This is a genomic window from Brevibacillus borstelensis, from assembly GCF_037834415.1.
Classification (GTDB): Bacteria; Bacillota; Bacilli; order Brevibacillales; family Brevibacillaceae; genus Brevibacillus; species Brevibacillus borstelensis_A.
Map to the genome: position 1 here is coordinate 1 of NZ_JAUMSJ010000045.1, position 41,435 is coordinate 41,435.

The following is a 41,435-nucleotide window of genomic DNA, read 5'->3' on the forward strand; positions in this document are numbered from 1 at the left end:
TTTTTGTCGAAGAAAAAACAGTAAATGTTTGTAATTATTTGAAAAAAACTACTTTTCCATGAAGGAAAATAGTTTCTCCGGGCGAATAAATTACCAATATTTAGAATTATATCAAAATGACAGGAGGAGAATGTGTGAAAAAGCAAGCGAAATCTTTCATTCCCTTATCGCTCTCCGCAGCTTTACTGTTCAGCGCTGCTCCCGGCAGTGTCTACGCTTCCGAAGAGTTGAGCAAACGAGAGCTGTCAAAGCTGAACAGCGTAACCAACGCAGTCGTGGAGCAAGGAGCCGCCACGGCGAAAATCTCTCCCCGTCTCAACACAACCTCACGGAAAGAGGTAAGCGTCATCGTGCAGCTAAAGGGAGAACCGGCCGCGAGCGAAGTGTCTTACAAACGCGGTTCGCGCTCTTCCTCCACCCTCTCGGCTGAGTCGCGCATCTCCCGCGAGCAAAACTCCTTCTTAAAGGAAGCGCGCAACAAAAACATCGACGTGGATGTAGAACGGACGTTTTCGCATGTCTTCAACGGCATGGAAATGACGCTGCCCGGAAGTGAAATTGAAAAGCTGGCCAATCTGCCGCAGGTAAAGGCGATCTATGAAAACACGATCTACACGATCCCCGATGTCGAGCTTGACGCGATGAGCGGCCGCGATTTCAAATACGACATCGCTCCCTTGAAGCAGATCGGCGTCCTGGATATGTGGGATGCAGGTCTCACCGGAAAAGGGTTGAAGGTCGGGGTCATCGATACAGGCGTCGACTATCTGCACCCTGATCTGAAGGATGCCTACAAGGGCGGCTATGACTCCTACGACAATGACAAGGACCCTTATGAGGAAGCGCCGATTTCCCCCGAAGATGACGCCAAAGGCGAAGGCGGCTATGAGGGCTCTTCGCACGGCACGCACGTCTCGGGAACCATCGTCGGGCGCGCCAAGAACAAAACGTCCGACGTCCAGGTAAAAGGAATCGCCTATGAGGCCGACCTGTACGTGTACCGGGTGCTCGGCCGCAAAGGCGGCAGCTCCGCACAGGTGATCGACGGCATCGAAAAAGCGGTGAGAGACGGCATGGACGTGATCAACCTGTCACTCGGAGCAGACGTGGAAAAAAACGCCGACTCCCCTGACTCGATCGCGGTCAACAACGCGATGCGGGCCGGCGTCATCACTGTGGTTGCCAATGGCAACGCGGCATCCGACGAGCCGGGCAGATTTTACTACACGGCCGGCTCGCCTGCAGGGGCGAAGCTGCCGATTTCTGTCGCCGCGGTAAACTCGCCAAGCGTCCTGTACGACGCTTCCGCCAGCTCGTCTTCAGGTCAAAACTACGAGTTCCACGTCATGGCCTGGCAGATCAGAGAAGACAATTTCCGCGAGTTGATCGGCACCGATCCGCTCCCCGTTGTATACGCCAACCTGGGTTCGCAGCGGGACTTTGAGCAGGTAGACGCAGCCGGAAAGGTCGCCCTCGTATCCCGAGGCAGCCTCGCCTTCACCGACAAGATCATCAACGCCAAAAAGGCCGGCGCTGTCGCCGTGATCGTCTTCAACGGAAACGACAAGGACGGCGATGGACAAGCCGACCTGAATCTCCCGCCGGAAGACCGCGGCGGTTATGTGGACACAGTGCTGGGCGACCAGATGGATGCGATCCCGACCTTTGACATGAAGGGGACGGAAGGACGTGCTCTCGCCTTGCAGCTTCTGAACAATCCGTCCAGCCCTGTCACCCTTGCCTTCTCCAGCGACTATCCGGTCACCAATGATCAAGGAGACAAGGTCGCCAGCTTCAGCTCCCGCGGTCCCGTGCTCGGCGACAACTACTCGATCAAGCCGGACGTGGGCGCTCCCGGCGTATCGATCCTGTCCGCTTATCCAGCGTGGGCCAAGCTGATCGACGATGCCAGCTACGAGAAGGCATACGCGCGCTCCAACGGCACCAGCATGGCGACTCCGCACGTTGCCGGCCTGGCTTTGCTGCTGAAGCAAGCGCATCCGGAATGGACTCCGTTTGACGTGAAGGCTGCGCTATCCAACACGGCGAAGCCGCTGTATGAAGAAGAGGATGTTCTCTACGACGTCTACTCCCAGGGAGCGGGCCGCGTCGATGGATTGGCCGCGATGAAAACGCCGGCCCTGCTGCAGACAGTGGAGCAGCTCACCATTTTGAATGAAGATTTTGAGGCGGAAACGATTGAATACAACGGCTCCAACTACAGCTTCGGGCTGCTGAAAGCGGGCAGCAAGCCTGTTTCGCAGACGCTGCAAGTGAAGAACACGTCCGACAAAGAAGTGCGTTACAGAGCCGAGGTCAAAATGCACAGCTCGGTAACCACTGATCCTTATCGTCCGAAAGAGACGCCAGACTCGGACAACATCAATGTCGAGCTGTCGACCGATACTATCTCTGTGGACGGCGGCGAAGCCGAAACCTTTACCCTTACCGTAGAGCCGAGGAAAGATGCGGAAGAAGGCGTGTACGAAGGAGAGGTTCTTCTGAGCAGTTCGGATCGCAGCCTTCCCAAGCTCCATCTTCCGTTCGTCATCCACGTGGGCGACAAGCCGGAGGATACCCACTTCGGCCTCGACAACATGAAGCTGTCCAGCGCCATTTTGTCTCCGGACGGTGACGGCGAAAATGATACCATCAACGTAGAGGCATTGCTCCAGGCAGAAGGCGTCAATGTGATCGAGCTTGAAGCCTACAGCATGGATGACACCTACATCGGCACGATGGCCGCTCTGTTTAACGATTACAAACCGTTCGCGCCAGGCCCGATCGTCTTCTCCAACATCGACGGCACGTACGTCAACGGTTCCCTCATACCGAAGAAGCTGGAACCGGGCGTCTACAAGCTGCGTCTGGTGGCGCAGGTGATCGACCCTGACCTGCCGAGAGGCGAGCAGGTTGTCCAAACGTATGAGGCCTGGAAATCGTTCAAGCTGGAGATCAACGAAACGGAAAAAGGAAAGCGCAGCACAGAGAAGAACGCCGATGGTCTGAAACAGGCCGCTGAGGATTTTGAAGCCAATGTCGTCAATACAGACAAGGTTGGCGAAGCCGTTCTGAAGCTGCCGGAGGACTCCGATGCAGTGACCTATGCCGTCACCGAGAGCTCCCATCCCGAGCTGATCGACAATGAGGGCGTACTGCTCGCATTGCCGGAGGATGGCAAGGAAACCGTTACACTCTCGGTCACGATTACATCCAAAGAGGACCCTGACAAGACCGAAAAAGTGAAAGTAAAAGTGAAGCTGGAAGCTGAAGACGAATAGAGCCGCCACTGTAAAATGGGCTGTCCTAAAAAGCAGAAAACCTGCTGCGGGGCAGCCCTTCTCTTTGGAGGAAACAGTCTATTTCCTGCCGTCATACGGAGGGGTTGAGATCTTCACCCTCTATGACAATCACCATCATTCCCGAATCGGTGCCCGACTCATGTCCCTCGCCAGCGACCTAGAAAGCGGCTTGACCCGCGCGAATCGGCGTACGCTCTTCCTCCTCGCCTCGAACCCAGCCCTCTCCCTGAACCACGAGGAACAGTTGAGCGACGACAGCGGGGTGATAGCCCACCACTCCGCCTGGTCCGAGATGGATGCAGCCGATCTGTACGGATCCCGGCGTACGAATGATACGGGAAATGGTGGCGTGAACCGAATCAAACTTATCGATGGGGCGTCCTGCTTCTTGATCAAAACGGAACAGCTTCAAGCCATCCTCTCCTTCATTTGTCCAGGTTATGTGCGTCTGTATTTCTTGAAGTTACCTGCATATGCGTAGTCTCAACCTGCCGAATACAAAATTCTACACCTTGAATCTGCCCAGCAGTTTTTCCAGCTCTTCCGCCAACTGGGCCAGCGACGCGGCTGACGAGTGGATCTCCTCCATCGAGGCCAACTGTTCCTCGGCTGCAGAGGAGACATCCATGGTTTGGGCCGCCGTTTCTTCCGTGATCCTCGCGATGTCGTCCATCGAGCGAGCCATTTTGTCCGTACTGACAGACAGCGTGCGGGAGGCCGCAGACACCTCCTGGGCTTGTGACGCCACCTCCTGGACCGCTTCCCGAATCCGGGCAAACGAATCGCCAGTCCGCACGACACCCGCCATGCCTGTGACGACCTCTTCCGTGCCGCGTTCCATGGACAATACGGCTTCCCCTGTCTCTCCCTGAATCGATTGCACCAGCTCGGCAATCTGCCGTGCGGACCGAGAGGCTTGCTCCGCCAGCTTGCGCACTTCATCGGCTACGACAGCAAAGCCTCTGCCTTGCTCACCGGCACGCGCCGCTTCGATCGCTGCGTTTAGAGCCAGGAGATTGGTTTGTCCGGCAATATCCGTGATCACCTCGACAATATGTACGATCTCCTGCGAGCGCTCGTCCAGACCGCCAACGACACGGGAAAGCGCTGTGAACGTTTCATTCATCTTGTTCATCTGTTCGACAGTCGTCTGGATCGTCTGGTTGCCTTCCGCAGCAAGCTCGGAAGCTTCCACAGCCGCAGTGGAGACGATCTCGGCCTGGTTGGCGATCTGATGAATGCCGGACGTCATCTCTTTTACTTCCCGGTTGCCCGTTTCGACACCCTCTACCTGCTTGTCCGCCCCGGCGGCGACCCTTTGAATGGATGTGGCGATTTGTTCCGTCGCCTTGCTCGTTTGCTGCGAGCTGGCCGAGAGCTCTTCGGCGGAGGCGGCGACCTGCTCAGCGTGACCGCGCACTTGCTGAATGATCACGCGAAGATTGCCGATCATGCGGTTGAACGCTGTGGCCAATTCCCCGATCTCATCCCTTGAGGCGACGGTAAGCTGCTGTGTCAAGTCGCCTTCTCCGTCAGCGATGGCGCGAAGCTGGGCATTCACCTTGTTCAGCGGAACGACGATGGAACGGACGATGTAGACAGCCATCGCGATGGAAAACAGGATGACCACGAGGGCAATGACCCCCTGAATCCATCCGACTCTGGCGCTCTCGGCCTCCAGACGGACTACATCCGTTTCTCTTTCTTCCTCAACCTGTGTGACCAGTTGTTCTACATGCTCGTTTAGCTGCAGGCGGACCTCCCGCTCTGAACCGAGATGAATTTGCAACGCACCCTCCCGGTTCCCGCTTCGATTTGCATCCATCAGTTTTTTGCTCTCAACCGAATAAGCGGAAACCAGCTCCTCGATTTTTTGCAGCTGCGTCTCCTGCTCAGCTGGGATGTGTTCAAATGCCTTTACTTTGGCCAGCGTTTCGTCAAGCTTTTCCGTCCTCTGGGAAAGCGAGTCGTAAAACCTCTCTTCTCCGGTCAATAAAGAACCGCGTTCATCGTTGCTGAGACCGGCGATAACGTACTGCATTTCACGAACCACAGTGAGCATTTTCGTATCTTCCATCAGCTCCCGGTTGCCCTCTAGCTCCTTGAGCTTCATCACGTGGCTGTAAACGCCCGATCCGATCAGCAAAATCAACATGACAGCAAAGGTAGCCACAAGCTTTGTACTTATTTTCACATTGCCCTCCTGATGTAAGTATCGTAGTTGAATCCCTCATGACTTAACCATTACCCGATCCGGTTTTTCCCGAAACTTTCATGTGACAAAGATCCCTTCGCCACAAGTTGCAGAAAAAATACAGCCCGAAGAGTCAGGCTGTAGGAAATCGCTACGTATGTTTTTCCATGTGCAATCCCAGAGCTGCCAAAATTTCATCTTCCATGGCATATGTGCGAGCATCCGGCCCTCCCCTTGCCGGTGGATGGGAGGATTCCCATTTTATCGTGCGTGCAAAGGCTTCTGTACGGGTAACTTTTTCGGAAAAGCCGAGCCGGCGGCGAATTTTTCCCGTATGTTACAGTTTTTCGATGACCTTGTCGACAATCCCGTACGCTTTCGCTTCCTCTGCGGTCATGAAATAATCGCGGTCCGCATCCCGCTCGACCTTTTCTACCGGCTGCCCGGTCCGCTTTGCCATAATCTCAAACAGCAGACGGCGATGATTCAGGATCCGGTCAGCCTGAATTTTGATGTCGCTCGCCTGTCCCTGGCTCCCGCCCCACGGCTGGTGAATCATGATCTCCGCATTGGGCAGGGCGTAGCGTTTACCCGGAGCCCCTGCCAGCAGCAGGAAAGAGCCCATCGAAGCCGCGGACCCGATGCATATCGTCGAGACTTCCGGCTTGATGAAGTGCATCGTGTCGTAAATGGCCATTCCCGCCGTGATGGAGCCGCCCGGGGAGTTGATGTACAAGTGGATGTCCTTTTCCGGGTCCTCCGCTGTCAAAAACAGCATCTGAGCGACCACCGCATTGGCTACCTGATCGTCGATTGCGCTGCCCAAGAAGATGATGCGGTCCTTTAGCAAACGGGAGTAAATATCGTAAGAACGCTCTCCGTAACTGGTTTGCTCCACTACTACCGGTATCAGATTCATGCTCATTCCTCCTATCGCCTATTCATCGTTAGATTACAACGAAGTTATGCAGCCGCTCCTGTGCCCAGCATGGCTTGGGGAGCAGCCTGCTTGCGCTCGGCCGCGTCAAAGCCGGACGACACGACGGTGACAGTGGCCGGACGCTCTTGCGGCCCGACTGTCCAGCTGGTCACCGTAGCTTCCTGCTTCACATTTCCATGGCTGCGCTCTCGCTGCGGAAAGGGGATGACCGTACGATCTTGCTGTCTGCCATCCCTTTCCCAAATGACAACGGCTTGCTTTTTCACCATCGGCGTCATGACTCTTCTCCTCCTTGAGCGATTTGCGGATAAACGGCCAGAACGACTTTATACGATTCTTCTGTCTCCTCGCTTGCCTGGTATTTCTCGACAAGCTGGCTTACCAACTGCACGTACTCCTGCACAAAAGCGCTGCGCTGCTCCTTTGTTGCCAGCCGGATGCTGGTATCGAGCGTCGCACTGGGGACCTCTTCCTGCTGGTCCGACCTCTCAAGGAGCGCAAGCGCATCCCGCTTGATCCGTTCCGCAGCGGTGATCAGGTGGGACAGCGAGCCTTGGTCCTTGATCCGGTCGACGGTCTCCTTGGGCCAGTTGAGCGTTTCCGACAAAATGTACGTGCGGGCGATCGCCTGGTACAGCACCTCTACCAGATTTCGCACCTGACGAGTGCCGACCCGTCGGACCAACCCGACCTTTTCCAGTGCCTTGAGATGGTAATTGACCCGCTGGGGAATATCATTGATTCCGCGCGCCAGCTCGGCTGCGGACGCAGGCTCGGCCAGTCGGCCAAGGATTTCGGCTCGCAGCGGATTGAGGAGAGCCATGGCCTGCTCCGGCGACTCGACGACATACGTTTCCAACACTTGTTGATCCATCTTATACACCTCAAGAAACTTTGTATTCACGTAAAAACATTTTATTACGTAATCCTCCCGTTGTCAAATGGTGGAAAAGCCAAAAAACGCGAGAGCTTGTCTCGCGTCCGCATCAGGCGATTCGATTGAACGAGCGTTTTTCTGATCACCGGTAACAGCATCCTGCGGGCCTGCATCAGAAAAGGGGCAAAACCGTTCCTATTGTCAATACGGCAGTGAACTGCAAAAGACAGCGAAAAACGTGCTTATCCAACACTTTACAGGTTGCCTTTTCCCTGTTTTCAAGTTTACAATAATCGGTACCAAGAACCGAGGTTCTTGCAAACGCCAATAAAAAGGGGGGAAATCACCGATGGAAGATCTTGTTCTTCTGATTTCGCTGGATGATTTCTTCGCCTTGCTCGCCTTGTTCGCGGGCTGCTACACCTCTGTTTTTTACATACAGAAGTGGTGTCATCCGCAAACATTGCCAACTGGCTGGCGTACGAACGATACTTACGAACCCTCTATCAATCGTTGCTTGGTCGAGACGTATCCGACGGCGGCAAGGCAGCCGCAGCGCAGACGTATGTTGCGTCGCTTGCGGTATGTAGACAGCGACGATGACGGCTCCGCACTCCTGTTTCCGGCATGATGAGAGAATCTGTCGCAAATAAGGAGGCTGGTATGTATGATCGCCAAGTATATCGGAGAAGCTATGTTGTTTGTGGTCGCGCTTCCGCTGTTTGCTTATCAGACAGCTGAAAGCCTGCACGCTCTCGCTGATGTGTTTGCCCAAATGTCCGATTACTTCAAATAAACACTTTTTTGACAATAGACTAACAGCTTGGCCGCAGCAATAGGTCAGGCTGTTTTTTGTTTTTGTCTTTGGCTTTCACGCTCGTAAATCCCACGTTTTCCCATTTAAAAAATGAGACATACGTATTTACATTCCACCCTTTATTAGGATATAATCATTACATAATTTGAACAGCACGAACTTTTAGGAGGAGCCTGTCACCAGTGGCTTTCTTTTGCCTTTTTTCGCAAAAGAGCCAGTGGTGGCAGGCTTTTTTTGCTTGTTTACCATTTGCAAACAATTTAGAAAAAGGTGGGGATACTGTATGCTAATCTTTCAACTGGCTGTCATCCTGCTCGCCTCCAAAATTGCCGGAGAAGTGAGCTCCAAGCTTGGACAGCCCTCCGTCCTCGGCAAATTGCTGATCGGGATTATTCTGGGGCCCTCTGTGCTCGGACTGATCACCAATACGGAGATCCTTAAGGAAATCAGCCAGATCGGTGTCATCCTCCTGATGTTTATTGCCGGGTTGGAGACCGATATCGACGAATTCAAACGCAGCGGAAAATCCTCCATGAATGTCGGCGTGATCGGCATCATCGTTCCGCTGGCTCTCGGATATGCCGCCGGAGCTGCTATGGGACTGCCTGCGCTGGAGTCTGTATTCCTTGGTCTGCTGCTTTCCGCCACTAGCGTGAGCATCTCCGTCCAGGCTTTGAAAGAGCTGGGCAAGCTGAAATCGAAGGAAGGCGCAACAATCCTGGGCGCCGCCGTCATTGACGACGTGCTGGTCATCATCGCGCTGGCATTTGTCATGAGCTTTGCGGGCGGCGATGTCAATCTGGGAATGGTTGTCCTCAAGAAAGTAGCCTTCTTTGCGGTCGTCATCCTGCTCTCTTGGAAGGTCGTTCCGTGGGTCTTGCGGAAGTTTGCTCCGTTAAAAGTGACGGAAGCAGTCGTGACTGCCGCCCTGATTATCTGTTTCCTGTTCGCCTACCTGGCGGAATACACCGGTGTCGCTGCCATTATTGGCGCGTATATCGCCGGCATTGCCATCAGCCTGACCAATTATCGGCATGAAGTCGTGGAAAAAGTGGAAACCATCAGCTACTCCATTTTCGTGCCGGTGTTCTTCACCTCGATCGGGGTATCTGCCCAATTTACAGGCATTCTCGACCATTTTTGGCTCATTGTCGGCCTCAGCGTTTTAGCCGTCCTGACGAAGTTTATCGGCGGGGCACTGGGGGCCAAAATGTCCGGATTTGGCTGGCGCAGCTCCTGGGGCATCGGGTCCGCGATGGTCTCACGCGGCGAGGTCGCGCTGATCATCGCATCGATTGGACTTGAGGCAGGACTTTTGGCTGACAGCATGTTTACCGTATTGATCGTCGTCGTCCTTGCTACCACGATCGTGACGCCGCCGCTGATGAAGATTTTCTTCTCCGAGAAAGCGGAGGGACGCGAGCAGATCGCTTTGAGAAAGGAAGCGTAACGTCCAAGAAAAAGCGGCCGCTATCGGGAAAATAGTCGGCAACGCAAAAACTCTGCGCCCGGACCGATCCGGCGGAGAGTTTTTGCGTTTTTGCCTGTCATAAAAACGGCGAAAGTCCGCTTATTTGGTTTCGCGGTGCAACGTATGCTTTTTCAAGCGGGGCGAATACTTTTTTAATTCGAGCCGCTCGGGGTGATTCCGTTTGTATTTCGTCGTAATTTGAGACTCCCACGGCTAAAGCCGCAAGCTGACACCTTCGGTATCAGTGGGATTCTTAGGTGGTAGTCGGAAGTGCATTTCTGCTATCCGTAGTTCCCCCAAGTTCAGGGCTGTCTCATCAGCCCGTCCCACGGCAGAGCATATAGCTCCGTAGGCTGGCAGACTGTTACCATCTGCCACAGGTTTGCTCTTACAAATGTTTTAGCGTCTTGTTCTTGACGACTTCATACATTTTACGCTCAAGAAGATTCGCTTGAGCAACCCCATATGTATGCTGTTTTCAAAGAGCGATGATTGTTTTAACGTCTTTTGCTTGACGGCTCAAAGAGCATATCCTGATTATACCAAATCAGGTTTGCCCTGCCCATCCCATGAAGGGATGTTCGGGCAAAGCCGTCTTTCATCCCACGATGAAAACCGTGGGCTTTCAGTCGGCAATTACTGTAATTCCGGTCGCCTGACTCCGTGCATTGCAAAATCACCTGTACGCGCATGTTTGCTCCTCCTGACTTGATTTTTTCCGATTCGTTTGTCTCGATTACGTGGCCGGCAGCGCTGTTTCCACAACCGTGTCGGATGTGGGGAGCGGATCCGGGATGGCGGACCAATCTCCGCGGTATTCCTCCTCCGTCAGCAAGCACCGATCCAGCTTCCGCTCAATCTCTTCCCTGTCCATCCCGATGCCGATAAACACCAATTCGGTTTGGCGATCTCCATGGTCGGCATCCCATGTTTTTGCCCATTCCGGATCTTCCGCCAAAATAGCCTCCCGCTCCGCAGCAGGCAGCGCGGCAACCCAGTACCCCGCTGCGCCGATTTCAATCGAGGTCCCCGCCTGGCTGAGCGTCATCGCCAGGTCATTGCGCGTCGCGATCCAGACAAAGCCCTTGGCCCGCACCACCTCTTCCGGCCAGTCCTGGAGCCAGCTCGCAAACCGCTCCGGGTGAAACGGGCTTCTGCGGCGATAGACGAACGAGGAGATGCCGTATTCATCCGTTTCCGGCGTATGCTCTCCTTGCTCCAGCTCTTTGATCCAGCCGGCAGAACGGCTCGCTTTTTCAAAATCAAACAAGCCGGTATTCAGGATGTCCCCCGGGTGAATGTAGCCGCGGCTGGTCCGGATCAGCCTGGCATCAGGCTGCAATTTCCGCAGGACCGCCTCCAGCTCATCCAGCTGTTCCGGCTCTACCAGGTCGCACTTGCTTACGATAAGCACATCGCAAAATTCGATCTGGCTGATCAACAGATCCACGACATCCCGGCGATCTTCTCCGCCAGCAGCCTGCCCGCGCTCCAGCAAGCTTTCTCCGGATGAAAAGTCGTGCCAAAACCGATTGGCATCGACTACCGTAACCATCGTATCCAACCGGCAATAGCGGGACAGATCAATGCCCATTTCTTCATCGACATACGTAAACGTCTGCGCGATCGGCACCGGCTCGCCAATCCCGGTCGATTCGATCAGGATGTAATCGTACTTGCCCTCTGTCGCCAGCCGCTCAACTTCTGTAAGCAAATCCTCCCGCAATGTGCAGCAAATGCACCCATTGGACATCTCGACTACCTTTTCCTCGACGCGGGACAGCCCGCCGCCCTGGGCAATCAGCTCCCCGTCCACATTCACTTCGCTTAAATCGTTGACGATGACCGCGACTCGCATTCCTTCCCGATTGTTCAACACGTGGTTAAGCAGCGTCGTTTTCCCTGCTCCCAAATAGCCGCTCAGCACTGTTACGGGTATCCGATTGTCGACCATGCTTATGTACAACTCCCTGTTTGCGGATTGTAATGAATGAATCTACACAAATCGTAATAAATACGATTTATAAGCTATCCTACAGCCCGCAAACGAAAGTTGTCAAGATAAATCGTATTGATTACGATTTAATGAGCAGCACCATTTCATTTTTTCTTCTTCAGCAGTTGAAAGCAAAAAGAGCTGACCCCGTCCACGAAAGACAAGGATCAGCCCTGACTGCCAGTATTCGATTCAAAAGCGCTGGACAGGAGCAGATTCCTGTCCGCGGCTTTCTTGCAAGCTCACACGTTTATTTCTTTGCAGGCCGAACGCTCTGAACCGTCGTCCCGACTCCTTGCCCGTCTAACGTTACCTTGTACTGTCCCGGGTTATTGAGCGCTGCTTGATCGATCAAGGGAACAAACTTGGTATATCTCCACGTCAGTGCGCTGTACACCCGGCCATTTTTGGTCGGAATGGTCACGAGGATGTCTTTTACTTTGTCCGAATTGATATAGCCGATGCTGAGCTTCGGCAAGTATCCAGCATCCATCTTGCCTACGGAAGCGAAGAAATGCTGGTTTCTTCTCCCGTCGCGGACGACGATGCGCAGGTCATCCACCGGCAGGCCAAGCTCATCCCCCTCTTTGTGCCCGACCAGCATGACATGGTCTTTTATGCCGTCACCGGTAACATCGGCATACTTGGTGTCGAGTACAAATGTGATGTCTTTATCCAGTGAAATTCCGCTATTGATGAACACTTCAGGAGACGGAAAGTTGTCTGATTCGCCCTGGCTTACAGTCAGGCTGACAAGCTGCGGCTTCTGGTTTTCCAGCGTCCAGATGCTTGTGGCGTGAGCGATCCGGTCGTTTCCGTGCAGTCCCCACAGCCTTTGCCGCCCCACATATTGAATCGACCCGTTCTCGGTGACATAGGGCACCAGCTCAGCCAGCTTGTCGGAAAACCCGTTGGTCGGCTGCGTCACCCTCCCCTGCTTGTCGTAAATCCCTAGGCGCAAGTACTCGTCCTTGTTTGCCTTGATATCGATATAGGTCGTTGCTCTCGTCTTGTTGTCCACTACCTTCGCGCGGAATCCGTCGATAAATTGTATACTGAACAAGATGGTCTCCTCCGGCGCGATCCGCACAACCGTAACAGCCGTCTGCAAGCTGCTGGCTTGTGCCTGGACGGGGGCGCCCGCCCATGTAGAGGTCAATGTGACTGCTCCTCCCAAAACGGCTGTACATAACGCTCGTTGCCATGCTTTCATTTCCTTCTTATCCTCCCTTATTCTGCAAGCTTATGTCTGCTTCTCCCGCTGTTATCGGAAGCTGGCTCCAGGCTCATGCCTGCGCCCCATCCACTTTTCTGCCATTATTCGCAATGGATGGCTTTCATTTCTCTGTAAACATAAACGGTGAATCTTCGCAAATTGTTGCAGCCATGTTTCTTTAGTGCTCGTCCTTTTTTTGGCTGCCCCTGTTTTTTTACCGGTTTGCAACAAATTTGCCTCAAGGGCAAGCTACAATAGGTAGAGAATGAAATCATGCGTCTATTTGAGCAACAACAGAAAGGAACGAAAAGACAGATGAAAAAAATCTGGCTGTATTTGGCTGTCTTGTCTGTCGCGCTGACCGGCGGCTGCGGCTTTACCGACACTCCCAACGAGCTGATGCGTGCGCCTGCAGCCGATGTCAATCAGCAGTCGATCAATCAGGCAGTCATGCAGTTTCTCCCCCCCGGCTCGCAGCTGACGGTGCCGTTGAACCCGGATGAGTCCAGCGCTGTCGCCCTCCATGACTTGACGGGGAACGGTTCGCCGGAAGTGATCGCTTTTTACAAAACGGAAAAAACCGATTATGAAATTGGCGTCCTCGTCTTGTCGCAGAGCGGCGGAAACTGGAAAAAGACCGCTTCGTTCACTGGAATCGGTCGTGAATTGGACTACGTCGATTACGTCGACGTGACGGGAGACGGGGTTCCGGAGATGTTGATCGGTTGGGGCGGCGGAGACGGCCTGAACAAAGAGCTGTCCGTTTATTCCCTAAAGGAAAACCAGCCCGTAGAGCTGCTGAAGCAGCCTTATTCCGTCATGGCGGTAGGCGATCTTGACGGAGATGAAGATCAAGAGCTGGCCCTCGTCGTTCATGACAGCAACAATCTGGCTTCCAAAGCAGAAGTGTATGGCGCTTCGGACGGGACAGTGTCAAAATGGACGGAGATCCAGCTGGACGGCAACGTAAACGGCTATGAAAAGGCGATCATCGGCAAAGCGTCCGCGGAGAAAAAGGGCATCTTCATCGAAGCCGGTCTCGGTGCCCATTCCGCTATGACCGAGCTGCTGATCCTGGAAAATGGCCAGCTGAAGCGGCCATTGGCTGGCAGCAGGGAACAAATGGAACTGACCTTTAAGCCGTACAGTCTGTATAGTGAAGATATCAACAATGACGGAATTATCGAGATCGGGATTCATATGCAGCCGCCAGGAACGGATGAGCTGCCCATGGTGGACATCCCCTGGATCGCTTCCTATTACCAGTGGGATGGCGGCAGCGGCCTAAAGCATGTGGAGGATCATTTCCAAAGTACAACGCTTGGCATCGATTTCCATATCCCGGATAAATGGAAGGACAAGTTCACCGTCGAGCGAAGTCCCGACTCCAATTCAACCGTGGCCCACATGGTCTACTTCGGTCAGAACGGAGAAAAGAAAGCAACGCTCCTCACCTTCCAGTCGATCCCTCAACAGGAATGGGCAAAAATGGAAAAGTCTGCGGAAGGCAAACAGACGCCGTATCTGGTATTGTCAGAACAGGGCAAGCAGGTGCTCGTAGCCATCCAGCCGCGGAAGCCCGACAATCTGGGCAGCTCCGCATTGCGCGAATACAACGCCATGCTGCTGACCTCGGACGAAATCAGACAGTTGTTCCGACCGTATAAAATGCCGATCTAAGTATCGGCCGGTTCGGTTTCGTAAGGAGACGAGAACATGAAAGTGCTGTTGTTGGAAGACGAAAAATCAATCCGCGATTTTGTCCGCATCAATCTCAAGCGCGAGGGATGCGACGTCATCGAGGCCGCTACCGGCGAAGAGGCGCTGGCCATTGCGGATAGCCAACCGAATATAGAGATTGCCATCCTGGACGTTATGCTGCCGGGAATCGACGGATTTGAGGTATGCGGACAGCTCCGCCGAAAATTTCCCCGGATGGGGATTATCATGCTGACGGCGAAGAGCCAGGAGCTCGACAAAGTGATGGGGCTGGAGTTTGGCGCGGATGACTACGTCGTCAAGCCGTTCAGTCCGGCCGAGCTGCTCGCCCGGGTAAAAGCCCTGCACCGCCGGCTTACCGCGATCGACGTGCGGGAGGAAGATTTCCATGTCATTGACATCCCTCCTTTTCAGCTGCTCCTCGACGAGCGGAAGCTGATCAAGCACAAGAAGGAAATCGATCTGACGCCAAAAGAGTTTGCCATCATCAAGCTGCTTGCGGAGAACGCCAACAAAGCGATTAGCCGTGACGACATTTTGACTGAAGTCTGGGGGCAGTTTTATATCGGAGATTTGAAGGTAGTGGACGTGAACATCCGCCGCATCCGGCAGAAAATCGAAGACGATCCGGCGCATCCCGCCTATGTCGAGACGGTCTGGGGCTACGGCTATTTGTGGCGAAAGGAAACGGCTGATGAGGGGAATTAGGGCGCGGCTCGTCATCCATTTCGGCCTGATCCTGCTGCTGATCGTCCTTGTCCTGGAGAGTCTGTTTTACTGGGCTGTGCATACCTACTACTTTGGCACCGCGACAGAGACCCTCGTGACGAAGTCGACCACCTTCACCAACTTTATCAACAAGTACGCAGGCAGCTATCATCTGAAAGACAAAGCCCGCTATATACTGGAAAACTTCTCAAAGGAAGAAAGCGCCAAGGTGGAAGTTCTGGATTTGAGCGGGAAGGTCATTCTGAATTCCTACGGCTTTCAGACAGCGGAAGTCATTCAAACACCGGACGTTCCCAGTGCCCTGCAGGACGGCATGGGGTTGTACGTCGGCAAGTCTCCGTATACGCGAGAGAGGGTGATCGCTGTATCCAACCCGCTTTTCCACCTGGGAGAGCAGGTAGGCGTCCTGCGCTACTCCATTTCGGCGGAGCCGCTGTATACGGCCGTGTACAGGATCGCGATCTACGGGGCTGGAGTCGGGGCGATTGTCGTATTGTTCGCCTTTAGCTTGAGCCTGATCATCGCTAAACGCATCGTCGGTCCGATACAGGAGCTGACCCGGGCTGCCACGCAGATGGCGACCGGAAATTTCTCCGCACGGGCAAAAAAGCAATTTGAAGACGAGGTCGGCACTCTTGCCGAGGCGTTTAACTACATGGCTGCGGAAATAAGCAAAAACGAGCAAATGAAAAACAACTTTATCTCATCGGTTTCTCACGAGCTGCGCACGCCTCTTACCTCGATCAAAGGCTGGGGGGAAACACTGATCTCAGGCGGTCTGGAAGACAAGGAAGAGACCATGCTGGGGCTGGAGGTCATCTCCAAAGAGACGGACCGGTTGATCGGGCTGGTCGAAGAATTGCTCGACTTCTCGAAATTTCAGTCTGGCGAACTGAAATTGTCCACGGAACGTCTCGATCTGCGCGATATTGTTGAGGATGTGCGGATTCAATTCGGCCTTCGGGCCCAGGACGAGAGCATAGACTTTCTCGTCCATATCCCGCCCTCGCCGATCCCCGTACTGGTGGACCCCAATCGAATGAAGCAAATTTTCGTAAACCTGCTGGACAATGCTTTTAAATTCACTCCCGCCGGAGGCTCTATCCAGATTTCCTGCCAGGCGGACGAGACGCATGTGAAAGTACTGGTGAGCGATACGGGAGAAGGGATCGCCCCAAAAGATTTGCCTCATATTACCGAAAGGTTTTTCAAGGGACAGTCCAAACGATCGGGCAGCGGTCTCGGCCTTGCCATCTGCAAGGAGATCGTTCACCTGCACGGCGGCCAATTTTCCGTCTCCAGCGCTCTGGGCAAAGGGACGACTGTAACGGTTGAACTGCCGTTGGCACAAAATCTGAGCCAAGAGGAGAAAAACGTATAGCCGAAGTTTGTCCAACAAAAAAACGCCCGACCACCGCGAGCGTTTTTCTTCTCTCTGCTTCTTATTAAAAGCTGTTTTCAATCACCAATTGGTCCAGTCCGAAGCGATGTGTCGGGTAGGCAGGAGTGCTCGCCTTGCCCAACGTTATGATCATGGACGGCAAGTAGCGGCTTGGAATATTGAAGGCCTGGATCAGCTTCTCTCTGTCGAATCCTCCCATCGGGCAAGTGTCGTATCCTTTTGCCTTGGCGGCCAGCATCAGCTGCATGGCGGCCAGGGAAGAGTTGCGAATCGCTTCATCGCGGGCGAGCTGCGGATTGTCTCGGTACGCGTTCTCGATTTGACTGATCATCGTATCGCGAACCTGCTCGCTCACGTACCCTTTTGCCAGGGCCTCATCGTAGACGGGACGAGCCGACTTGCCGGCCTCCAGATCAGCCAGAATGACGATCGAAGCATGGGCTTTCACGACTTGCTCCTGTCCGTAGGCGATCGGGAGCAGGCGTTCCTTCTGAGCCTGATCCGTCACGACCAGAAAGCGCCAGTGCTGCAGATTCCAGGAGGATGGAGCCGTAGCTGCCAACCGCAGAATTTCGTTCAGCACTCCTCTCGGTATCTCTTCGTTCGAATCGTACTTTCGGACGCTATGGCGCGCTTCCATGGCTTGCTCAGCTGTAAGTTTCATGTCTGTTTGCATGATACATCCTCCTTTGTTTGTTCAAGTAGCAAAGACAATACTTACTTTACTATAGTTACATACTGCATTTCCAGCCTATTTTTGTTTCCTTGCAGTTTGCGCCAGTAAAGCTGTCGCTTTCAGTTTTCGGTTATCCTTGCTATTTCATGCACAGCCATATCTACTTCTTTAGGAGGGTTCCGTTATGCCGTTTTCAGAAAAAGTTGTCGTCGTTACCGGAGCAGGACAAGGCATCGGCTACGCCGTTGCGGCCATGTATGCTACCCGGGGGGCAAGGGTCTGCATTGCCGAAAAAAAACGGGAATTGGGAGAACGCGCTGCGGCAAAGATCAGCCAGGCAGGAGGCAATGCCTTTTTTCAGCCGGTCGATGTAAGCTCTCCTGCGGAAATCATTCGGCTGATGGAGGTAGTCGCAGAGCGCTGGGGGCAATTGGATATCCTCATCAATAACGCCGGTGTGTCCAAATGGAGGTCCCCGTATGAACTGTCCGTAGAGGAATGGGACCAGGTGATCAATACCAATCTGCGCAGTGTCTTTCTCTGCTCTCGTGAGGCCGCTTTGTTGATGCGGAGAACAGGCGGAGGCGCTATTGTCAATCTCTCCTCCACGCGTGCCCACATGTCCGAGCCCCATTCCGAGGCCTACGCAGCCTCCAAGGGCGGCATTCTAGCTCTGACCCATACGCTGGCGCTTTCACTCGGTCCGGACCGGATTCGGGTCAATGCCATTTCCCCGGGCTGGATCGAAACCGGCGATGAGGAAGCTCTCCGTCCGGAAGATCATGAGCAGCATCCTGTCGGTCGCGTGGGACGTCCGGAAGATGTCGCCCGAGCCTGTCTGTTTTTGACCGACGACGAAAACGACTTTGTTACCGGTACCGAGCTTGTACTCGACGGAGGCATGACGCGGAAAATGATGTATCTGGCTTAAATGAAATGAGCCACTCGGTTTTGGGCCGAGTGGCTTTCTTTATTACCAGGTGCGGATTGGCGGAGAGCCTGGCGGATTGTGGGTCAGCTGATCTGCGATCGGAATGCCGTAGGCCATTACGATCAGGAAGAGCAGTACGCCCACCCATACCGGCCAGCGTTCCAGAATCCGGGGCGTATGCTGTTCGGTTTCCGGTTCCGCGATCGGGTATTCGGTTTTTCCTTTCGGAGCGTAGAAGGTCAGGTAACCCAGGATCAGGATCAGCAGCACAGCCGCCACGAACAACAGTCCGCCGCCAAATCCCATGACGCGTTGGTAATCCATCCATCCGAGCGCCGTCGGATGATCCATGTACGTGGTGTAATCCGTCCGGCGAGGCGTTCCTTGCAGGCCCAGATAGTGCATGGCAAACGACATCAGGAACATGCCGACCGACCAGAATACGGTTTGCACCATCCCCATGCGATTGGCCGTACGGGTCAGTGTCCGGCCGGTCAGAACAGGGATGAGCCAGTAGCTGACACCGAAGAAAGTGAGGGCGACAGCGGCACCTATCGTAATGTGGAAGTGACCGGTGACAAAGATCGTATTGTGTACGACAGCGTTCATCTGGTTGCTGGCATTGATAATCCCCCCGGCTCCTGCCGGGATAAAGAAGAGCATGCCGACGAACGGCGCGAAGAAGCGAACATCGGACCACGGCAGCTTTTTAAACCAGCCGAACAGTCCCACTCCCCCTTTTTTCCGTCCCGTTGTCTCAAAGGTCGCAAACATCGAGAAAGCAGTCATCAGCGACGGCACGACGACGATCAGCGTCAGAATGACGTGAATCATTTTCCAGCCGGGGGAAATGCCCGGCTCCATCAGCTGGTGGTGAAAGCCGACAGGCATCGAGAACAACAGCAGCAGAATAAAGGACAGACGCGCCAGAGAGTCACTGAATATATGGCCGCCGATGACGCGCGGCACGCAAACGTACCAGGCGATATACGCAGGCATCAGCCAGAAGTACACGAGAGGATGGCCGAAGAACCAGAACAGGGTGCGGCTCAGCATGATGTTGATGCTCGGCGTCCAGCCCAAAGACCAGGGAATGAGCTGGAACAGAACTTCCACGGCAACCGGAACGGTTGCGATCAGCCACAGAATGAAAGTCGTCACCGACATGAAGACGAACAGCGGAGACAGCTTGCCTCTGTTTTCCCGTCTCCATTTGCGGTAGCTGCTGAAGATGGCAAACCCGCCAAACCAGCTTCCCACGACCAGAAGCGCAGACCCGATGTAAAAGAACGGCGATGCCTTCAGCGGCGCGTAAAAGGTGTACAGAACGGACGCGTCGTTCATGACGATCGTCACGACCGCCATCGCCGTTCCGATGGTCATCAGGATCCACCCGATCCAGCCTAGACCGCGAGCAGTGCCGTGCAGAGAGCCACCCGTCGTTTTGGCTACTCCGGACAAAAGGAACCCGATGATGAAATACGTCGTAAAAATAAGTGCCATAAGTACGCCATGCGCAGTCAAAATTTGATAGTAATTCGTCCAGCTAGGCAGTTCGATAAGCCCGCCTCTCACCATTCCTTGCAGCATCCCGGCCAGTGCAGCCAAGCCAAAAGCCGCGTATGCGACCCACACGTATGCAAGGCTGAGACGAGCCGTAGGCCTGTCGACCTGTGCCTGCCCCATTGTTGTTGGATTCATTTTTTTCACCTGCCCTCTATTTCACAATAATCGTAGTCGCCATCACCTGATGCCCGGCGCCGCAGTATTCGTTGCACAAAATCAGGTATTCGCCCGGTTTGTCAAAGGTGTACGTGGCAGAGTTGATATGGCCCGGCATCACCATGAAGTTGACGTTGGTTCCCGGTATTTGAAATCCGTGGACGACGTCGGGGCTGGTCACGTGAAAGTTTACCTTCGCTCCGACCGGAACCTCCATTTTATTGGGCGCAAAGCCAAAGGCAAACGCCGTCATGTACGCGTCGTACTCGTTGTCATTCAGCTTTTTCAGGCCGGGGTTGTCGAACGGAGGAGTTTCGGTCACTTTGGCCGGATCGATCATTTCCATGTTGCTCGGGGGAGCCATTCCCATCGCGAACGCATTCACGCACAGCAGCACGATAAACAGCGCCAGGCCGCCCGATCCCAAAATCAGCCAGATTTTTTCATAACGGTGCAGATGCATCTTGTCCTCTCCCTTCTCTTTGAACTTGCTCTTCTATGCACGACCAAGGAATAGTCCGAACACACCAAACCAGCTTAGGAGTATGATTGCGCCTACCAGCAATACAGCGACAAATGTTCCTTTCAAATTTTGCTCCGGCTGCGTCTTTTTTGTATTGTCGATCTGGCGCTGCGATTCTGTTCTCGTCTCCACGGCTCACTCCTCCTTTCCTGAAACCGTGACCGGCGTTATTCCTTTTCACGCCTTCATTCTACCCCCCAGTCCGTTGCGGTGTAATTCAGGGAAAACCCCTAAAATGCTCCGGGAACCTCCTGATATTCCCCATTTTTTGACACAATTTGTACAATAAAGCGCTAAGGTGGGTGCAGAATTCGACACCAGTTCCCTTGCATGTCGTTAAAATCCGTCTCAATTTCCAACACAACAAAAAAGCTGGCGCCGGTTGAATTCCCGGCGCCGGCTTCTGGACTTGTATATGGAATGCCCAGAGTTGACCACTAATCAGTATTCTTTTTAACTCTTTTGAACCGCCCTAACGTTTTTTAGCATCTATCCAAGGCCCCACCCCGGCTCTTCTTAGCCATTTAAGTACTATCTGGTAAAATCCTCATACCGTTCAATTTTTTTGCGTTGTATGACTAATTAATCTGGAACACAGTACCCTATTACTGGAACGGGTCCAACAGGAATCGTTCTGTAGTATTCGAAGTCGTTGTTAGTATATCCGCTTTTATATCTAAAATGTTTTTTCCGATAGGGATATTTCCTCTTTTAATCTCGTCATTTGTGAAACTCAAGATTTTTTCAAATTTCTCAAAAGCTTCTTTGCTCACACCGGCTTCTTTATGATTTTTAAAGCCATTTACAATTACACCGTTTTGAACAGTAGTCTTCTCTTCTAAATTAGATTGGGCAATTTCCAGAAGCAACTCTAAATCATAATCAGTTTCTTGTTGTTCAGCATGGGCACTGGGGACTAACACTTGGGAATACCCGGTAAAAAGGAAAGCAGTCGTTACAGCAACGGATAAGAACTAATGCGCTAACTTATTTTTTTTCACTTTTAGTTCCTCCAACCCTATATTCAAGATAAGTAAGCCAAAAAACCAACGCGACTGTGATTCCAACGGAGACCTTCCTGCTTATGCCTAAGCTGATGTCAAGATCAAAAAAACTGAATACCAGAAGCCCCAGAACTATAACCAAAAGAATTCTCCTAATAATTCCACCCCTACCTTTTTTTATAACAATATTATAAATTAATCAAAATGAAAATATTGTCTTTTTTTGTCGATTATACTAATTTTTTTCAGCACAACTTTTTCATAATTTCGAAGCAGAAGGGTACCGAACTTTTCCCTACAGTCAGCAAAAAAAGACTTCAAACATTCACTTTTTGTGGGAATAATGCTTAAGGATTCTTCGACATAAGAAAGTTGGATTAATCGTTGCAAATTCCTTATTATACAAAAGTTGGTAAAATTAAAAAACAGGTATTTTATACCTCTGGAAGATTTTTTAAAAAAAGATAACTCCTGTTAGCATTCAGAAGTTATCTTTTGGCTGTCTAAAACAGGGGGCTTTTCTTCACCCTGTCTCCTCTATTAAGCATTCAGAGATCCTGTCCCTTCAGTTAAAGCTACTATTGTTAACCATAGGCTCGACCTCATTCAAAATCAAGCCATCCCTTTTTGATCGCATACCGGACCAGGTCCGGACGAGTGCGAAGATGAAGCTTCTCCATGATGTGCGACTTGTGGGATTCCACAGTCTTGACCGAGACCGTCAATTGCTCGGCGATCTCCTTGTTGCTGAAGCCCTTGGCGATCAGGATCAGGACTTCCTTTTCCCGCTCAGTGAGAATCTCGTACTTCGCCTGCTCTTCCCCGTTTTTCACCATTTGCAGAAATTCCTCGATCAGCGACTTGGTCGCCGATGGATAAAGATAGGCCATTCCTTTGGACACGGTGCGAATGGCGGCGATCAGGTCGAGATCGGGAGCGCTCTTTAAAATGTAGCCGGCTGCCCCCGCCTGGAGCACCCGGAACAAGTACTCTTCATCGTCGTGCATCGTCAGGACGAGCACCTGGATGTCGGGAGCGGCTTCCTTCAAGCGTCCGGTGGCGGAAAGCCCGTTCTCCCCTGGCGGCATGCTGAGATCCATCAAAACCACATCCGGCTTGATTTCCAAGGCCTTGTCAAAAGCCTCTTTCCCATCCGCGGCATAACCTACGACTTCCAGATCAGGCTGGGCGTCGATCAGCATGCCCAGACCGGAACGGACCACGGCATGGTCATCAGCGATCAGGACGCGTATCCCCATGTTCTGCTTCCCCCTTTGGCAATGGTATACGAACAATCACAGTGGTGCCCTCACCGATCGCCGAACGGACATCGACGGTTCCTCCGAGCAGCTGGGCCCTTTCCTTCATCCCGAACAGCCCCAGCCCGGAGCCTTTGTGCTCGGCTGCTTCCACGTCAAAGCCGACCCCGTCGTCCACGATGGTGACCACCACTTCTTTTTCCCTGTCTTCAAAAACAATACCCAGTTTTTCGGCCTGAGCGTATTTGGCTGTATTCGTCATCGCTTCCTGGGTGATGCGGTAGAGAGCCGTCTCCACCGGTGCCGAGTAGCGGCGCCTTGCTCCCTGTACATGGAGATCGACCCCGATGCCAAAGCTTTTTTCCACCCGCTTGATAAGCGAACGCAGCGCCGGCAGAAGCCCGAGGTCGTCCAGAGCCGAAGGGCGCAGCTCCAAAGCCATGCGCTTTACCTCCTCCATCGCTTTTGCGGTCATTTGCTGGACATCCGCCACATGCCGTTTCATCTGGGCGCTCAGCTTGCCCTGTCCGAGGACGTTCAATCCGACAAGAATGCTGTACAAAGCCTGCCCCACGCCGTCATGGAGCTCCCGGGAGATGCGCTTCCGCTCTTCCTCCTGAGCCTGTATCACGAAATTCGTCAGCTTGTGCTGGTACCGTTCTTTTTCCGCCCGCTGCTGGTCAGACATGTCGCGGAGAATCATGACCAGCTTGCCGGGCGATCCTTCCGGCAGGCTGGTCGAACTGGCTGCCACGGGATATTCCCGTCCCTCTTTTGTCTTGAGCCGCATTTCAAAGGAAGGCAATTGCGAGCGTTTGAAAAAGCAGTCTGTACAGGTGGTTTCCTCCTGGCACGTCGCCATGCCCAGACAGATTTCGCATATATGTTTTTTTCCGACCAGTTCTTCCTGCGACCATCCGGACATCCGCTCCATAGCGGTATTGACGGTCACGATCCTCCCGCTATGATCGATGACAAGAACAGCATCGCTGATGTTGGTAAAGATCGACTGCAGCAGCGTGACAGTCTCCGGAGATGCAACCAGTTCTTCTCTCCACGCGTTCACCCTTGCCCCTCCTCGCAGACAAACATTCCTATTGCTATTGTAGGCTGTGGACCAGGGAAAGTGTATCGGGGAATTCCCTTAACCTCCGCCCTCCTGCCACCGGTTATTGGGACTGGAGGCATGGATGCGAACGAAGAAACAGACAGACTAACGATCTATGGAAAAATAAGGAAACCTTATCGCAGGAAATCAGGCGCAAGAAGGCACCTCCTCCTCCGCGCGCCATATAGCTGATAGAAAAAACTCATTCGGGGGAGCTGTCTATGTCGGGAAATCCTGGAATCTGGCTGTTTACAGGAGCGGCTACTTTGTTTCTGGTCGGAACCGATGTCTTTATTGTTTCACCGCTGCTGCCCGCTATTTCCGCGGAATTCAAAGCGACTCCGGCCGCCGCCGGTTGGCTGGTAACGGTCATGGCTGTCATGTACGCCTGCGGCTCTCCTTGGGCAGGCACGCTTTTTGACAAACTCCAGGAACGGCGCAGCCGCGTTCTGGTAATCGGATTGATCTGTTTTGCGCTTGCCAATCTGGGGACAGCGCTTGCCGGCAGCTATCTTTTTCTGCTCGGCAGTAGATTGGCGGCTGGCCTCTCGCTGGCCGCCATCGCCCCTTCTGTCTACGCTTTCATCGGCGATCTCGCTCCCGCCCACCGGCGCGGGGCTTGGCTGTCCGTTATCGTCTCCGGCAATCTTACGGGGCTGTGGGTCGGCACGCCGTTCGGTACCCTGCTTGCCGGATGGGGGGGCTGGCGGCTGCCGTTCCTCTGTATTGCCGCCGGGAGCCTGCTGCTTGCTTTCCTGAATGGGCAGGTATGGCCGAAGAAACGAAAAAACGCTCAGCGGCCCATCGCGGAACGTCGCCCCCTCGGCGATATTCTGCGTTCAGTCCTGGTAACCATATTGTGGTCGATGGCGATGTACGGAATGTATACCTTTTTGGGAACAGCCCTCGCCCAGCTGAATCAGTTTACGCCCGCCCAGCTTGCAGCATCGCTGACGGCATACGGAGTTGGAGCGATGCTGGGGAGCTTGAGCGGCGGGAGGCTAGCCGATTGGCTGGGGAATCGTCCTGTCGCTACTGCCAGCCTGCTTGTGCTCGTCCCTTTTCTGTCCCTGGTCGGTACGCTTCCCTCGTCAAACTGGCTTTATCCGTTGTTATTTCTGTGGGCATTTGTCGGGTATGCCTTTGTTCCCTCCTACCAGTCCCGCTTGTCGAATGAGTTTCCTGGCGAGACGGGCAGAATCATGTCCTGGAACATCACCGGCATGTACATCGGGATGACGCTCGGCTCGTATTTGGGCGGACCGGTTTACCAGCTTTGGGGATTTGCCGCGCTGGCGCTAATCTGCGGGGGCTTTGCGCTGGGGGCGGGGGTGTTGAGCTGGAGTCTCGGAAGAGGGATCGTAAAGAGGGGAGAGGTGCGCTTGTGACATGTTCCATCCGCTCGCGGTGTCGGCAAAACAGAAAAAACCCGACGTTTGGTCAACATCGGGCTTCCCACTCCCTTCAAATGGCGAGCTTTTTCCGCTCTGCTTGAAAAAACATGCCGGCTGCACCAAGCACCCCTGCCGTGTCTTCCATCGTGGAAATTTGTATACTCGCCTGTTTGGCCATCCGAGAAATGCAGCGTTCCCGGATCACCTGCTCCGCCGCCTCCACCAGCAGACGTCCGTTTTTTATCACACCGCCTCCAAATACCAACACCTGCGGATTAAAGAGATGGATCAGATTCGTCAGTCCGATACCGAGAAAATAGCCCGCCTGCGTCAAAAGCTCTATGCTGAGCTTGTCGCCGTTCTCCGCTGCTTCTCCGATATCCCTCGCTGTGATCGCATCTCGCTCTCCGCCGCCGACAGCGGACAACGAGCTTTCCGCTCCAGCCTTCAGCAATGCCTGAGCCTTTTTTGCCAATGCAAGCCCGGACACGTAATTCTCCAGACAGCCTCTGTTCCCGCAGGCGCAGAACGGTCCTTCCGGATGAATCGAAATATGTCCGAACTCTCCCGCACTGTCTCCTACGCCAGTGATCAGCCGACCGCCGCAAATGATGCCGGCGCCAACCCCGGTGCTGACAGTCACATAAATCAGGTCGTCGGTTCCACGAGCATTTCCAAAGGTCCGTTCCGCTACCGCAGCCGCGTTGGCATCATTGATCAATTCGACCGGAACGCCGAAACGCTCGTTCATCCTGTCGCCAATCCGGACGTCGTTCCAATTAAGGTTGCTTGCATAGATGACCTTTTGGCGAACGGTATCGATAATCCCGGCTGTAGCAATCCCGATTCCGCAAATGCGGTCAGTGCCGATGCCGCTTTGCTCCCATACATCCTGCACAAGATCGCCGATGCGCCTGATGACAGCCTGATCACCGTCCTGCGGTTGCGTGGCGATCTTTCCTTGACTGTGGATATCGCCATCCTGGTCCACGATTGCGGCAAGGATTTTCGTACCACCCAGGTCAATTCCGACGGCATATTGTTTGTCTTGGGTCATCCCTGCTCTCACATCCTTGCTTTCACTGGAAAATCGCATCAAGCGCTTGGGAGGTTTGCGCGATCAATTGCTCCGGCAAACGGCTGAACGGAGAAATTTCCGGGATCACATACCCTTGGTAGCCAACCTCGTTCAAGGCTTCAACGACACGTTCCCACGGAATATCGCCTGCCAGCAGCGGAACAAATCCGGTAATATTGCCGGTCGCTGTCTTGAAATCCTTGACGTGAACCGCCAGCAGCCGTTTGCCCAAAATCCGGATCCACTGTTCGGGAAAACCGAATTGCAAAACGTTGCCCACATCAAAGTACGCGCCGACCCACGGGCTGTCCACTTCGTCGATCAGCCTCGCCATCTCCAGCGGGCTGAGCAAAAACTTGTTCCACACGTTTTCGATCCCGATGGAAACCCGCTTTTCTTCCGCTGTTTTTGCTAGGCGCTTCAGCGCTTCCCGCGCCCGCTCGTATGCGATGTCATACGAAACCTCCGGCGTCACCAGTCCCGGTACGACGAGAACGGTTTTCGAGCCGAAGACGCTTGCCGCCTCCAGCATTTTCTCGACGATGCGGATGCCTTTTTCCCGTACCGATTCGTCATTGTCCGTGAGCGGGTATTTCCACAACAGCGCGGTTGATACGCTGGGAAGCTCCAGGCCGAGTTCTCGCGCCTGCGCGGCTACCGCCTGCAGCTCGGCTTCCGTCATTTCCAGGTGAAAAGGAGCCTCTCCCTCTCCCAGATTTAGCTCCACACCTTGGTAGCCGTGTGTTTTCGCCTGCCGAAGCATTTCTTGAATGCTGATGTCAGCCGGAAAGCACCACGCGTTGATTCCCTTTTGAAAAGACATACTGTTCACTCTCCCGTTAATGGTGCACGGCGACAGGCGTCCCCAGTCGCGCCGACTGATTGGCCGCCAGCGTCACCTCCAGCGTTTTGCTTGCGGATTCATAAGGAGACAGGATCAAGCTTCGGTCTCCCGTCAGAATCGCTGTGATAAACGCGCGGTCTTGCTCCAGGTACATGTCGATTCCACTCTCTATGGTACGGCTTCCCTGCTCGTCAACGATCGTCAAATGCCTGCCGTCAATCGCAACGCGGAAGTTCTTGCCCAGGACTTCCACGCCGGTGCGATGGTCCGGCTGGATGAAGCAGGCATCCAGATGGCCCACCGCCCCTGAGCGAAATGACAGGGCAACCGATGAGACATCGGGAATATCGGTTCCCGGCAGATCACGGGAGACGAGCAGTTGCATCTGGGCGTATACCTGCCCGATATCTCCCGCGAGGTAGCGCATGGTGTCCAGCGTATGGGTCGCCTGCTCCACCAGCTGTCCTCCCGACTTCGCCATTTGCCGCCACCAGCCGGTCTCAACGAATTTTGTCAGGTAGTGGCCGCGAACCATGGCAATCTTCTTGTCGGCCAGATATTCCTTGGCTTGTTGCACGGTGTCAAGGTAACGCAAACAATAGCCAGTCGACGTCATGATGCCTGCTTGCCGGATCACGGCTTGCTTGCGGGCGACGGTTTCCAAGTCCAAACCTGTCGGCTTTTCCACGAACAGATGAATCTCTTTGGCCGCAGCCTGTTCCTCGATCTCCTCATGAGCAAAAGGGGGCACGCAGATGAACAGCGCATCCAGCTTCTCTTTTGCCAGCAGATCGCGCCAGGAAGCGTAGCTGACAGCGCCAATCCGTCCGGCTGCTTCTTCGGCGGCCGCGTGATTTACGTCGCATACCGCAACAACCTCCACCCGCTCGTCCGCCGTCAGCCTTTCCAGATGATATCGTCCGATGCCGCCCGCGCCGATCATTCCTACACGAATACTCATGGAGAGTCACCGCCTTAGCGTAATGTAACAGGCTGTTTCTGCTGGGCTGATTGATAGGCGGCCAGCGCCACTTCCACCGCCCGCAGACCGTCTTCTCCCGTAACGGACGGCGTTTTGCGCTCGCGGACGCTGGCGACAAAGTCCTTGATCAGCTGGGTATCCATGTCATCGCCCCAGTTGACCCATTTCAAGCCCTTGTCCTCGGAATAGAGGTCCAGCTTTTGGGAAAAGACATCCAGCGAGAGGGTGCCTTCCGTGCCGACAATCTCCATCGTGACATCCCCCCAGACCGGAAACGACTTGTTGCGGGACCAGCTGCAATCCAGCGTAGCGAAGACGCTGTTTTCAAATTCCATGGTCAAAATGCCGCAATCGTCAATCGCAGAATCGGAAAATTTGCTGTCCACTTCCGCGTATACCTCGCGCACCTCCGATCCCATGAACCAGCGCATCAAATCAGCGACATGGACGGTGTGATCGATCACAGCCCCGCCGCCCGATTTTTCCCGATCGATGAACCAGCCGCCGGGATTCTGTCCGCGATTTGTCCCCCGAATCGCCATGATGCGGCCTACCTTGCCCTGGTCCACCAGCTGTTTGGCCCGAACGACAGCGGGGTGGAAACGCACAGGAAAAGCTGTCTGCAAAATCACGCCTTGCTCGCGGCAGATCTCGATCATCTCCCGGGCTGCGGCTTCCGTGGTCGCCAGCGGCTTTTCGCACAAGATGTGCTTGCCCGCATTCGCTGCGGCCACGGCATGCTCATGGTGTTTGGCATTTTCCGAGGTGATGATGACGGCGTCTACGTCGGAAGCCAGCAACTCCCGGCAGTCCTGATAAAACGGAACGCCCCATTTCTCCGCGGCTGCCTTGCCGCGGGCCACATCTTCATCGGCCACCCCCGCCAGCTGCACGCCTTCGATTTTCCGGATCGCATCCGCATAGCTGTACGCATGCATATGTGCGACACTGATGATTCCCAGTTTCATATCCAGTCCCCTCCTACACTAGCGTGACGGGCTTGCCCGTCTCGACGGACTCAAGCGCGGCGCGTGCGATTTCCACCGCTTTGACGGCGTCCTCGACGGTCACGATCGGCTCTTGATCAAGGTCGATGCACTCGATAAAATGCTTCAGCTCGCGGAAATACGGATTTTCCCGCAACGGGCTTTCTGGAACGGCGACGCCGCTTACGCCAGCCTGTTTCGCCCGATTGACTGCCACCAGCGGCTTTTCCTTTGCACTGTCGTACTGGATGATTCCGTGCTTCCCCGCCAGCTCCATTTTCATCGAGAAGCCTTCATGGGCCCAGGAGCCTTCCACATGCGCGATCATGCCGTTCTTGAAGCGCAGGGTAACCAGCGCGTAATCCATGCGGGCGAAGCCTCTGCCCAGCAGGCTTTTGGCGTACACGCGCTCCACGTCCCCGAAGCACCAGCGCAAGAAGTCAAAATCATGGATGATCATGTCCAGGACAAGTCCCCCGCTGTTGGGATAGTCGGCGTACCAGTCGTTCCAGGCTGTCGGGAAAATGCCTCCCCGGAATGTGCGAGCCACGCCGACCTCCCCGATCGCTCCTTCGCGCACCAGTTGCCGGGACTTTTCGTACTCCGGAAAGAAACGCAGCACATGTCCCACAAACAGCTTGACATTTTTCTCCCGGCAGTAATCGACAATGGCGCGGGCCTCTTCCTTGCTGCGCGCCAGCGGCTTTTCGCAGATGACGTGCTTGCCCGCGTCGGCTGCCTTTTGCACATAAGTCTTGTGAAGATAGGTGGGCAGGCAGACGTCGACGATGTCTACTCGCTCGAGGACCTCCATCGCTTCCTCGTAGCTGGCGAACCACTCTGTCTTTGTCTCCGCCGCCAGTTCGCTTCCCCGCTCGCGGCGGATGTCGACGATCCCGACAAGCTTGACGTTTTCCATCGCTGCGTATGACCTTGCGTGAACAGTACCCATGGTTCCTGCTCCGATTACCAGAACATGATGCATATTCGTTCCACTCCTTTATAGGGAAAATGCTATTTGGACCCGCTTAGGGAGATGCCTTCGACAAAATGTTTCTGCAGGAAAATAAAGACGATGATCATCGGCCAGATGGCGAGAACAGACCCGGCCATCAGGACGGGAAAGTTGGTCGTATGCTGTCCCTGCAGAGAGGCGAGACCCGCTGACAGCGGCATCTTGTCGGGAGAACTGTTGACGATCAACGGCCACATCAGATCGTTCCAAGACCAGAGCGCGACGAATATCGCCAGCGCGATCAGACCGGGGCGGGCAAGCGGCAGCATGATCCTCCAGTAGATCTGGAAGTGGTTGCAGCCGTCCAGCATGGCCGCTTCCTCCAGTTCCTTTGGCAGCGACATGAAGAATTGCCGCAGCAGGAATGTTCCAAAGGCGCTGAACAGTCCGGGAACGATCAGCGCAGTCAGGGTGTTGAGCCAGCCCAGCTCCTTCATGATCATGAACTGCGGCAGCAGAAAGACTTGGCCGGGGACCATCAGTACTGTCAGAAAAAGAACAAACAGTGCATTTCGTCCCGGGAACTCGATGCGGGCAAACGCATACGCCGCCAGCGAGCAGAGAAAGACTTGGCCGACTACTTTAATAATCGTAGTGAAAATCGTGTTCCAGTAAAATTTCGTAAACGGCAGAGTCGCCACCACGTCAGAGTAGTTTTTCCACTGCATGCTCTCCGGGAAGATCACCGGAGGGACCTGGGTGGACTCGCCCAACGTTTTCAACGAAGTGAGAATCATCCAGAGAAACGGGCCGATCATGAACAGCGCCCCTATGATTAAAAGGAGGTGGATTAGCCATTTGGACCGCTTCTTTCGCTGTGCTGAATATGTGCTCATTGCGCCATCCCTTCCTCTTGTGCTATTCATAATGCACCCATTTGCGCTGTAACCTGATCTGCACGACAGTGACCAAAAGGATCAGGATTAACAGAACGACTGCAATCGCCGCTGCATAGCCTCCGTCCCCGGTCAAAAACGCGTTTTTGTAGAACAGGTATGCCACGGTCTGCGTCTGCTCAAGCGCCGAGTTGCCCACCATCATGAAGATCAGGTCGAACACCTGGAAAGCGCCGATCAGCGAGGTGATGCTGACGAAGAAAATAGATGGCGTCAGAAGCGGCAGCGTAATGGTGAAGAACTGGCGCACGGGGCCTGCGCCGTCTAATTCCGCCGCTTCGTAGTACATTTTCGGGATCCCCTGCAATCCGGCCAAAAAAATCACCATGTTGTAGCCGATGGAACTCCAGACCGCCACGATAATGACGGAGTAGAGCGCCACATCCGGATCGGAAATCCAGCGCGGGCCGTCGATGCTGAGCAGTTTGAGCAGGTAATTGATCAGCCCGTAATCAGAGTTGAACAGCCACCGCCACACCATCGCGACTGCCGCCGTCATGGTGACCACGGGCAGGAAATAGAGCGTGCGGTAAATAGACAAGCCTTTGATCTTTTGATTCAGGAGGACTGCCACGAAAATGGACAGGGCAATGCTGGCCGGAACAGCCAAGACAGTGTAGATCACTGTATTTTTCAGCGCGATCAGCATGTTGGAATCTTGCATCAGGTTTTTGTAGTTTTCCAGACCGATCCACTTGTGTTTGCCGAAAGCCCCCCACTTGGTAAAGCTGTAGTAGACCGTCTGAATCATCGGCCAAATGTAGAATACGGCCAAACCGACCAGCGTTGGGGCAATCATTGCATAGGCCCACATCCAGTTTGTCCGTTTCATGCGAGTAAAGGAACTTCCTGCACCAGGTCGAACGGCAGCTGGACTGTTTGTTTGCAGTTGACTATCTGCAGTATTCACGCCTCATCCCCCTCACCAGGTCGTAGAAATGGAGGGCGGTCCGCTGAGGATTGATATCAGCAGGACCACCGCTCTGGCAATTGCCCTTACTCCTGCGCAAGCAGCTCGTTCATTTTTGCAGCCAGCGCCTTGGCAGCCTCTTCGACATTCATTTCGCCAGTAAAAGCTTTTGTCATGTATTCTTTTTCCAACTGCACCCACTTGGAGGTTTCTTTGGAGACCGGGTACGGCTTGGCGGCGGCAGCCTGGTCGATATACACCTTCAGGTTGAACTGCGGGATGGATTTGACCCACAGCTCCTGCGTTCCATTGAAGGCGGGAATCGCCGCTCCCGCTTTGGCCTGGATCTCGGCGGCTTCCTTGGAGCCGAGGTATTTGACAAACGTCCACGCTTCATTTGGATGCTTCGTATTGGCCGCGATCACATTGGCCAGTCCGTGGATTACGCTCGTGGCCTCCTTGCCTTTTGGCAATACGGCGACATCTACCTTGTCCTTGGTGTATTCGTTTTGGGCAAATTGGCTTGCCATCCATGCCCCATCGTACAGCATCGCCAGCTTGCCGGATTCAAACAACTGGGAGGCGTCCGTTTCCTCCATCTGGGCAACAGTCGGAGAGACTTTTTCATTGATCAAATCGACCCAAAATTTGATGCCTTCGATCGTTTCGGGCTTGTCAAAGCCGGCGGTTTTCTTGTCTTCCGAGATCACGTAGCCTCCGCTTTGCACAATCGTATTGTAAAAGTTCTCCTGCCCCCATGGTCTCGCCGCGATTCCATAAACGCCTTTTTGCGGATCTGTCAGCTTCTTGGCTGCCTCGCGAAGCTTCGTCCAATCCCAGGTCTCGTCCGGGTAGGCCACTTTTGCCTCGTCGAACAGCTTTTTGTTGTACCAGAGGCCGATGGTGTCATAGTCCTTGGGAAAGCCGTAGCGAACGCCATCGACTGTGTACAAGTCAACCAGCGCCTTTGGATAGTTGTTCATGTCAACGCCATCCGCCGTGATCTTATCGTCCAGCGGCAAAAGCATCCCGTTGGACGCGTACTTGACGATGTTCGGACCATTCATCCAAAATACATCCGGCAGGCTGTCGCCTGTCGCCGCCGCATCCATTTTGGTAAAATACTGTTTATGCGGGGTTAATTCGATCTTAACCTCGATGTTGGGATAAGCTTGGGTAAATGTCTTCGCGATCTCTTCCATCGCCGGCATTTGGTTTTTGTCCCAAACCCCGTAGGTGAGCGTTACCTTTTCGCCAGAGGTAGCGCTCCCGCTTTGGTTGGCAGTGCTTCCGCCGTTTGGCGCCGTATCGCTGCCGCCGCCGGAACAACCGGCGACTGCTACCATCAAGGCAGCCATTGCAGCCGAAACCCATTTTTTCATGAAAACCCCTCCTTAGCGTACGTCCCGTTTTTCTGTTTTCCGCGCACCGCTGCCTCTACACTTGCCTTCACACTTTTCTTTCCAGCCCCCTTTACTCACACCAGTTTTTCTTTCTTTTTCCAGCGACAAAACTAAGTTTTGAAAAAAAGAGGTTATAAGCTGAAGTGAAAGACCTCTTGCAACAGGACGGCGGCGGCAGCCTTAACCTCAAAATCGGCTCCAAGCGCTGTCGAACGGAACTCCAGCCCCTCTGTCATAATGCTCATCGCCTGTTCCTTGACCTGCTTTTGAATGCGGGCAAACAACAACTGGTTGTCTCGCATCAATTCTCCGCCAAGGATAATCAAGCTGGGATTGAACAGATTGACAAGATTGACGATTCCGATCGACAAGTACGAGGCCATCTCTTCCACGATGTCCTGGCAAACCTGATCGCCTTGTTGCAATGCGGTACGGAAAACCTCGGGAGAAATTCGGCTCATGTCCCCCCCGGCCAGCTCGAGGGCCAGTGTCTCCTTGCCCCGCGTGATCGCGGAGAGGACGCTTGTGTAGACGGCGGGCCAGCCCACGTAGTTTTCCAGGCATCCGACGTTGCCGCAATCACAGCGCATCCCCGCCCTGTCTACTGTTGTATGCCCCAATTCGCCGGCCCCGCCGCGGCTGCCGCGGAAAATGGAACCGTTTACAACAAGCCCCGAGCCGACGCCTTCGCCAATGGTTACAAACAGCAGATTTTCGGCGCCCATGCCGACGCCAAAATTTTTCTCGGCCAGAACGATCGCATTCGCGTCGTTGTCCAGCCAGGTTTTCAAGCCGAATCTCGCTTCCACCTTGTCCTTCAACGGAACGTCCTTTAGCTGAAGCTTGGAATTAAAGCGGATCACGCCGCTGTAGGCGTCGACGATTCCCGGCGAAATCACGGAAATTCCCAGACACTTGGAGACATCTCCGACACGGCCGAGGAAATCTCCAATTGCGTCAATCACGTGCCCGACCACGGATTCGCCTTGCATTCCCGGCCCCACCGGGTAGACGCTTTTTTGGCGAATCGCCGCCTCCAGATTCAACTCGGCGATCGTAATCGCCGTATTGGTAATCGAGACGCCGATCAAGAACTGCCCGTCCGGACAAAACCGTACCAGGATCGGCTTGCGCCCGCCTTTGGACGCTCCCGTTCCATCCTCCACGACAAGGCCGTCGCGGATTAGCTCGTTGACAGCAGACGTGACAGTCGTCGGGCTGATGCCCTGCTTTTTGGCAATGTCGCTGCGTGAGATGGGCCCATGCTGACGGATTGTGTCAAGAATGATAAAACGGTTAAGTTCTTGAATCAATTTCAGATCTCCAGTCCTGCGCATCGATTAAGCCCGTCCTTTGTTTTTCCAATGACTTTATAAAGTGATTATACTGAATATTTTATATTGGGTCAATCGTTTACCTTTACAGATTAGTCATCCTCTTCCCGCAATCGTACTGTCATGCACTTTCCGCCCCGTGGATTCCAGTGTAAGATAAAAATGCGTCGTTGCCAGGCTGGCCATTTGCAATATTCAAGGCCGAGCGAAAATAAAATCTCGTTTAAATGAGGAGGGCAGACCCTTGAACAATGACAAGTCTCTTACCATCAAGACTTTGAGTCCGAAAGATGCCGAGCAATACATAGCCCTGCGCCTCGACGCTCTGAAACTAAATCCGGAAGCTTTCCTGACTACCTATGAAGAAACCATCCAGGACAAAAACCTGCTCGATACATGGAAAACCCGCTTGACCCCCACCCCGAGCGCATTCACGATGGGCGCATTCATCGGAGATTCCTTAGTCGCTGTAGCCACGCTCATACGGGAGAGCCATGTAAAATTGAGGCACAAGGCATCCCTGGTAGGCGTCTACTCCACCCCTGCCCAGCGCGGGAAAGGGATAGCCAAAAAACTCATTTCAGCCATGATCGAGAAAGCAAGAGAGCTGGACGGTCTTGAGCAGATCAATCTGACCGTAGCCAGCGAAAATATGGCGGCCCGCCAGCTTTACCTCTCCCTGGGGTTTCAAGTATTCGGCACGGAAAAGAATGCCCTCAAGCACAACGGCGTTTACTCCGATGAGGATTACATGGCATTGGCCCTGTAGGGAGATCACTGCCCTTGCATTTGACACTGTTTTCTGAAACTTTTCTCTGCGTTTTTCGTACTTCGTTTCAAATGGAAAAAACGGAGTGGAATGCATGGAGCTGTTTATCTTCGTTTTTGAATGTATCGGCAATATCGTCGGCGCTCTCCTCAGCAAAGACCGTGCTTAGTCAAAGTCTTTCAAACAGCAGCCGACTGAATGAAAATACCAGCCATCGTGATTCAAACCCGCATCATGGAACCTGCTTTCCTTTGCGCCAAAAAAGCGGCCCAGCATACACTGGACCGCTTCTTTGTCTCGCTCTTATTTTTTCGCTTCCTCATGGGCCGCTGGCTCCACAGCGATCGCGTTGTCAGCAGGCTCCACGACGATTTTTTCCGCCACGCCCTGCGGTATCGCGCTGCGAGTCAGCTTCGGGCTGTAGAAAGCAAATACTTTCGCATCCTTCTTCAGATCAGTGATTGTCAGCGTTTTGTTTCCGTCTGTGCCGACAATCTTCGTTTGGTCGTTTACGAGCAGATGAATCTTTTCGAACGAGTTGTCCGTCAAACGCTCGCCCTCGACAGCGATTCGCACTCCGCCATCCTTGTTTTCTTCGACACTTGCAAGAGAGCCGAATGTTCCGAGAACGTCCTCAGTCTGCATGCTGTTCTTGATGACGATCTCTTTTGCCAGCGTTTGCGGCGGCAAGCTCATCGCCATGAATCTCTCGTGGACAACCTCGATTTCCATGCCCAGCTTCAGGTCTTGAGCCTTTGCCGCCTTGCCGTCTGCCGTCACGATTTTCGTTTCGTCCGCCACGTGCAGCAGGATGCCCCGCTGATAGCCATTCAGCAAGATCGATACTTTGCCGTCCGTGTTGCGGATGCTCGTGATCGTTCCCGCCTTCTTTACATGATCCTGATTCTCTTCCGCCGCTACGGTGACCGAATTCCCGGACACCTGCACCGGCGTTTGCAGGATTTGCTCCACAAAGGCAACCGGCACATACGTATTGCCGTTGATCAGCTTTGGCGCCGCTCCCACTGTTTTGTACATGCGAGCAAAGGGATAGCGGTCTTCGCCGGCTTTGGCGTAGCTCCAAACGGCTCCCTTTTTCACCTCTGCCGCTTTGGTCTGGCTGTTCCAGCTTACTTCATATCCAAGCGACTCCGCCACTTCCCGAAGCGGTACCAGAATCGTCTGTTGCTGTTTATCGTCAATAGCGTGCTTGCCGAGTTCCTGCCCTTTTATCTGTACGGACAACTCGCGTACGGGCTCGGATGTCGCGAGTGCGCTGACGCCATTCATCGTCAGGACGGCGGCTGCCAGCAAAGTCATGGACACGGATTTCATTTTTTTCATGCTGTCATCTCCTCTTCTTCTCTTGTTTGTATGTTGTCCTGGTATTGGGACGACAGCAACGAAAAAAACGTTTCACGATTTTCTCAAACGGCAGGATCGCGGTCCGGGTCCTCCCCGGTGATTACGGGTTGGCCACGCCTTGCGGAGCCTGTGGAGTCCGCGGATACGGCACATCCGGCTTGCCGGCGGGATTGTTGTACAAATAGTCGGGCACTTTGCCCACGACGAGCGCTTCGGTGATCGGAATCTGGGTGACTACCGTCTTTTCCTCGGTGGCAAATGGAATGACGATCCGGAGCGTGACCTCCGCCTGAATGTAGACCGTGACCAGCACCATGTTGATTCCGGCCTGCTTCATGCCGGTCTCCAGCCTGGTCTTTACCGAACCGACCGGAACAAACGAGACGGGAATTTCTGGCCCGTAGCGCTCGAGAAACACGCTTTTCGTCGCCAGCCCGAGCGGAACGGCGATTTTTACGTTGTCCTCCTCGAACTCCTTCATCCGGTTTTGAATCCGGGTCGTCGTCTCCCCTACAATCCGCGCATATTGTTCAAAATTAAAATTCATCGCCTTGACGTTTCCTTGGTTGTCCTTTTCCATCACGATAATGTCGTTGAAGTCCACTCCCTGCTGGGTCAGCCGCTTGGTGACCACATCGGTGATCGCGAGCTTTGCCACCTGATCCGCTTTTTGCGCCGCAATCAGCAGCAGGGTCGGCTCTATCCGTTTCTCCACGGCCACGAACAGAATCATGAACGCGATGAGCAGCGCGACAAGCGTCAGAAAGAGTCGTCTCCCCCTCCGCCGCCAGCCTCCTTTACGATAGCGAGCCACGATATCGCTCTCTCCCGGCTTTTTGACATCTGCCTTGCGAAAGGATCAGGAACGTACCGTCCCGGCAGTCGATCTGTCCGCGGTCCTTGAACGGCCGCGCCGCAGCACGCCGCCCATGCCCGCGACGAATGTGGGGATGCCCGCCGCCACGATAATCAATGCCCAGTCGCGGAAGTACAGATCGGTCGTTTTGAAGATCGGCTGGAGCGCATCCAGATAGACGACGCCCAAAACGAGCACGATCGAAGACAGCACGGCCCACACCAGGTATTTGTTCTCGAAAATATTGCGATGGAAAACGCTGTGCTGGCTGCGGCAGTCAAAGACGTGAATCAGCTGGGCCATGACGAGCGTGACAAAGGCGACCGTCTGTGCGTGGACGAGGTCATCCGGGTTCTCCCGCCAGGTCAGCCAGAAGGCCAGAAGCGTCATCAAGCCGATCAAAAAGCCGCGGCTAACAATCTTCCACCCCAGCCCTCTGGCAAAAATGTTTTCGTGCTTGTTGCGCGGCCGCTGGTACATCGTGTCTGCCTCGGGCGGATCGACCCCGAGCGCCATTGCCGGAAGCCCATCCGTCACCAGGTTCACCCAGAGAATCTGGATCGGCACCAAGGGCAGCGGCATCCCCAAAATCATGGCGAAAAACATGACCAGAATCTCGCCCACATTGGAAGCGAGCAAATAGCGGATGAACTTGCGAATGTTGTCGTAAATGTTGCGGCCTTCCTCGACGGCAGCGACGATGGTGGCAAAGTTGTCATCCCGCAGAACCAGATCGGCTGCTTCCTTGGTCACGTCGGTACCGGCAATCCCCATGGCAATCCCGATGTCTGCCGTCTTGATCGCCGGGGCGTCGTTTACCCCGTCGCCTGTCATCGCGACCACATGTCCCTTGCTTTGCAGGGCCCGAACGATCCGCAGCTTGTGCTCCGGCGAGACCCTGGCGTAGACCGCCACCCGCTCCGCACGCTCGGCCAGCTCCTCGTCGGTCAATCGATCCAGCTCGCGGCCCTCCATGATCTCTCCGTAACCCCGCATCAGCCCGATTTGTCGGGCGATCGCCTCGGCGGTGATCCGGTGGTCGCCAGTAATCATCACCGTTTTGATGCCCGCCTGGTGACACAGGTTGATCGCCGGACGCACTTCTTCGCGCGGCGGATCGATCATCCCCGCAAGGCCGACAAAGATCAGGTCGCTTTCCTTTATTTCGGTTGATTGTCCCTTGCGATAGCCTTGCAGCGGTTTGTAGGCGAACGCCAGTACACGCAAGGCCTGGGCCGCCATTTCCTCGGTCTGGTCCAAAATCCGGTGGCGCATCGTGGCGGACAGAGGCTGCACTTGGCCGTTCCACATGATGTGGGTGCATCTGGAGAGAAGCGCTTCCGCCGCCCCTTTGGTCAGCAGCGCGTAGCTTCCGTCGCTCTTTTGCTCTACGACCGACATCATTTTGCGGTCGGAGTCAAACGGAATTTCGTCTACGCGAACGCCCTCCTGACGCCCTTTGCCTGTCTCCGGATCAAAGCCGAGGCCCTTGGCCGCAAGTACCTTCAAAGCCCCTTCCGTCGGGTCTCCTACTACCTGCCAGCGTTTTACCGTTTTCCCCATGCCGAGCAGTCTGCGCGCCTTTTCTTCTTCGCAGGAAAGCTGGGCGTTGTTGCAGCGCTCAGCGATCTGCAAAAGCTGCAGCAGCGCCTGATCGCGCTCGGGAGCGATCTGCTTGCCCTGCAGGAGAAAAGCGCCGTGCGGCTCGTAGCCGCTTCCCGTTACCTCATAGGTCGTATTGCCGTGCCAGATGTGGGTGACGGTCATTTTGTTCTGGGTCAAGGTCCCCGTCTTGTCGGAGCAAATGACCGAAGCGCAGCCAAGCGTTTCTACAGAAGGCAGCTTGCGGACAATCGCGTTTCGCCTGATCATCCGCTGTACGCCTAAAGCCAGGGCAACAGTCACGATGGCTGGCAAACCCTCCGGGATGGCAGCGACAGCCAAACTAACCCCGGCGAGAAACATCGTAAACAGTTCATGTCCGTGCCACACTCCGGCTCCGATGACCACCAGCGTGAGCAGGACGGCCACGACCACAAGAATTTTTCCCATTTGCTCCAAGCGAATCTGCAAGGGAGTCTCCGCCATTTCAGCCTGGTTCATCATGTGGGCGATCTTTCCGATCTCCGTGTCCATGCCGGTGGAAACGACCAGCCCTTGCCCGGTCCCTCCGGTCACCATCGTGCCCATGAAGGCGAGGTTTTTCTGGTCCCCGAGCGGCACCGCGTCGTCGGATACCGCTGACAGCGGCATGGCGGTTTTGGAGACCGGCACGGATTCCCCTGTCAGTGCGGACTCTTCGATCTCAAGCCGGTTGGCTGAAAACAGGCGCAGGTCAGCCGGAACCCGATCCCCCGCCTCCAGCAGCACCAGATCGCCGGGAACAAGCCGGGATGCCGGGATGAGAAAAAGCTGGCCGTCGCGCATCACGCGGGCCATCGGGGAGGCCAAATCCTTCAGCGCCTGCAGGGAGCGTTCTGCCTTGGCCTCCTGGATAAAGCCCAGCACCCCGTTAATGAAAATGATGGCGATAATCGTGATGGCATCGAGATACTCTCCGAGAAAATAAGAAATCAACGTGGCAACGAACAGAATCAGCACCATGAAATCTTTAAACTGGTCGAGCAAGACCGTATACAGCGGCTTGCGCTTGCGGGCCGCCAGCTGGTTGGCGCCGATCTTGGCGAGTCTGCGCTCCGCTTCGCTCTGCGACAGACCCTGTCTGTCGTCGCTTTCCAAGGCTCTCGTCACTTCAGCAGCCGCAAGCGTGTACCATTTTCGATTAGGCCTTGTGTCCACCTTAAATCTCCTCCATCCCGTTCACACTTCATCTCATATGTATGCAGACAGGCCTCAAAATAACCCACTTGTCCGGCGAACATGCAAACAACCCGTCCTTTGTACCGATCGGACGGGTCGATTTCCTATTACGTGAAGCTTTTGAACAAACCGATACAGATGAGCAGAATGGGAGGAAACCAGGTCAGCCGCGACAGCCACTTCCATTTCCCCGCCTGTCGGCCCAACACCACGCCGAGAAACAGCAGACCGCCGCTCATCAGAGCGATGCACACGGCTACAATCAGCGGAGAGTAGCCCAGAAAGGTCAAACTGATTCCCGCGCCAAAAGCATCCAGCGACAGCGCGAGCCCCAGCATAACCGCTTCCCTGCCCGTAATATGCCCCGATTTGTCGGCATCCGCATAGGAGGGATCCCGGAGGATCTGAATAATCAGACCAAACACGCGGAACTGGGATACAAGGGCCGGACCGTCGCTTTGTTCATTGTCGTCGGCATTTTCCCGGACCTTTTCTTCTGAGCGGGCGCTGACAAGCCGCCATAAGGTAAACGTGCCCATCCCGATCAGTACAGCCGCTCCGATCTGTTTGCCCCACTCCGGTGACAGCCAGAATAAAAGCGTCGAACCTACTGCCATTACTGTATACACCACGGCAAAGGAACAACCTGCGACGACCGCAAGGGATACCAGAGGAATCCGCATATTCCGAAGACCGTATGTCAGTCCAACAGTGACGCTGTCCATGCTAGTCGCCAGGGACACAAGAAGAAGCGAGAGCCAGCCGTTCATGATGCCATCACCTCTCTTTCCCATTGCCCTTTAGAATACGCTCCGGGCTTATCCGATGTGCCCTTTCCGCACAGGAGCGTTTCAGGAACGCTTCTGATCATCTGTAATCACCATATGTATCAAACAT

38 protein-coding genes and 1 pseudogene are annotated in these 41,435 nt (G+C 54.3%); 10 read left to right on the forward strand and 29 right to left on the reverse strand.

Annotated features, from left to right (window positions below):
• Positions 1–134 precede the first annotated feature (134 nt).
• Complete coding sequence (locus tag Q3F21_RS23820) at positions 135–3,281, forward strand: S8 family serine peptidase (protein WP_340258569.1); 3,147 nt, start codon at positions 135–137, stop codon at positions 3,279–3,281.
• A 178-nt stretch (positions 3,282–3,459) separates the two neighbouring features.
• Here the strand turns inward: Q3F21_RS23820 and Q3F21_RS23825 are convergent, their stop codons facing one another.
• The 5 genes from Q3F21_RS23825 to Q3F21_RS23845 form a co-directional block, all read right to left on the reverse strand.
• Positions 3,460–3,714, reverse strand: coding sequence for a cupin (locus tag Q3F21_RS23825; RefSeq protein ID WP_340258571.1), 255 nt, complete (start codon positions 3,712–3,714; stop codon positions 3,460–3,462).
• A gap of 93 nt (positions 3,715–3,807) precedes the next feature.
• Positions 3,808–5,496 (reverse strand): methyl-accepting chemotaxis protein, encoded by a 1,689-nt coding sequence (locus tag Q3F21_RS23830; protein ID WP_340258573.1) that lies wholly within the window; start codon positions 5,494–5,496, stop codon positions 3,808–3,810.
• A gap of 337 nt (positions 5,497–5,833) precedes the next feature.
• Positions 5,834–6,415 carry an ATP-dependent Clp endopeptidase proteolytic subunit ClpP gene (gene clpP / locus Q3F21_RS23835; RefSeq protein ID WP_340258575.1) on the reverse strand — a complete coding sequence of 194 codons (582 nt, stop codon included), beginning with the start codon at positions 6,413–6,415 and terminating at the stop codon, positions 5,834–5,836.
• Between the two features lie 44 nt (positions 6,416–6,459).
• Complete coding sequence (locus Q3F21_RS23840) at positions 6,460–6,714, reverse strand: hypothetical protein (protein ID WP_340258577.1); 255 nt, start codon at positions 6,712–6,714, stop codon at positions 6,460–6,462.
• Positions 6,711–7,310, reverse strand: a complete 600-nt coding sequence (locus Q3F21_RS23845; protein ID WP_340258579.1) for a winged helix-turn-helix domain-containing protein — start codon at positions 7,308–7,310, stop codon at positions 6,711–6,713. Before Q3F21_RS23845 ends, Q3F21_RS23840 begins: the two co-directional genes overlap by 4 nt.
• A 352-nt stretch (positions 7,311–7,662) precedes the next feature.
• On the opposite strand from Q3F21_RS23845, the gene Q3F21_RS23850 reads away from it, so the two are divergent.
• From Q3F21_RS23850 to Q3F21_RS23860, 3 genes are all read left to right on the forward strand, one after another.
• The gene (locus tag Q3F21_RS23850) at positions 7,663–7,944 is read left to right on the forward strand and encodes a hypothetical protein (RefSeq protein WP_340258581.1); all 282 of its coding nucleotides are present in this window, start codon (positions 7,663–7,665) and stop codon (positions 7,942–7,944) included.
• 36 nt (positions 7,945–7,980) lie between these two features.
• Entirely contained in the window at positions 7,981–8,109 is a 129-nt protein-coding gene (locus tag Q3F21_RS23855; protein WP_340258584.1) for a hypothetical protein, read from the forward strand.
• A 304-nt stretch (positions 8,110–8,413) separates the two neighbouring features.
• The gene (locus tag Q3F21_RS23860) at positions 8,414–9,580 is read left to right on the forward strand and encodes a monovalent cation:proton antiporter-2 (CPA2) family protein (RefSeq protein WP_340258586.1); all 1,167 of its coding nucleotides are present in this window, start codon (positions 8,414–8,416) and stop codon (positions 9,578–9,580) included.
• A 120-nt stretch (positions 9,581–9,700) separates the two neighbouring features.
• Here the strand turns inward: Q3F21_RS23860 and rpmG are convergent.
• The 4 genes and pseudogenes from rpmG to Q3F21_RS23880 all read right to left on the reverse strand — a co-directional run.
• Positions 9,701–9,799: pseudogene (rpmG, locus tag Q3F21_RS23865) on the reverse strand (50S ribosomal protein L33); the annotation flags it as partial.
• A 299-nt stretch (positions 9,800–10,098) separates the two neighbouring features.
• Positions 10,099–10,293: a hypothetical protein gene (locus Q3F21_RS23870; RefSeq protein WP_340258588.1), complete on the reverse strand. Its 195-nt coding sequence runs from the start codon at positions 10,291–10,293 to the stop codon at positions 10,099–10,101.
• A 44-nt stretch (positions 10,294–10,337) separates the two neighbouring features.
• Complete coding sequence (locus tag Q3F21_RS23875; protein ID WP_340258590.1) at positions 10,338–11,555, reverse strand: GTP-binding protein; 1,218 nt, start codon at positions 11,553–11,555, stop codon at positions 10,338–10,340.
• 292 nt (positions 11,556–11,847) lie between these two features.
• Entirely contained in the window at positions 11,848–12,810 is a 963-nt protein-coding gene (locus Q3F21_RS23880; RefSeq protein ID WP_340258592.1) for a hypothetical protein, read from the reverse strand.
• 318 nt (positions 12,811–13,128) lie between these two features.
• Between Q3F21_RS23880 and Q3F21_RS23885 the strand changes: the two genes are divergently transcribed.
• From Q3F21_RS23885 to Q3F21_RS23895, 3 genes are read left to right on the forward strand one after another with little or no spacing between them, the layout of a single operon-like run.
• Positions 13,129–14,493 carry a VCBS repeat-containing protein gene (locus Q3F21_RS23885; RefSeq protein ID WP_340258594.1) on the forward strand — a complete coding sequence of 455 codons (1,365 nt, stop codon included), beginning with the start codon at positions 13,129–13,131 and terminating at the stop codon, positions 14,491–14,493.
• A gap of 36 nt (positions 14,494–14,529) precedes the next feature.
• Positions 14,530–15,240, forward strand: a complete 711-nt coding sequence (locus Q3F21_RS23890) for a response regulator transcription factor (RefSeq protein ID WP_340258596.1) — start codon at positions 14,530–14,532, stop codon at positions 15,238–15,240.
• The gene (locus Q3F21_RS23895; RefSeq protein WP_340258598.1) at positions 15,227–16,642 is read left to right on the forward strand and encodes a sensor histidine kinase; all 1,416 of its coding nucleotides are present in this window, start codon (positions 15,227–15,229) and stop codon (positions 16,640–16,642) included. Before Q3F21_RS23890 ends, Q3F21_RS23895 begins: the two co-directional genes overlap by 14 nt.
• A gap of 64 nt (positions 16,643–16,706) precedes the next feature.
• Here the strand turns inward: Q3F21_RS23895 and Q3F21_RS23900 are convergent, their stop codons facing one another.
• Complete coding sequence (locus Q3F21_RS23900) at positions 16,707–17,339, reverse strand: nitroreductase family protein (protein ID WP_340258600.1); 633 nt, start codon at positions 17,337–17,339, stop codon at positions 16,707–16,709.
• A 184-nt stretch (positions 17,340–17,523) separates the two neighbouring features.
• On the opposite strand from Q3F21_RS23900, the gene Q3F21_RS23905 reads away from it, so the two are divergent.
• Positions 17,524–18,270: a glucose 1-dehydrogenase gene (locus Q3F21_RS23905; protein ID WP_340258602.1), complete on the forward strand. Its 747-nt coding sequence runs from the start codon at positions 17,524–17,526 to the stop codon at positions 18,268–18,270.
• Positions 18,271–18,312: 42 nt separating this feature from the next.
• Here Q3F21_RS23905 and Q3F21_RS23910 read toward each other — a convergent pair whose 3' ends face one another.
• From Q3F21_RS23910 to Q3F21_RS23935, 6 genes are all read right to left on the reverse strand, one after another.
• Positions 18,313–19,971, reverse strand: a complete 1,659-nt coding sequence (locus tag Q3F21_RS23910) for a b(o/a)3-type cytochrome-c oxidase subunit 1 (protein ID WP_340258604.1) — start codon at positions 19,969–19,971, stop codon at positions 18,313–18,315.
• A 16-nt stretch (positions 19,972–19,987) separates the two neighbouring features.
• Positions 19,988–20,455, reverse strand: a complete 468-nt coding sequence (locus tag Q3F21_RS23915) for a cytochrome c oxidase subunit II (RefSeq protein ID WP_340258606.1) — start codon at positions 20,453–20,455, stop codon at positions 19,988–19,990.
• A 33-nt stretch (positions 20,456–20,488) separates the two neighbouring features.
• Complete coding sequence (locus Q3F21_RS23920) at positions 20,489–20,647, reverse strand: cytochrome c oxidase subunit 2A (protein ID WP_425341297.1); 159 nt, start codon at positions 20,645–20,647, stop codon at positions 20,489–20,491.
• Positions 20,648–21,120: 473 nt separating this feature from the next.
• Positions 21,121–21,438: a hypothetical protein gene (locus tag Q3F21_RS23925; protein WP_340258608.1), complete on the reverse strand. Its 318-nt coding sequence runs from the start codon at positions 21,436–21,438 to the stop codon at positions 21,121–21,123.
• A gap of 683 nt (positions 21,439–22,121) precedes the next feature.
• Positions 22,122–22,778 (reverse strand): response regulator, encoded by a 657-nt coding sequence (locus tag Q3F21_RS23930; protein ID WP_340258610.1) that lies wholly within the window; start codon positions 22,776–22,778, stop codon positions 22,122–22,124.
• Positions 22,753–23,844: a PAS domain S-box protein gene (locus tag Q3F21_RS23935; RefSeq protein WP_340258612.1), complete on the reverse strand. Its 1,092-nt coding sequence runs from the start codon at positions 23,842–23,844 to the stop codon at positions 22,753–22,755. The genes Q3F21_RS23930 and Q3F21_RS23935 overlap by 26 nt, the downstream gene beginning before the upstream one ends.
• A gap of 263 nt (positions 23,845–24,107) precedes the next feature.
• On the opposite strand from Q3F21_RS23935, the gene Q3F21_RS23940 reads away from it, so the two are divergent.
• Entirely contained in the window at positions 24,108–25,274 is a 1,167-nt protein-coding gene (locus Q3F21_RS23940) for an MFS transporter (RefSeq protein WP_340258614.1), read from the forward strand.
• A 76-nt stretch (positions 25,275–25,350) separates the two neighbouring features.
• On the opposite strand, the gene Q3F21_RS23945 is transcribed toward Q3F21_RS23940, so the two are convergent.
• From Q3F21_RS23945 to Q3F21_RS23985, 9 genes are all read right to left on the reverse strand, one after another.
• On the reverse strand, positions 25,351–26,337 hold the full coding sequence (locus Q3F21_RS23945; protein WP_340258616.1) for an ROK family protein: 987 nt from the start codon (positions 26,335–26,337) through the stop codon (positions 25,351–25,353).
• A 22-nt stretch (positions 26,338–26,359) separates the two neighbouring features.
• Positions 26,360–27,181, reverse strand: a complete 822-nt coding sequence (locus Q3F21_RS23950; protein WP_340258618.1) for a sugar phosphate isomerase/epimerase family protein — start codon at positions 27,179–27,181, stop codon at positions 26,360–26,362.
• Positions 27,182–27,197: 16 nt separating this feature from the next.
• On the reverse strand, positions 27,198–28,163 hold the full coding sequence (locus Q3F21_RS23955) for a Gfo/Idh/MocA family protein (protein ID WP_340258620.1): 966 nt from the start codon (positions 28,161–28,163) through the stop codon (positions 27,198–27,200).
• 14 nt (positions 28,164–28,177) lie between these two features.
• Entirely contained in the window at positions 28,178–29,152 is a 975-nt protein-coding gene (locus tag Q3F21_RS23960; RefSeq protein WP_340258622.1) for a Gfo/Idh/MocA family protein, read from the reverse strand.
• Between the two features lie 13 nt (positions 29,153–29,165).
• Complete coding sequence (locus tag Q3F21_RS23965; RefSeq protein WP_340258624.1) at positions 29,166–30,155, reverse strand: Gfo/Idh/MocA family protein; 990 nt, start codon at positions 30,153–30,155, stop codon at positions 29,166–29,168.
• A gap of 29 nt (positions 30,156–30,184) precedes the next feature.
• The gene (locus tag Q3F21_RS23970; RefSeq protein ID WP_340258626.1) at positions 30,185–31,021 is read right to left on the reverse strand and encodes a carbohydrate ABC transporter permease; all 837 of its coding nucleotides are present in this window, start codon (positions 31,019–31,021) and stop codon (positions 30,185–30,187) included.
• Positions 31,022–31,043: 22 nt separating this feature from the next.
• Positions 31,044–31,991, reverse strand: a complete 948-nt coding sequence (locus Q3F21_RS23975; protein WP_340258628.1) for a carbohydrate ABC transporter permease — start codon at positions 31,989–31,991, stop codon at positions 31,044–31,046.
• Between the two features lie 86 nt (positions 31,992–32,077).
• Entirely contained in the window at positions 32,078–33,373 is a 1,296-nt protein-coding gene (locus Q3F21_RS23980; RefSeq protein ID WP_340258630.1) for an ABC transporter substrate-binding protein, read from the reverse strand.
• A 152-nt stretch (positions 33,374–33,525) separates the two neighbouring features.
• Positions 33,526–34,731 (reverse strand): ROK family transcriptional regulator, encoded by a 1,206-nt coding sequence (locus Q3F21_RS23985; protein WP_340258632.1) that lies wholly within the window; start codon positions 34,729–34,731, stop codon positions 33,526–33,528.
• Positions 34,732–34,972: 241 nt separating this feature from the next.
• Here Q3F21_RS23985 and Q3F21_RS23990 point away from each other — a divergent pair, with 241 nt between their 5' ends.
• Positions 34,973–35,497: a GNAT family N-acetyltransferase gene (locus tag Q3F21_RS23990; RefSeq protein ID WP_340258634.1), complete on the forward strand. Its 525-nt coding sequence runs from the start codon at positions 34,973–34,975 to the stop codon at positions 35,495–35,497.
• 303 nt (positions 35,498–35,800) lie between these two features.
• On the opposite strand, the gene Q3F21_RS23995 is transcribed toward Q3F21_RS23990, so the two are convergent.
• The 4 genes from Q3F21_RS23995 to ytaF all read right to left on the reverse strand — a co-directional run bounded on the left by Q3F21_RS23995 (position 35,801) and on the right by ytaF (position 41,308).
• A complete protein-coding gene (locus tag Q3F21_RS23995) occupies positions 35,801–36,841 on the reverse strand; it encodes a copper amine oxidase N-terminal domain-containing protein (protein WP_340258636.1) in 1,041 nt (346 codons plus the stop codon).
• Between the two features lie 121 nt (positions 36,842–36,962).
• Positions 36,963–37,676 (reverse strand): sporulation protein YunB, encoded by a 714-nt coding sequence (gene yunB / locus Q3F21_RS24000; protein WP_340258638.1) that lies wholly within the window; start codon positions 37,674–37,676, stop codon positions 36,963–36,965.
• 45 nt (positions 37,677–37,721) lie between these two features.
• Positions 37,722–40,517: a calcium-translocating P-type ATPase, SERCA-type gene (locus Q3F21_RS24005; RefSeq protein ID WP_340258639.1), complete on the reverse strand. Its 2,796-nt coding sequence runs from the start codon at positions 40,515–40,517 to the stop codon at positions 37,722–37,724.
• Between the two features lie 128 nt (positions 40,518–40,645).
• Positions 40,646–41,308 carry a sporulation membrane protein YtaF gene (ytaF, locus tag Q3F21_RS24010; protein ID WP_340258640.1) on the reverse strand — a complete coding sequence of 221 codons (663 nt, stop codon included), beginning with the start codon at positions 41,306–41,308 and terminating at the stop codon, positions 40,646–40,648.
• Positions 41,309–41,435: the final 127 nt, after the last annotated feature.

Excerpts from the sequence above, each read along its gene's own strand:
- Q3F21_RS23845 (WP_340258579.1), bottom strand. The coding sequence starts at position 7,310 with ATGGATCAACAAGTGTTGGAAACGTATGTCGTCGAGTCGCCGGAGCAG.
- Q3F21_RS23900 (WP_340258600.1), bottom strand. The coding sequence starts at position 17,339 with ATGCAAACAGACATGAAACTTACAGCTGAGCAAGCCATGGAAGCGCGC.
- Q3F21_RS23945 (WP_340258616.1), bottom strand. The coding sequence starts at position 26,337 with ATGACCCAAGACAAACAATATGCCGTCGGAATTGACCTGGGTGGTACG.
- Q3F21_RS23885 (WP_340258594.1), top strand. The coding sequence starts at position 13,129 with ATGAAAAAAATCTGGCTGTATTTGGCTGTCTTGTCTGTCGCGCTGACC.
- ytaF (WP_340258640.1), bottom strand. The coding sequence starts at position 41,308 with ATGAACGGCTGGCTCTCGCTTCTTCTTGTGTCCCTGGCGACTAGCATG.
- Q3F21_RS23995 (WP_340258636.1), bottom strand. The coding sequence starts at position 36,841 with ATGAAAAAAATGAAATCCGTGTCCATGACTTTGCTGGCAGCCGCCGTC.
- Q3F21_RS23980 (WP_340258630.1), bottom strand. The coding sequence starts at position 33,373 with ATGAAAAAATGGGTTTCGGCTGCAATGGCTGCCTTGATGGTAGCAGTC.
- Q3F21_RS23870 (WP_340258588.1), bottom strand. The coding sequence starts at position 10,293 with ATGCGCGTACAGGTGATTTTGCAATGCACGGAGTCAGGCGACCGGAAT.
- Q3F21_RS23970 (WP_340258626.1), bottom strand. The coding sequence starts at position 31,021 with ATGAGCACATATTCAGCACAGCGAAAGAAGCGGTCCAAATGGCTAATC.
- Q3F21_RS23960 (WP_340258622.1), bottom strand. The coding sequence starts at position 29,152 with ATGAAACTGGGAATCATCAGTGTCGCACATATGCATGCGTACAGCTAT.
- clpP (WP_340258575.1), bottom strand. The coding sequence starts at position 6,415 with ATGAATCTGATACCGGTAGTAGTGGAGCAAACCAGTTACGGAGAGCGT.
- Q3F21_RS23850 (WP_340258581.1), top strand. The coding sequence starts at position 7,663 with ATGGAAGATCTTGTTCTTCTGATTTCGCTGGATGATTTCTTCGCCTTG.
- Q3F21_RS23875 (WP_340258590.1), bottom strand. The coding sequence starts at position 11,555 with ATGGTCGACAATCGGATACCCGTAACAGTGCTGAGCGGCTATTTGGGA.
- Q3F21_RS23930 (WP_340258610.1), bottom strand. The coding sequence starts at position 22,778 with ATGGGGATACGCGTCCTGATCGCTGATGACCATGCCGTGGTCCGTTCC.
- Q3F21_RS23955 (WP_340258620.1), bottom strand. The coding sequence starts at position 28,163 with ATGAGTATTCGTGTAGGAATGATCGGCGCGGGCGGCATCGGACGATAT.
- Q3F21_RS23985 (WP_340258632.1), bottom strand. The coding sequence starts at position 34,731 with ATGCGCAGGACTGGAGATCTGAAATTGATTCAAGAACTTAACCGTTTT.
- Q3F21_RS23905 (WP_340258602.1), top strand. The coding sequence starts at position 17,524 with ATGCCGTTTTCAGAAAAAGTTGTCGTCGTTACCGGAGCAGGACAAGGC.
- Q3F21_RS23860 (WP_340258586.1), top strand. The coding sequence starts at position 8,414 with ATGCTAATCTTTCAACTGGCTGTCATCCTGCTCGCCTCCAAAATTGCC.
- Q3F21_RS23910 (WP_340258604.1), bottom strand. The coding sequence starts at position 19,971 with ATGAATCCAACAACAATGGGGCAGGCACAGGTCGACAGGCCTACGGCT.
- Q3F21_RS23915 (WP_340258606.1), bottom strand. The coding sequence starts at position 20,455 with ATGCATCTGCACCGTTATGAAAAAATCTGGCTGATTTTGGGATCGGGC.
- Q3F21_RS23840 (WP_340258577.1), bottom strand. The coding sequence starts at position 6,714 with ATGACGCCGATGGTGAAAAAGCAAGCCGTTGTCATTTGGGAAAGGGAT.
- Q3F21_RS23950 (WP_340258618.1), bottom strand. The coding sequence starts at position 27,181 with ATGTCTTTTCAAAAGGGAATCAACGCGTGGTGCTTTCCGGCTGACATC.
- Q3F21_RS23940 (WP_340258614.1), top strand. The coding sequence starts at position 24,108 with ATGTCGGGAAATCCTGGAATCTGGCTGTTTACAGGAGCGGCTACTTTG.
- Q3F21_RS23880 (WP_340258592.1), bottom strand. The coding sequence starts at position 12,810 with ATGAAAGCATGGCAACGAGCGTTATGTACAGCCGTTTTGGGAGGAGCA.
- Q3F21_RS23965 (WP_340258624.1), bottom strand. The coding sequence starts at position 30,155 with ATGCATCATGTTCTGGTAATCGGAGCAGGAACCATGGGTACTGTTCAC.
- Q3F21_RS23895 (WP_340258598.1), top strand. The coding sequence starts at position 15,227 with ATGAGGGGAATTAGGGCGCGGCTCGTCATCCATTTCGGCCTGATCCTG.
- Q3F21_RS23855 (WP_340258584.1), top strand. The coding sequence starts at position 7,981 with ATGATCGCCAAGTATATCGGAGAAGCTATGTTGTTTGTGGTCGCGCTT.
- Q3F21_RS23890 (WP_340258596.1), top strand. The coding sequence starts at position 14,530 with ATGAAAGTGCTGTTGTTGGAAGACGAAAAATCAATCCGCGATTTTGTC.